Origin of the sequence: Marinomonas phycocola (assembly GCF_047525455.1) — a bacterium.
Lineage (GTDB): Bacteria > Pseudomonadota > Gammaproteobacteria > Pseudomonadales > Marinomonadaceae > Marinomonas.
In genome coordinates this window covers 1-40,378 of the sequence record NZ_JBLIXL010000028.1, presented here as the reverse complement: position 1 = coordinate 40,378, position 40,378 = coordinate 1, and the positions used below count along the sequence as shown (strand labels likewise).

At 41.0% G+C, this 40,378-nt stretch carries 27 protein-coding genes; 8 read left to right on the top strand and 19 right to left on the bottom strand.

Annotated features, from left to right (window positions below; translation table 11 throughout):
* A partial coding sequence (locus ACMUMJ_RS15275) for a hypothetical protein (RefSeq protein WP_414679714.1) occupies positions 1 to 2,019 on the top strand: 2,019 nt, incomplete at its 5' end.
* Between the two features lie 180 nt (positions 2,020 to 2,199).
* Here ACMUMJ_RS15275 and ACMUMJ_RS15270 read toward each other — a convergent pair.
* Both ACMUMJ_RS15270 and ACMUMJ_RS15265 read right to left on the bottom strand, forming a co-directional pair.
* Entirely contained in the window at positions 2,200 to 4,137 is a 1,938-nt protein-coding gene (locus ACMUMJ_RS15270; RefSeq protein ID WP_414679713.1) for a bifunctional 2',3'-cyclic-nucleotide 2'-phosphodiesterase/3'-nucleotidase, read from the bottom strand.
* Between the two features lie 153 nt (positions 4,138 to 4,290).
* Positions 4,291 to 4,962, bottom strand: a complete 672-nt coding sequence (locus tag ACMUMJ_RS15265) for a zinc metallopeptidase (RefSeq protein ID WP_414679712.1) — start codon at positions 4,960 to 4,962, stop codon at positions 4,291 to 4,293.
* A 186-nt stretch (positions 4,963 to 5,148) separates the two neighbouring features.
* Here ACMUMJ_RS15265 and ACMUMJ_RS15260 point away from each other — a divergent pair, with 186 nt between their 5' ends.
* From ACMUMJ_RS15260 to mltA, 3 genes are all read left to right on the top strand, one after another.
* Positions 5,149 to 5,766: a DNA-J related domain-containing protein gene (locus ACMUMJ_RS15260; protein ID WP_414679711.1), complete on the top strand. Its 618-nt coding sequence runs from the start codon at positions 5,149 to 5,151 to the stop codon at positions 5,764 to 5,766.
* A gap of 143 nt (positions 5,767 to 5,909) precedes the next feature.
* Positions 5,910 to 8,387: an EAL domain-containing protein gene (locus ACMUMJ_RS15255; protein WP_414679710.1), complete on the top strand. Its 2,478-nt coding sequence runs from the start codon at positions 5,910 to 5,912 to the stop codon at positions 8,385 to 8,387.
* Positions 8,388 to 8,461: 74 nt separating this feature from the next.
* Positions 8,462 to 9,649 carry a murein transglycosylase A gene (gene mltA / locus ACMUMJ_RS15250; protein WP_414679709.1) on the top strand — a complete coding sequence of 396 codons (1,188 nt, stop codon included), beginning with the start codon at positions 8,462 to 8,464 and terminating at the stop codon, positions 9,647 to 9,649.
* Positions 9,650 to 9,682: 33 nt separating this feature from the next.
* Here the strand turns inward: mltA and ACMUMJ_RS15245 are convergent, their stop codons facing one another.
* The 8 genes from ACMUMJ_RS15245 to ACMUMJ_RS15210 all read right to left on the bottom strand — a co-directional run bounded on the left by ACMUMJ_RS15245 (position 9,683) and on the right by ACMUMJ_RS15210 (position 19,833).
* The gene (locus tag ACMUMJ_RS15245) at positions 9,683 to 10,453 is read right to left on the bottom strand and encodes a heme ABC transporter ATP-binding protein (protein ID WP_414679708.1); all 771 of its coding nucleotides are present in this window, start codon (positions 10,451 to 10,453) and stop codon (positions 9,683 to 9,685) included.
* A gap of 82 nt (positions 10,454 to 10,535) precedes the next feature.
* Positions 10,536 to 11,600, bottom strand: a complete 1,065-nt coding sequence (locus tag ACMUMJ_RS15240; protein ID WP_414679707.1) for a FecCD family ABC transporter permease — start codon at positions 11,598 to 11,600, stop codon at positions 10,536 to 10,538.
* Positions 11,590 to 12,489, bottom strand: a complete 900-nt coding sequence (locus ACMUMJ_RS15235) for a heme/hemin ABC transporter substrate-binding protein (protein ID WP_414679706.1) — start codon at positions 12,487 to 12,489, stop codon at positions 11,590 to 11,592. The genes ACMUMJ_RS15240 and ACMUMJ_RS15235 overlap by 11 nt, the downstream gene beginning before the upstream one ends.
* Positions 12,486 to 13,583 (bottom strand): hemin-degrading factor, encoded by a 1,098-nt coding sequence (locus ACMUMJ_RS15230; RefSeq protein WP_414679705.1) that lies wholly within the window; start codon positions 13,581 to 13,583, stop codon positions 12,486 to 12,488. The genes ACMUMJ_RS15235 and ACMUMJ_RS15230 overlap by 4 nt, the downstream gene beginning before the upstream one ends.
* Before the next feature lie 136 nt (positions 13,584 to 13,719).
* The gene (locus ACMUMJ_RS15225; RefSeq protein WP_414679704.1) at positions 13,720 to 14,925 is read right to left on the bottom strand and encodes an HmuY family protein; all 1,206 of its coding nucleotides are present in this window, start codon (positions 14,923 to 14,925) and stop codon (positions 13,720 to 13,722) included.
* Positions 14,926 to 15,001: 76 nt separating this feature from the next.
* A complete protein-coding gene (locus tag ACMUMJ_RS15220) occupies positions 15,002 to 17,017 on the bottom strand; it encodes a TonB-dependent receptor plug domain-containing protein (RefSeq protein WP_414679703.1) in 2,016 nt (671 codons plus the stop codon).
* Between the two features lie 175 nt (positions 17,018 to 17,192).
* Entirely contained in the window at positions 17,193 to 18,467 is a 1,275-nt protein-coding gene (locus ACMUMJ_RS15215) for an MATE family efflux transporter (protein ID WP_414679702.1), read from the bottom strand.
* A 157-nt stretch (positions 18,468 to 18,624) separates the two neighbouring features.
* A complete protein-coding gene (locus ACMUMJ_RS15210; protein WP_414679701.1) occupies positions 18,625 to 19,833 on the bottom strand; it encodes a multidrug effflux MFS transporter in 1,209 nt (402 codons plus the stop codon).
* Positions 19,834 to 20,014: 181 nt separating this feature from the next.
* Here ACMUMJ_RS15210 and ACMUMJ_RS15205 point away from each other — a divergent pair, with 181 nt between their 5' ends.
* Both ACMUMJ_RS15205 and ACMUMJ_RS15200 read left to right on the top strand, forming a co-directional pair.
* A complete protein-coding gene (locus ACMUMJ_RS15205) occupies positions 20,015 to 21,901 on the top strand; it encodes a methyl-accepting chemotaxis protein (RefSeq protein WP_414679700.1) in 1,887 nt (628 codons plus the stop codon).
* A gap of 238 nt (positions 21,902 to 22,139) precedes the next feature.
* On the top strand, positions 22,140 to 23,744 hold the full coding sequence (locus tag ACMUMJ_RS15200) for a cation:proton antiporter domain-containing protein (protein WP_414679699.1): 1,605 nt from the start codon (positions 22,140 to 22,142) through the stop codon (positions 23,742 to 23,744).
* 93 nt (positions 23,745 to 23,837) lie between these two features.
* Here the strand turns inward: ACMUMJ_RS15200 and ACMUMJ_RS15195 are convergent, their stop codons facing one another.
* The 9 genes from ACMUMJ_RS15195 to ACMUMJ_RS15155 all read right to left on the bottom strand — a co-directional run bounded on the left by ACMUMJ_RS15195 (position 23,838) and on the right by ACMUMJ_RS15155 (position 36,893).
* A complete protein-coding gene (locus tag ACMUMJ_RS15195) occupies positions 23,838 to 23,969 on the bottom strand; it encodes a hypothetical protein (RefSeq protein ID WP_414679698.1) in 132 nt (43 codons plus the stop codon).
* A gap of 241 nt (positions 23,970 to 24,210) precedes the next feature.
* A complete protein-coding gene (locus ACMUMJ_RS15190) occupies positions 24,211 to 25,632 on the bottom strand; it encodes a glutamate synthase small subunit GltD family protein (protein WP_414679697.1) in 1,422 nt (473 codons plus the stop codon).
* Between the two features lie 107 nt (positions 25,633 to 25,739).
* Positions 25,740 to 30,191, bottom strand: a complete 4,452-nt coding sequence (gltB, locus tag ACMUMJ_RS15185; protein WP_414679696.1) for a glutamate synthase large subunit — start codon at positions 30,189 to 30,191, stop codon at positions 25,740 to 25,742.
* 346 nt (positions 30,192 to 30,537) lie between these two features.
* Entirely contained in the window at positions 30,538 to 32,106 is a 1,569-nt protein-coding gene (locus ACMUMJ_RS15180; protein WP_414679695.1) for an SPOR domain-containing protein, read from the bottom strand.
* 82 nt (positions 32,107 to 32,188) lie between these two features.
* Positions 32,189 to 33,280: a 3-dehydroquinate synthase gene (gene aroB / locus ACMUMJ_RS15175; protein ID WP_414679694.1), complete on the bottom strand. Its 1,092-nt coding sequence runs from the start codon at positions 33,278 to 33,280 to the stop codon at positions 32,189 to 32,191.
* A 4-nt stretch (positions 33,281 to 33,284) separates the two neighbouring features.
* Positions 33,285 to 33,827 (bottom strand): shikimate kinase AroK, encoded by a 543-nt coding sequence (gene aroK, locus ACMUMJ_RS15170; RefSeq protein ID WP_414679693.1) that lies wholly within the window; start codon positions 33,825 to 33,827, stop codon positions 33,285 to 33,287.
* Between the two features lie 42 nt (positions 33,828 to 33,869).
* A complete protein-coding gene (locus ACMUMJ_RS15165) occupies positions 33,870 to 35,087 on the bottom strand; it encodes a secretin GspD/PilQ domain-containing protein (RefSeq protein WP_414679692.1) in 1,218 nt (405 codons plus the stop codon).
* A complete protein-coding gene (locus ACMUMJ_RS15160) occupies positions 35,084 to 35,881 on the bottom strand; it encodes a hypothetical protein (RefSeq protein WP_414679691.1) in 798 nt (265 codons plus the stop codon). Before ACMUMJ_RS15160 ends, ACMUMJ_RS15165 begins: the two co-directional genes overlap by 4 nt.
* Positions 35,853 to 36,893, bottom strand: coding sequence for a hypothetical protein (locus tag ACMUMJ_RS15155; RefSeq protein ID WP_414679690.1), 1,041 nt, complete (start codon positions 36,891 to 36,893; stop codon positions 35,853 to 35,855). The genes ACMUMJ_RS15160 and ACMUMJ_RS15155 overlap by 29 nt, the downstream gene beginning before the upstream one ends.
* Positions 36,894 to 37,088: 195 nt before the next feature.
* On the opposite strand from ACMUMJ_RS15155, the gene ACMUMJ_RS15150 reads away from it, so the two are divergent.
* Positions 37,089 to 39,563, top strand: coding sequence for a penicillin-binding protein 1A (locus ACMUMJ_RS15150; protein WP_414679689.1), 2,475 nt, complete (start codon positions 37,089 to 37,091; stop codon positions 39,561 to 39,563).
* A gap of 444 nt (positions 39,564 to 40,007) precedes the next feature.
* Positions 40,008 to 40,208 (top strand): hypothetical protein, encoded by a 201-nt coding sequence (locus ACMUMJ_RS15145; protein ID WP_414679688.1) that lies wholly within the window; start codon positions 40,008 to 40,010, stop codon positions 40,206 to 40,208.
* The last annotated feature ends 170 nt before the right edge of the window (positions 40,209 to 40,378 follow it).

The window sequence follows — 40,378 nt, the reverse complement described above, 5'->3', positions numbered from 1 at the left end:
CTTAATGGTAAGGTTATTGGCACTGGTGTTGTTTCAGAGTCACAAAATGATGATGGGAAATATACATATTCAGTGGCCGTTAAAGGGTCTGATTTAGCCAATACGACATCAAACCCTTCTCTTGTTGTCACTGTTTCAGGCGAAGATCAGGCTGGAAATGCATTTGAGGCTTCTAACACAGCAGCGTATGAGAATGGAACAGGAAGAGCCGTTATCGTTGAGCCTCCTGTTATTACTAATGTTACAGACGACTCTGCGGCTTCTGATTATTCTCTTGTAACGCTTCATGGTACAGGAGAGCCAGGTGCGTCAATCACTCTTTATGTGATTCCAGGCTCTACTGGAAGAGGAAAGAATCCCAAAACGGATGAATACACGAAAGTTGATGATGATTCAATCACTGTAGATGGCAGCGGTAACTGGACGGTAGATATTTCTAATCTGGACGATGTTCCAGTGGGTGACCATGAATTTTTCAAAGCGGTTCAAACTGATACGAATGGTCATGTTAGTGCTGAGTCGAATGCGCTCCATTACTGGCATGGCAATGGTGGTGGTGGTGGTGGCCATCACTTTCATGGCAAGCCTGGTGTGATGAGTACGGAGTCAGGTGATGATTTCATTCTGCTTGGTGAAGGTAGCGATCAAGTTCATATAAACGCTAATGATAACAATGATGCAGTGACTATCGATGGCGGTGCAGGTGATGATCTAGCTAGGTTTAGTAAAGATATATCGGAAATGCAGTCAATTACATTAGCCGATAATGGAAATGTAATTATTGTTGATGATCAGGGTGATACCAACGTTTTTGTTGATTTTGAAGGTTTCAGGTTCAAAGATGACCAATATAATAAAGAGTCGTTACTCGGCAATGGCACAAACAATGTGCAGGCGTTTATTCACATTTACACTTACCAAGGTAGACGCGAGACCGAGACGGCAGACAATTTCGATACTTTTGATGCAAAGAGTAATCTAGTGATCGGCGGTTCTTTACACTCAGGAGGTACTGTCACGTCTATTACTATCACGGATAGTAAAGGTGGTTCAATTGTTATCGAGTCTGATAACATTTTTCCACAGAAAGCAGAATCTAATTCCCAATACCCAGGGGGGTTATCTTTTGAGAACAAGGTTGATATTACAAGCTTGGCTGATGGAGACTTTAGTGTTGTTGTTGATGTTGTCGATAAAGATGGGAATAAAGGACGTGACGTTAACTTACTCAAAAAAGATACGGTAGATGATGAGATTGCGACACCGTCTATTGCATTCGAAAGCCCAGGATCTGATGGTGTTTATAATAGCAATGAGCTGGGAGACGATGGTAAGGTTACAGCGACAATTACTGTGACTGGATCTAAAATTGGAGATACGTTGACCTATACTGTAAATGATGAAAGTTCCGTTACGATCAAATTAACAAGAGCGTTGATTGAAAGTGGGATTACCATTGAAGTATCTCCAGAAGACACCGTAACAGCGACCTTGTCGGATGCGGCTGGTAATACATCAGATGAGGTATCAAATGCAGCAGCAAAAGCGAATATTTCTACTACTGCTACTAATAGCTCTGTAACGTCTAGTGCAGCGGCGGGCGTTGAAAGCCAAGACCAAAAGGGTGCTTCCAATAAAGAAGAGCAGTCTGAGAAAGAAGAGCAGTCTGAGAAAGAAGGCGACTATGGTCTGTTGACGAAAAAAGAACCAGGGTTGTTTCCAGAGTCAGATGATAATAAAGAGAACGAGCCGAGTCTCCCAGTTGGTGATAAAAACAACAATGCGGGTAATGAAGGTACGCAACCTAACCTTGGTGAAAAATTGAATCCTAAAGACGTGCTTACCACGGAAAACAATTCATCGGATTATTCAGACCCTGAATCGCAGGGTCAAGCGAAGAATGGTGAAGCTCAGGGTAATGATAAGCCTGTTGATTCACCCGAGCAAGCTGGAGCGGCTGATTATGCTGGCGATAGCACCTTTCACGATCAACTAAGTGGTATTAATCCAGATGGTTAATATTATGATTGAGTGTTCTAAAGGCCCGCATTAGCGGGTCCTTTTTTCGATAAGTGAATAAAATATGTGTGCTGATGTGGTCGAACCTGAATAATGGCGTTTCACTCTTGGTACGCCATTATTCAGGCTCGACCAGTTATTGGTGGAATGAACTATATTTATATTCTAGGGTATAATCGTTTAGTTTAATATGAATTCAGCAAAACCATCTTCACCGACTTCAACAAATGACATGGATTCAGGTGCGACATTTCTCGCTTTTGGTGATGTTTTAAAGCTGACTGTTGCGCTGCCAAATGTATCTGAGAAGGACCAATTCTGATCGGCTTCAGGATCAATTTTATTTTGCGTTAACAAGTAGTTAGCAACAACATCACGGTTTTTATCAGGAGCATGTATAACAACCGTAGACCCATCTAAACCAGGGAATTTACCACCACCACCAGAACGGTAGTTGTTGGTAACAACCAAGAAGTCTTGTGTCAAATTAATTGGTTTTCCCATGTAAGTCACATTATTAATACGGTTATTCCCTTCGATTAATACCCCTTTGTCGTCATAGCGATTAGGTTGAGTAACATCAATCTTATATTCAACGCCATCTAACACATCAAAATTATAAGTTGGGAATTTTGGATTGATTAGGGCTTGTTTGGTCGAAGATTTTGGATCAATTTGATTAAACTGTCCAGCTGCACGCTCTAACCATTCAACCACTTGTGCACCCGTTAATTGAACCACTTTCAGATCATTTGGATAAATATATAAATCACTTACGTTCTTCAACGCGATGTCACCTTTAGGCACATCGGTAAAGTAATCTGCCCCCCCACGGCCACCCGCTTTAAATGGCGCGGCTGCGGATAGAATAGGCATGTTGTCATAAGACGTGCCGCGAACGATATTTTTTGTATACCAGATCTGAGCATTATTAACGATTTGGATAGAAGGATCATCTTGTACTAATGCAAAGAAGCTGTTGATATCCGATGTGGTTTCACCCACTTTACGGCGCATATACTCTAATGCGCCCTCATGCTCACTCCGAACTGCATCATTAATGCTTTCATCCGCGTCTACAAGAGGCAATTTCTTACGTCCATCTCGACGGTAAATCGCACGCACAGAGGCCGTACCGTCTTTCACTTTCCAACCCTCTCCATTTGGTTCAAGTATTAGATCAACCACACCTAAATGACTGCCCCAAAAACCTGGCATTGTTGCAGGTACGCCAAATACCGTACCTTTTTCGCCATCAACACCTTCGTAGGATTCAATTGTCTTATCACCAGGAAAAATACGATGTGAATGACCAAATAAGATTGCATCAATCCCCTCTACTTTGGCTAAATGGTAGCTGGCATGCTCTTCTCCTTTTTTATGTGGGTTGTTATACATGCCACTATGAGGAATCGCGACTACAACATCAGCCCCTTTTGCTTTCATTTCAGGAATGTATTTTTTAGCACTTTCTACGATGTCTTTCGCAATCACTTTACCCGTTAGATTGTCTTTATCCCAGTTCATGATCTGCGGTGGTGTAAAGCCAATGTAGCCAATTTTTATTGTTTGTTCGTTGCCTTCACTATCAATTACTGTTTTTTCTTTGATAATGTATGGTTGGAAATAGGGCTGATCATTATCAGGATTGCCATCACCATCATCGACATAAACATTGGAAGATGTATAAGGAAAATTCGCACCGTGTAGCGATTTCGCAAGGAAGTCTAATCCAAAGTTAAACTCATGATTACCTATATTACCTACATCGTAATCTAATAAGTTCATCGCTTTAAATGCTGGGTGAACTTCACCAAAACGAAGAATACGGCCCTTTGCCATAAAATCCCCTAAAGGCGTTCCTTGCAATAAATCACCGTTATCAACAAGTACTGAATTGTCTACTTCTGCTCGTGCTTGTTTAATCAATGTAGCCACACGAGACAAACCCACTGAGTTACTCTGCTTATCACCGTAATAATCATAATCTACCAAGTTCATATGAATATCCGTTGTTTCCATTACTCGTAAGTCAATGGTTTGAGCATGTGCTAATCCAGCTACAGTCAATGCTGTAAAAGATGCAATTGCCGTTTTCAAAAAAACCGTTGGTTTCATGCTTTCTCTCCAAGATTCGTTTTTTATAATAAGCTTTAAATGTGTTACTTTTGACCAAAAAGACAGGTTACCAATAGAGTAAAATAATGTGAACGAAAAAGATGACATTATGATTACACAAGCGAAACATTCATACAGTACAACGCCTGTATATTAGCGTTTTAACCAGCGCCACACGAAAATAATATTCACTAAAGCACTCGCAATATAAGTGTACGCACACGCCTTCAATATTCGCTTGACTGCGGGTATATCTTCTTTATGAATGTAATCCCCTTCGACTAAAATAGGTAATGCCTTGCGAAAACTGGCATCCATTTCTTCGGGTAAAATAACAATGTGTATGAGCACTCCTGCAATACCAGTTAAACCAACAGCCAATACATGAAGTGGCACAGCATAAGGAAGCTGTAATAAGGCGGTAATAACAGGCCAGCCAAACAACACTATTGAACCCGCTTTTCTAAAAAAGTGCGCTAAGGGTAAGTATCGTAAACGTAAATTCGTTATTTTTTCTTTCTTACCATATTGAATTGCATGGCCAACTTCATGAGCTGCAACCGTAATCGCAGTAAGAGATTGTCCATAAAAGTAACTCGGGCTTAAGCGTACGCTGTTGGCTCTCATATCATAATGATCTTTGCCTTCTGTCGTCTGCTCTACTTTGATATTTAGCTCAAAACGATTTGCTAAATGCTGAGCAAACTCCCCTCCCGTTCCAGGGAAATCTTTACGATGGAATGCATAACGTTTTAAGGTGTACCTCACCCACAAGCTCGGTGCAAAAATAAGAAAAGCAAAAATAATAAAAGCGATAATCCACACAATAAAACCTTTTACCTAATATAAAACAACATTGAATTAAAGAATCAGAAAATTTACATCTGCCTTATTTTATACTAATACAAATGGTAGCATTGATTTCATTATACTCATCTTTTATGCGCTTTCTTCAAATACATTTAGATGATTTAACCAAATTATTTTCCGATTGTTACACAGTATTCACACATGAAAAACCCATTTATTATTCCTATATTAAGCATACTAAAAGAGCATAAAGAAGGGTTACCAGAGTTCGATATAATACGTACTCTAAAATCCCAATTTCCCGATTTTTCTACATTAGCTACAGACGCTAATCTCTGCTTATTTAGACAACATTTTCTCGTCATGAACGCCTTATATCAATTACAAACGCAACTTTGGCAGGACGAGAAACTGAAACTGTCCATCTCTCCTATGCATATCCAAATTGATTTTTCCTATTTAAACAAGCTGCCTCCCTCTAAGCATGATGAAAAAATACAAGGAACAAACGTTAACCACTCTGCTGAAGTAAAGCTGGCCAATTACTACTTAGATTGGAGTGAATACACAGATACGGATGAAGCCGAAGTAAAATTACTTTTAGATAATTTTTTTAAAGGAATGCAGCATCCAATCAAATTTGATCAAGCCTATAAAACGCTAAACCTACCTAAAGATGCGACCTATTCTGAAATAAAAAAACAATATCGATCACTAGCAAGCCAAGCTCATCCAGATAAAGGAGGATCTTCTACAAAATTTATTGAACTACGAGAAGCATTTGAACTGCTTTCTCATCATAAATCAGCGCAAACATAAATGAATACGAAATATCATATTACAAACCGTAAATATTGATATAACTTAAAAACACAAATTCTCACTGTAATATATATAAGATTCGTTCTACAATTAATCACTTCACTTATTCCATAATGTTATTTAATCAAAGGCCGTCTAGCATGATGAGGTTTGTATTAAGTATTGCTTTTATTTTTCTATCATTGAATGTCAATGCTTTTGATATACCTGAACCAGATGGCACTTATATCACTCAAGATCTACCAACTTGGATTGAATCAACGCCACTGCCTCCTGAAGAAGTATTATTACAACCTTTTAACCCAGATAGCTTCCCAACTTATACTAGTTTTTCAAATAAGACATTTTGGCACAAGCTCTCTTTTCCTCCTTTTCACGACGAAATAAACCAAACTTTTTACTTAAAAGTCAGCAACTTCATGATAGATGAACTAAATTTTTATCTTTTTCATGATAAAACGTTTATTCAAGAGTGGATCCGAGGAGACACTCAAGCTTGGAATTTATCAGGGCCTTATGAAGGCATTTGGATTCCGATTAGCCTCCATAAAACAGAAGAAACCCACCTATTAATTCGTAGGCACAGCACAGGCCCCGTTCTTTTACCTATCGCTCTATACAATGAATGGAACATCGAGCAAGCCAAGGATCAGCAAAAGACCTTCTGGGTCATTGCATTAACGTCATTAACCATTCTGCTATTTTATAATATTGTTATTTACTCTTTAACACGGGTATCTGCTTTTATTTATTATGTATCGTTTAATGCAGGCTTAATTGTCTCTCTCGCTTGCATTTTAGGTTTTGACCGATACTTCTTCTATTGTGAGCCTCTACAGCAATGGCTTACGTCGCATTTCCTCACTTTGCAAACCTTTCTACTTTGGGGAATTTGCCGATTCAGTTTGCATTTTCTTAATTTAAAACTGCATTATCCTGAATTTTGGAAACATAGATTCAAAATAGACACTGTGTTATTAAGCTTTCTTGGATTGAGTTACGTTCTTACAGAAAGCGCCATGGCGCCCATCTTCCTTTTGCTTCAACTTATAGTTCCCTCTTTATGCGTTTATTGGGCTATCTACACGAAATCATCCCATAAATTGTTTACTCGCTTATACATGTTCTCGTTGGGCTTGTTAATTATAGGATCTTTGGTTGGATCTGCTATTTATTGGAACCTTCTTCCATACAATGGATTCACTGAATACCTTTTTTTAATCACAACCGTTGTCCAATTATTAGGGTTTTCATTTGCTTTTAGTTCTCATGTAAGGCAAGCCAATCATGCTCAACATTTGCTCGCTCTTACAGATACCATGACAGGATTGCCTAATCGTCAATTTTTATTGTCTCAATTAGATTCAAACTTCAAAAAAGCCCGAAAAGAAAACTTTATCTTAAACCTTGTTCTAATTCGACTTATAGGTCATCACACTCTTAGCCAAGCAGTTGGCCCTGCCAATGCAGATCAAGCCGCTAGCCAAGCCTTTCTAAGTATTAATGATGCATTAACCAATCTGACGCATGTTGAAGCCATTAAATGGGGTCATTCGTCCCAAGTAAAATTAATTCGAGTCAGTTCAAGTAATTGTGTTTTCTTAACATCATCAAATGACATCGACAATATACTCACCGAGTTGATTCCAACGTTCGAAAAAAGCGTTTGGATTGATGGTTTAGAATTCCAACATAATATTAGTATTGGAGTAGCCCAGTACCCTAAAGATGCAAATACTATCGAGAAGCTCTTTCATTGTGCCCAACTAGCCACTGAGGAAAACCGACAAATTCACAACAGCTGGACAAGATACGATGAAAAATTTAAATCAAATCACAAACACCAATTAAACATTCTTTCTTTACTAAACAGAGATTTAAAAAACAAACAGCTAGAATTTCACGTGCAACCCAAAGTAAGCTTAAAAGACCAAACTATTGTAGGCGCAGAAGTGTTATTACGCTGGACAAATAAAGAATTAGGGGTCATGTCTCCAGCTGTCTTTATTCCGTTAGCAGAGCAAGCGGGGCTTATTTTAAAAGTAACTCAATACATTATCCAAGAAGTGTTTTCATGGGTTAGCCTACACCCACACCTAACACAAGATAGGCATCTCTCTATTAATATTTCTGCTAAAGACTTATTACATACGGACTTTTCTAAAACAATCGTGGCCCTGAAGAAACAGTACGATATCCCTGCTCATAATATTATTTTAGAGGTGACAGAAACCTCTATGTTTGAAGATAATGAAGTGTTCAGAGTGAATGTGTCTTTACTACGAGACCATGGCTTTGCTTTTTCTGTGGATGATTTTGGTACTGGCTATAGCTCAATGCACAATGTGATCACCTTAGACCCAGTCGAAATCAAGTTAGACAGAGTCTTTGTGAAAGACATAAATCAGTCTAGAATTAACCACATCCTCAGCGGGTGCATCATTGATTTGTGTACAAAAACTCGGTCTAAAAGCACGGCAGAAGGTATTGAAAAAATTGAGGAGATGCAGACATTACTGGCACTAAACTGCCAAATAGGTCAAGGGTATTTCTTCCATAGGCCTATGACGCCTGATAACTATTTAGCTTTGATTAATAAAGAGGATTTACTGAAATAACACTCTTACTCGCTTTATTTCAACTTTCTGACTTGCTACATTAGCATCTCTAACAAAACGTTTTTGGCTTTTTTATGAAACCGTTTATCTGTAATACATTAACTGGAACGTTAAGTGAGTATGTTACAAAGTCCATTAAGCCTTTGGGGATAACTCTCTTAGCTCTCAGCCTCTTAAGCGCCTGTTCTCGCAATGAAATTGACGACAGCAATCATTTTGATAACAATGGCCGAGACTTAACATCCCAAAAAAGAGAAACATTGTATTTAGAAGAGTCCCTTCCTCCCGGTTTACCCTACCCTGATGATACCTTCCAACAGGGGTTACAACAGCAAAAGCGTTATTTAAATAAAATTAAAGATCGGGATTATCAATTTGATTCTCTGAATTTTCCCAAATCGGCTCTTATCCAAGTCACTGATGAATTAAACCAATGGATAGAAGACCCAAGGTATTATCCCAAGATTGTCGCCCATCAAATCTCTGGCCAAGATCAACGTGGTAACGTCCAAGTCACAGGCTATTACGTTCCTATTTTGCCCGTTCGCCACACTCCAGATGAGACATACCGCTTTCCGCTTTATAAAAAACCCAAACCACCCATCTGGCCTAAAGACACGCCTCTCCCGAGCCGAGAAGAGATTGATTTTGACGGTGCATTAGATGGGCTTGGTTTGGAATTAGCATACACCGCTAGCCTTGTTGATAATTTCTTTTTACATGTCCAAGGGTCTGGCGTGGTTGAATACGAAGATGGCCAAAGACGATTACTCTCTTGGGGAGGCGTAAATGGCCATGCTTATCGCAGTTTAGGAAAAGAACTCATAGAAAGAAACGAGATTGAAAAAAGCAAAATGTCAGCACAGGCCATTCGTCAGTGGTTAGCTGATCATCCTAAGCGTCAAAGAGAAATCATGTCGACCAATCCCAGTTACTTATTTTTCTCTGAAGGCCCAACCTCTCCTATTGGTGCGGCTAATTTGCCGTTAACGCCTAAATACTCCATTGCTGTCGATCCAAATGTGATTCCTCTTGGTTCTGTCCTGCTCGGGAAACTGCCTAAACTAGATGACCAAGGAGACCTTGTAGGACATGAATTTCATCTACTTTTAGCTCAGGATAAGGGTGGGGCAATTAAAGGATCAGGCCATATTGATTGGTATCAAGGTATAGGCTCTGAAGCCAAGGTATTGGCAGGACAACTCAAACACTTTGGCCATATTTGGCTATTACTTCCGACTAAAGAAGCGTCCATTCAATAACATTACAAAAATACGGTTTTGCTTAAGAGTCACTCATTCAAGCAACACCATGGGGCGTCCACTGGTGGGGTGTGGAATCACATGGTTTTGCACCTGATACAAGCCCTCTATCCTAGTCTGAGTGATTTGTGTCGCGGCATTTCCTTCTCCCATAATTCGACCACTTTTCAACAAGATCAATCTATCTGCGTATTGTGCAGCCAATTGTAAATCGTGTAATACACAGACGATCCCCATACCAGAGCCAGCCAGTACTGTTAACTGTATCATCAGTTGAGTTTGGTGATGTAAATCCAATGCAGACGTTGGTTCATCTAGAAATAAGTACTGAATTTCGCCCGTATAACTCGACCTCAGCTGAACCAATGCCCGAGCAATTTGCACTCTTTGCCGCTCACCACCAGACAATTCCAAATAAGATTGATGAGCAAGCTGTGCAACGCCCATTTGCTCTAGTGCCTGAAAGCACATTCCATTCACATCGGGCAACACCGCCTCCGCATGCACCCCCATGTGTACCACTTCTAGCGCGGTAAACGGAAAACTCAACATCACACTTTGAGACACCACGGCTCTGCGTTTACTTAAGTTTTGCACCGACCAGTCGCCCATATGCTTCCCTTCTAACGCAATCACACCATCATGAGACAGTTCGGCCCCTATCATGCAATTAAGTAATGTGGATTTCCCTGCGCCGTTTGGCCCCAGAATCACCGTTAGTTCACCAGGAACAACAGAGCAACTCACTTCCTTCAATAGTGTGTTTCCTCTTTTATAAACAGATACATCGTTTAATGTCAGCATAGGAGTTCTCTTTTTACTTGAATTCAAGTTATAAAATACTATCTGTAAAAACAGAGTAGACGCCACAGTGTAAAGCACATAGTTACGACAACGATTGGCTAGGTCGAAAAAGTAGCCAAAGAAAAAAGGGCCCGCCGAGTAAACTCGTTACAATACCCACTGGCAGTTCGGCAGGGCTAACAACAATACGAGAGAAGGTATCAGCAAGAATCATCAAGATGGCACCTAATATCGCCGAGGCAGGTATGAGAATACGATGGTCTGCTTTCCACATTAGTCGAATTAAATGCGGCACCACCAAGCCAACAAAACCGATGATGCCAGCAACCGATACAGCACACCCAACAGACAAGGCGGTAAGAAAAATAATTCTGTATTTAAGTTTCTTGGTATCTGTTCCTAAAAAACGGGCTTCAGGTTCTCCCAGTAGTAATCTATTGAGATGCCCTGATTGTTGAATCAGAAAAGCAACGCTCACTGCTGTAACCATCAATGTTACCCATACCGCCGACCACATAGCGCCACCGAAGCTGCCCATACTCCAAAAGGTCAATGATCTTAATTGCTCATCGGTACTTAGGTAAGTCAAAAAACCAACAGCAGCGCCAGCTAATGCATTAATAGCAACTCCAGCCAGTATAAGTTGCATAACATTACTCCCTCCTCTTACGTTCCCTATTTTGAAAATAAGAAGGCAAGTCAATGCACCACCGAAAAAAGCGGCTAGGCTTAACCCGTATAAACCACTCCATGCGATCCAAGCAGGAAAAAGCACAATCACTAATGCAACCGCCAACACGGCTCCACTGGAAATACCAATTAAGCCGGGGTCCGCCAATGGGTTACGAAACAATCCTTGTAAAGCCGCACCACTCACCGCTAATGTGGCACCAACACAAGCAGACAACAACACTCTTGGCATACGAATAGTAAACAGAATCTGCCCGTCTCGGCTGCTCCAGCCTTCACTAATGATGGCACTCCAATTTAAAGCATACGCTCCCACCGACAAAGATAAGAACATCGCGCCTAGTAGAAGAGTCATGATCATAATCCAAATGGACAATGAAGAGACAGAGCGTCTAAAAGGCATTCTATCTATCACAAAAGACGGCAATAAAGAGGCCTTTTTCACCTTATTCATCATACCAAAAAGACCTTAATTGCTGAGCAGCACCAATAGTTCTAGGGCCAAATCCCAGTAACAACAATCCATCCATAATAATTAAGCGACTTTCATCTTTCGCATCGGTTAAATGTAAAGAAGGCAAAGATTTCAGACCGTTTTTACTGTCATCATGGCTATTTACATCACGTCCGCCAAAAGAAGTAGAAACAATCCATTCAGGGTTCAAGTTCACCATCGCCTCTGCGGTTAAAGGCTTATACCCTTGTATCTCATGCGCTATATTTTCTCCTCCAGCTAAACGAATAATACGATCCGCAGAAGTATTGCTCCCTGCGACCATCGGGCTGCCTGTATGCTGCATAACGAACAGCACTCTGGGCTTTCTTTTATCTTTGCTAACGGACTGAGCCAATTGAATTTCATCTTGTTTCAATGAAGCAATGAGATGCTGAGCTCGTTTCTCAACCGACATAATTCGCCCAATTTTCTCTATATTTTCATATAACACATCAAGCGAACGCACCTCAGGTAACGTTACCCAAGGTAAAGACACACTCTTTAACTGGGTCAGTACTTTTATAGGGCCTGCACCTTCAGCGGAAAAAACCACATCAGGAGACAAGGACAGCACACCTTCCGTTGATAATGCTCTCATATAGCCTACTTTTTTGGTATGTTGGGCCGCTTCTGGATAATAGCTGCTGGTATCAGATCCAATAACATGATCCCCAACACCTAGTGCAAAGAGTATTTCAGTGGTTGCCCCACCAATACTGACCACTTTATCCACAGACTTAATCGGTAAGGTGGCAGACATCGCATGTGATGCTTGGAAAGCAAACGCAAGCACAGAGGCAAAACACAACGCGCTAATAAAGGTTATACATAAAGGGGTTTGCCATTTCATATCGCCTCCAGTCCCGCCACCAAGGCTTGCCATTCGCTCAGTTCTTTTTGACCCGGCTTACGAGCACCAAACAAACTGATAATCAACTCTCTTTTTGCATTAAAGCAGTCGATGGATGTAATAACACCGTCCACAGAAGGGCGCTTTACTCGCCAACAAGAAGTGATTTGAGTCGTGTCCAGATGCAAATTAAACTTAGCGTCCAGTACATTAAACCACTGTTTCATCCGCACTAACTTGTTAACAGGCCCCGTATAAATTTGCACTATTCCTTTATTTCCCACAAACACCATAATGTCTAACTGAATACCTTTTGCTTTTTCAAGCGCAATCTCAACACTGTCTAGGGCTATCGGTTGTGCATACTCAAGCCCCACTTTTTCCAAAGACTCCAAGCGGTCTATTTGCAGTGTTTTAAGAAGATCATTAAATTCGTGTACGTCTTTTAATTGAGACCAACGTGATCTCACGTCACTTGAGTTGTCTGTACCATTATTAGGAAATCTGGCCTCTTTTATTACGGACAACGCCACGGTTGCCGCTTGATCTTCAGATGTCATATCACTGACTAATGCATTCCATTGCGCCAAATCGGTAGTGTCTGTTGCATAAATTTTATGAATCGCACCACCAGCGGCATCAAAAAATTGCAAGCTGCGTCGAACGTCTTTCGCCGTGGGTTCAAAAACGGCAACCACGTGCACCCAATGCGCCAAAAACAATCTCAAATCCATATCACCTAGGTACAAGCCCATCGCATCGCCCAACACTTTTAATCCTTTGTATTCGGCTGTACGTTCATGCACCGCTTGGTCATTACGACTTAACGCCATCACTTCACCCAATGTTTCCACGCGGCGTAGTATCGTTTCGACTTCTGTTCGTAAGCGCACTCGGTGTTCTATTGGACTAAGCAGCAATAACTCCAATTCGCTGACACCAAGAGCCTCGGCGGCATTACGTATTCTTAATTCCGGAGACGCGGCCCTTAATTCATCCCATTGTTTTTTTAAGTTCAATTGCTTTTTCAAGTTCTGTTGATTTTCAACATTCAATTTGCCGCTTTCTACTGAACTTATTTCTTGTAATGACATAACGTTCACCTTTTTATTCCAAGAGGTTTCATTTCGATCCAATTTAATTCAAATTACTCTCTGTCCAGCAACGCATTACGTCTCAATGAGCACTTAGCGAATTAATATGAACAACTAACATGGCTAACTAACATCACTAATTAGCTTCTTGAAAGCGTATATTGGGATGTCCGCTTTCCCCGGTGTCAGAGTAATAGTTGGTAATTTGTAATTTGTACTGAGTCGATTCAGTATCCGCGTCATTAGTATTAATGACGTAAGTTCGGTAGTTAGGCCATAATTTGTGATTGCCCTCTAGATTGTAGGCATACCAAGATTGATCGAGAAAAATTCCCGCGTTGCTATCCGATTCATAATGGCGGCTAATGTCTGCTCCCGTCGACGTCATGGCTCCCGATACATAGGTGTCTTTTTCACTGATTAAGAAAGGGCCAAATGCACCACCACTACCGCCCCCAGATGGCCCACTATTGGTTTTAAGAAGAAAGTCACGCCCTTCCAACTGCAATTGAAGGTCCCAGTCTTCATTCACACGGCAATCTACGTTGGTGTTGGTATCAAAATCGAAGCAGGCTTGCCCGCCTGTTTTAGGAATAGACGCACTAAAAGAAGCATTGTTATCCACAAATTGGTTGCTACCCTGAGCCTGTACATCAAAGCGAAAAGTGACATCTAATGTCTCTGTATAATTCAACGTTTGAGTAGAAAATCGAGCGTAGCTGTCCCCTGATGCGGATTTCAATAACCACATATTGTCCGTGTTGGCACTAATGCTGTGCGTTGCCACATCATAGTTATACCAACCAAGGTCCATCAAGGTTCCTGTTGTCGTACCAGTACCCACTACTGCATAAGAAAATGTATCCGCTTGATATGTCAACGCAGACACATCAACATCACTGGTTAAATGGTTTAACTCAGCCTCTGGCGTAGCATTTAAAAAGACGCTGTTATTTGCATCACCCTCTATATAAAAATCGTCTTGAGGTGTAACCAAAGCAGCAGAGACCTGCCCAGCCCCAGATGTGCCTCCATTTAATATGATCGAAGAGCGTCGAAAACCAACATGCCAATTTGTGTCTGTTTTTGCTTCTTCTTCGGTTAACTCTACGACTTGGTTGGTATCCAAATTAAAATAGGCATAATTAACATAATCGCTCGCATCAATGATATTCGAAGATAGGCTTTGATCGCTTTCTGAAAGAACAGTGCTTGGATCACCTTCATTATTACTCGAACTCTCGCCACCATCAGCAGATCCCCCACCGCCGCAGGCTACCAATAGAATAGCGCCAGCCGTTAAACTGCATGGATACAAAATACATTTCGATAAGGCAGACATAAAACCCTCTTTTATGTGTTGTTGATTTCAATAGCGTTAGCTTTAAACAAATGGAATACCATGATTAACCTGTGCTCTAGTCTGATAAACTAAAGCCCACATATATATAACGACCGACTTCAGGACGAAAATCGCCCCCTTTATAAAAATCTTTTTGTGTGTCCGTTACGTTATTTACCCCAGCAAAAAGAGTGAACTCTTTACTGACACTTTTATTGATTTTGACATCGAATTCACTCCAGGACGGAGAGCGTCTTGTGGCCTGTTCATCAACGTATTCAGACGATTGATAGCGCCCTAATAAAGACACTTGACTGTCCCATTGAGGTAACTCTGCATCTAATGAAAGGTTAATTTGATGGTCTGGTCGTCGCGTTAACGGCTTACCGGTTTTAAGATCTTCACTCTGCATCCAGGTATAGCCCACTTGCAGCTGTACGTTCGACGAAAGTTGCTGTTGTAGGTTGAATTCTGCACCGTACGTTCTGGCTTTTTCTGCATTTTGATAACGGAAGACTTGAACATTATCCAATCGTTCAGCGGTGCTTTTTTCATCGAGTCCGGTTACTATCAAGTTATCAATGCGATTCAGAAACAGATTCACTCCGTATGATTGAGCCTGGCCATTTTCAATGCCTAGGCCAATTTGATAACTAAGCGATTCTTCTGGTACTAATGCATCGTTCCCATTTACAACATACCCAAGGTGACTATGATCAAAGAGAAAATACCTCTCTTTCAAATTAGGCACTCTATAGCCAGCGCCTACACCTGCCCTTAAGTAAGTACGTCTTTGAGAACGTGAATCAAAATCGTAACGAACATTCATTTTCGGTGCCGTATAAAATCCAAAATCGCTGTCATCTTGTACACGCACACCAGGCAAAAACTCCCAATTTTTATAGAAAAAATCGTCTTGTATATAAAGCTCTACGCTATTTCGCTCGGTATTTGGGGAGACTTCGTAAAGATTTTCTTTTTTCTGACTCAGTGATTCACTGAAAAATTGAGCCCCTAGATTAATCGTATGCTCTTCATAAGCGTTGGTTATCCAATCCAAATTGACTTGATTAAAGTCCAGATTCGCTTCTCTTCTTTGTTCTTTTTCAGGTGTAGATACAACATCTTGATAGGTTGTATTCTCTAATGTTTCTCGAATAATAGAAGCGCTTAATGATCCTTCGTCTAATTCCCATTGAGCGGCTGAATCAAACCGAATTCGGCTGGTGTCTTCCGTTTTCAACTTGTTAATGACTTTTCCACCCGCATTTTCTTGAAGGTTGCTCGCTAAGTCTTCGGCATAGTGCTCTAGGCCAAAAGAGTACTGCCCAAAAGACGCTTTATCCCAAGACACATCAAGACCAAATGTTGAACGAGTCCCCCTCGCACCTTGAGAATCCCAATCATTAGGCGTGACATCAAAACCATCCGTATCACTTACATCCGCTGAAAGGGAGACTTCCCAAGCACCAATACGACCAGAGCCAACAGCACTCACCCGACGAAAAACACTGTCTACCTTTTTCCCACTTGGGTTATCGTCACCATAGCTGCCTGTCTCGAGTGATACGGCATACTTAGTATCAAGATCAGAAGCATCGTTGAAATCATCACTCGAAGAGCGGCGAGTTATCACATTAATAACCCCTCCCATTGCTGAGCTGCCATACAAAGAAGAGGTTGCACCTTTTACAATTTCAATTCTCTCAACGCCCACTGTAGACAGTTGAGTGACATCCACACTCGAACCAGTCGTTGCAGATATAGGCAATCCGTCCACTAAAATTTTCACTCGATCACTTGAAAACCCCTGCATCCACACTTCAATGCCATTTTTCCCATGAATTGGCTTTAGCGTTAGACTTGAAATTCCTTTTAATGCTTCTGCAACTGTTTTTATATGACGTTTTTGCAACTGCTCTTTAGTAATAACTTCTGTTCGAACAGGAGTATCCGACACTATTTTTTGTGAACGCGTTCCCGTCACAACCAATGCGTCTAATTGAATCGTCGGTGCATTTTCTACAGCACTCTCTAAAGCATAGAGAGGCAAACCAGTAAAAACGAAAACAATAGGAAAGACGCGTTTCATATAAACACAACCAAAAGTGAGAATGATAATAGTTATTATCAACGCACTAAAACAGTTTGTCAATAATGATTCTCATTTAGATTTTAATTCATACGAATTGCACAAAAAAAGCACTAAGTAATGGCTTACTTAGTGCCTTGCTATCAGAAAATAGAAAGTGGCTAAATTAGAGAGGTCATCTTAATTGACGCATTATTTTTTTATACATCATCCAAGCGGCAACCCCGGCAAATGTATTTCCAAAAAGCACACCAGCAAATATTCCCTCAATGCCACTTATTTGAGCACCTAGCCAAATACAAGGTAAAAAGAAAGCAAACAACCTTAATGCGGAAATGCTTAACGCAAAATAAGAATGTCCTAATGCATTCGCAACAGAAACCATCAACATGCATATTCCAAGCGAACCTAGGCTGATAGGCACCACTAATAAATACAATCGCAAAATGCTTTCAACATCTTGATCACTTGTCATCCATTGAGATAATAGGCTCGATCCAACAAATACAAGAATGGCTAAAACTATTTGGAGTAACATAACAAATTTACCAGCGATCATGACCACATCATGAATTTGATCGTAATCCTTAGCACCTAGCAATCGGCTCACCATTGGCGGTACAGACAAAGTAAGAGCAAGAACCACCACCATTAAAAATAACTCAAAACGAAAACCCAAAGCCCATGCCGCAACGGCAGCCGTACCAAATGAAGCAATGAGTTTGGTCGCCAATATGGAAGAAACAGGAGGAAGTAACTGGCTTATCATAGCGGGACCCATAATATTCGAGATGGATTTCAAACTGGCTGCAATGTCTAAATCATCCCACTTAAAGAGCACCCAATGATTTTGCCAAATTTTGACTATCAATATGAAGCTACCAATAACGAACGCGCAAGATGTGGCCATGGCTGCACCATTGATGCCCAACCCAAAAGTAAAAATGAAAAGAGGGTCTAAAATGAGGTTTACAACACTGGTTAATACCATCATAAGTCCGGGCAGCATGGTATTTCCATTAGCACGACAAATACTATTTAAGAAATACACAAAAGCGCCGAACCAAGCGCTGATTAACCAATGAGGCCAATAGCTATCAATAATAGAGAAAATAGCGGCGGGGGCACCTAGAAACGATAAGATCATGTGTTGAAATAGCCATATCAAGACACAAAAAACAGCGACGCCAACACCGCCCATTAATAAAACCAAACCGCCAAGTTGACGTGCATACTGATTATTATTAGCACCCAGTGCACGAGAGATAATCGATGTTGTCGCAATACCAAGACCGACCTGTAAGCCAATAACAATCATCTGCATTGGCAAAGTGAAACCTTGTGCCGCCAGAGGTAAAACCCCCAGTTGGCCAATAAAAGCACTGTCTACTAATTGAAAGCTGAGTAATGAGAAAATGCCGAACACCATAGGCAAGGTCATTTTCAACATGTTTCGTGCTAACAGGGAATTAAAAGAAAGTTTCGCCGAAAACATAATAGGGAATACATCAAAATTTAAAGTAGAACTATGTTACGTGAGTTAGGTTACTTTTAGTATTACACAACAAGAGCTTGCACCTTACTTGTCCATTTTTTTCTTTACTCGTTTAGACTTCACCAGAAGCACGAATGCGAGCTGCAATCTCAATCAAAATGAGTGCACTTATTGCACTAAGTAAAAACCCTGTTGCTAATGGAATTAAACTGTCATTGTAAAATCGACCAACAGTATAAGACATTAAAATAGCGATAAGACTGGATACACTTGCAATAATTGACGCACCTATTCCTGCAATTTTCCCTAAATGTTCCATTGCCATCGCATTAATGTTTCCAAATAAAAATCCTTTACAGAAGAACATTATCATCCCAAGTGCTAAGAAATAATAAAAAGGCGGCACACCGCCATAAAACAACGACATAATCAATAGACTCAAGCTAGCTCCAGTCATAACAAAAAGTGATACTCTTGTTAAACTATACATACCAAAGCGTATAACTAGTTTGCCATTTATTAACCCTGCGCTACCAATCCCTAAAGCAAAAAGAGCAAAGTAATAAGGAAAAGTATCTCCCGTTTGATACAAATCTTGAAATATTGATTGAGCAGTACTTAAATAAAGCATCATACCACCAAAGGTAATACCGGCTGTTACGGTATAACACATGACTATTTTATGCTTTAAAATCCACAAAGAAGTGATGCCAACGGTTTTAAATGAAAAGGGTATTCTTTTCGACGGATCTAATGTTTCTTCCTGACGAAATATTAACCACCCCCCAGCAAAAACAGCTTGCACAATAAAGGCCCAGAAAATTCCGCGCCAATCAGAAATAGACAATAAAAACTGCCCGAAAATAGGTGCCAACATAGGTACAAGAATAAATACCATCATAACAAATGACATAATTCTTGCCATTGCTGCGCCTTTATAAAGATCGCGAATCAAAGCTCTTGACGCTATTTTAGGGCCTGCAAGGCCAACACCTTGAATAACTCTTCCCATGAGTAAGCTGTCTAAATCCGTTGCCATTAAACATAAAGCACTGCCAATCAGGTAGATAATAATACCTAACATAATGGCTTTTATACGACCTATTGCGTCAGATAAAGGACCAAAAAATAACTCTCCTCCAGCCATTCCTAAAATTAGCGCAGAAATAATAAGTTGAGTATTTTGGTAATTAGAAAATTGTAATGTTTTCGAAATCGCTGGAAAAGCAGGCAATACAGCATCGATACTTAATGCAGTTAAAGAAGTCAATAAAGCAAACAGCGCAATAAACTCTTTTTCATTAATTATTTTTTGATACAAAAAATAACCCCCTTAAAAAACAGCGCTTTTATACAAAAAAAAACGATAAAGTAGAAACACGTGCATAAAAAAACGATATAATAAAAGACGGTATTGAACGTCCCTTTTTACTCAATTAAAATACGCTAAGAATAAACAGTACTTTTATTTAAATTATATTTACAGAAATGGTGTTTTTATTATGAGAGTATCTCACAGAGTCGCTTTGTGCGCCTCGCTTGTCGTTGTCGTTATGTTTTCTCTGTATTCGTGGATGCAATACAATAGTGTAAAAACTGCATTTTTTGAAAAAACATCAACAAGTACTCAAGAAACAAGTACGTCTCTTGCTTTACAAATTAACAACTGGCTCAACAGTAAATTAACCTCGTTTGATGCTATTGCTCAGACTATCGACGCAGACTTTAGCAGAGAAAACATCTTAAATACATTCAACACCCCCATTTATAATAAAGAATTTTTAGTGCTTTTCGGCGGTCTTGATACTGATGGAAAAGCGATAACCAACAGCACAACATGGACACCATCAGAGGGATGGGACGCTCGTAAGCGCCCTTGGTATCCAATAGCGCAAAAACATAATAGAGCCGTTTTCACTGACCCCTATGCCGACTATAACACAGGGGAAATCATTATTTCCGTTGTTGCTAATATTACAGATAAAGGGACGTTCAAAGGTGTCATCGCAGGCGACCTCAGCCTTAAAGAAATTTCAGAAGCGGTTAATACTTTAAACTTCAACGGCGCAGGTTATGCCTTTTTATTAGACAAAAATGGCACCATCGTTACTCACCCTAATGGTGATTTAAACAGCAAACCTATTACAGACCTTATTCAAGGCGGGAAACCGGCTTTTTCATCTAACTTAATAGAAAATAAGTTATTAGATGGTACAGAGGTTTTTACGTCTTATAACCCTTTGCCAAATCTATATGGTACCGACTGGTATATTGGTGTGGTTTTAGACAAATCCAAAGTATTAAAAGATGTGAGCGATTTTGGTTGGACCGCACTATTTAGCACACTTATCTCAGCTCTAGTTTGTTCAATCATTTTATATTTTTTGGCTGTTCGACTGTTACAACCACTGCAAGCTTTGCGTGAATCACTACAAAAAATTAACAGTGGCGATGGTGATTTAACCAAGCGTTTAGAGATTGTGAGTAATGATGAATTTGGCGAAGTGTCAGCCGACTTCAACACCTTTATTGATTACTTACAAAAATTGATCGTAGAAATTAAATCTCTTTCATCAGAAGTTCGTATTAATACGGATAAAACCGAATCTTCTTCTGCTCACTCTGCATCAGAGTTGCAAATACAACTGAGCGAATTGGATCAGTTAGCGACTGCCATGCATCAGATGTCAGCAACCGCTCATGATGTGGCTGATAGTGCACAAACAGCCGCAGATAGAGCAAATAAAGCCGATATCGCAGCGCAAGAAGGGGTTAACATTGTTAATCGTACTACCACATCTATTATTGAATTAACGGATCAAATGGGCGGTGTCGTTAGCACAATTAATGAGTTGGTTAATTACAGTAACAATATAGAATCCATCTTAACGGTTATTACTGATATTGCAGATCAAACTAACTTGCTAGCACTAAACGCAGCAATCGAGGCCGCACGAGCAGGTGAACAAGGCCGTGGTTTTGCAGTAGTAGCGGATGAAGTTCGAACATTAGCATCCAAAACTCAAGAATCGACTGAACAAATTCAAAAAATGATCAATCAGTTACAAGTCGGTGTACGTAATGCGGAAGAGGTTATTTTACAAAGCCGTGAAAACGCCAATGCCACTCAGTCCGTTGCGGATGAAGCCAGTGTTTCGCTGAACGCCATTAGAGAAAGCATTGTTGAAATCAATAACATGAATGTTCAGATAGCAACGGCCGCTGAAGAACAAAGCGCAACCTCAAATGAGATTAACCGCAACACCACAAACATTCGTGACATTAGCCAATCCGTTTCTGAAAGCGCGAAGAATCAAGAAGCCCTATGTAACACAATGGTTGACCTTACCAACCAGCAGTCGAATGCCTTGGACAAATTTAAAGTATAAAAATACGTTCTGATACACACAATTATTACGCACAAAAAGCCAAGTATTTATTACTTGGCTTTTTTGATTTTGAATTTCACGATTTCTAACACTTTTCTCTTTTTCTTTGATTTAGATGCCCCTTATTCGTTATAAAGATAGTTTATTATTAAGGAAGGTGAGAATAAGTCTACTGAGACAAGAGGACTTATTCGCACCTTCCTTAACGTACCACTCACTTTTTTGATAGAGAGCATTAATGGAGTTTATTTGGGTATTGTGTGCTTTTATTTGCGGCTTAAGCATGAGAATAATCAATATGCCGCCTTTGATTGGCTTCTTAATCGCAGGCTTTTTCCTTAATTATCTAGGAGTCGAGCCATCAGCGTCTTTGGGCACTCTCGCCAATGTTGGCATCACATTGATGCTATTTTGCATTGGATTGAAGCTGCATGTAAGAGATTTACTCAAACCTGAAGTTTGGGTGAGCGCGTTATCCCATAAAGTTCTCTGGAGCCTTGTAGTTGCATCATGCACGTTATTCTTAGTGGCATTAAACCTGCCTTACTTCAGCGATCTTGATTTTACGACGGCCCTTGTTATTGCTTTTGCCCTGAGCTTTAGTAGCACAGTCTGTGTGATGAAATTATTCGAGGACGCAGGGGAAATGAAAACCCGCCATGGTCAAATTGCACTTGGTGTACTGGTCATGCAAGATATTGTTGCCGTGGTGTTTTTGGTTTTCGCTACAGGTAAAATACCGACACTTTGGGCTATTTTACTATTTGGATTACTCTTTTTAAAACCTTTCTTAGCTAATTTACTCACACGGGTAGGTCACGGTGAAATGCTCCCGTTAGCGGGTTTATTCTTTGCATTTGGGGGTTATGAACTGTTTTACCTGGTCGGTGTCAAAGGGGATCTAGGAGCACTCATCATGGGAATTTTATTAGCCTCCCATTCAAAAGCATCCGAGCTAAATAAAGCGTTAATGAACTTTAAAGACATTTTTTTAATTGGATTTTTCTTATCAATAGGATTTACCGCATTACCAACACTAAACATGTTAGGTATATCCGTTATTTTAAGCGTATTTTTGATTTTCAAATTTTGTCTCTTCTTTCTTATTTTTACTCGCTTACGATTACGAGGAAGAACCGCATTTCTAACGGCATTATCCATGTCAAATTACAGTGAATTTGGCCTTATTGTCACGGCTCTTAGTGTAGACAACGGTTGGTTAAGTAAAGAATGGCTAGTCATTTTGGCCCTCTCAGTGTCCATTTCTTTTGTTGTTACCAGCTTACTCTATAAGAACGCCCATAAACTTTACTTACAGCACAAAACTAAAATCAAACACTACGAGTCAACAGACTGTTTAGACGAAGACAATTTGGCTCAACCAAAAGGCATAAGAATTCTAGTAATTGGCCTTGGTCGTGTTGGCCGAGGTGCATTTGAGGTACTACATCAAACATTAAACCAACAAGTCGCAGGCATGGACGCAGACAAAATACGCATTCAGAAAATGACCAATAATGGTGATAATGTCTTTTTTGGTGACGGTGAAGATGCTGACTTTTGGGAAAAAATGGATACAAGTAACATTGAGTTAGTGCTATTAGCGCTACCAACAATTGAAGACAGCAGCAGTGTTACATTACAGCTACGGAAATCAGGCTATACAGGAAAAATAGCAGCCATTGCTCGATATCAAGATGAGCGCAACGAGCTCCTTTCATCAGGTATCGACAATGTCTTTAACTTTTATACGGAAGCAGGAACGGGTTTTGCGGAAGAGAGCTTACAACTTATTGGCTTGTCTAACGCAGTCGATAAAAAGCCGTCATCAGTATACAGGTAAATAAAAGAGGCGTAGCAGCACGATAAAAAATAAAGCCGCGTTTCGCTAAAAAAGAAACGCGGCTTTTCAATAATAAACCTTTTTAGATAAGCATTAAGAAGACTCTAAATTCACTTGCACACCGTTCTGAATCTGTAACATGTTGTTTTGAATTTTAATAGACACACTGAATTGCTCTTCTGCCGCACTCGCTTCCTGAACAGTTCTATCCGAGACTTTATTCATTAGAGAATATAACAGTAAGTTATAGGAGGTAATATCACGTCTCTACTCTAGCAAGGTTTCAGATGACAATAAATTACACTACATTTTGTCGTTTTAAATTAATTAGCATCTCTATAGCGTAAATCTATAATATCTAAAAACAAAAAAACAGCGCCCTAAGCCGCTGTCTTAATTTGTTTTTCTACTTTTACATTTTTTCTAGGAAATAAGCGTAACCATAGTTACAAAGTAGCATTAAATTCTACACATCAAGGTAATCCATGATACCTTCCGCTGCCTTGCGACCTTCATCAATTGCAGTTACAACTAAGTCAGAGCCTCTGACCATATCACCACCAGCAAAGATTTTTTCATTGGTTGTTTGATACATAAACTTGCCATTTTTGGGAGCCACAACACGCCCATAAGCATCGACATTAATATTAAATTTTTCAAACCAAGGAGACGGACTTGCTTGGAAACCAAATGCAACCAAAATAGCGTCAGCAGGAATCATTTGCTCGCTTCCTTCAACGATTTCCGCTCTACGACGACCATTAGCATCAGGCTCGCCCATAACCGTTTCAACAACTTTAATGCCTTCAACTTTATCTTTGCCTACGATTTCTACTGGTTGCCGATTAAAAAGAAATTGCACGCCTTCTTCACGAGCATTTTTTACTTCACGACGAGAGCCGGGCATGTTTTCTTCATCTCGTCGATAAACACAAGAGACCGATTTCACACCTTGACGAATGGCAGTACGATTACAATCCATTGCAGTATCCCCACCACCCAGAACAATAACTTGTTTGCCTTTTAAGTTGATGTAATCGTCTTCGTCTTCTGCATAACCTTGGCAGTGATTGACGTTAGAAACAAGGTAATCCAGCGCTTCGTATACGCCAGGAAGCTCTTCACCCGGAAAACCACCTCTCATGGCTTTGTACGTTCCCATACCTAGGAAAACAGCATCGTATTCTTCCAAAAGGTGATCAAATGGCACATCATCACCAACCGATGTTCCAAGAACGAACTCCACACCCATTTCTTCAAACACTTCACGACGACGTGTCATCACGGATTTTTCAAGTTTAAACTCTGGAATGCCAAACGTTAATAAGCCGCCGATTTCAGGATTACGATCAAATACAACAGGCTTAACACCATTACGAACAAGAACGTCGGCACATGCAAGGCCTGCAGGCCCCGCACCCACAATCGCAACCGTTTTATCAACAGGCACAACTTTTGACATATCTGGCCGCCACCCTAAAGCAAACGCCGTATCAGTGATGTATTTCTCAACAGAACCAATGGTGACAGCGCCGAAGCCACCTTCACCCAGTGTACAAGCACCTTCACATAGGCGATCTTGTGGACATACGCGACCACAGACTTCAGGCAGGGAGTTCGTTTGATGGCTCAATTCCGCTGCTTCTAGAAGGTTGCCTTCACTCACCAGCTTTAACCAATTAGGAATGTAATTGTGAACGGGGCATTTCCATTCACAGTAAGGATTACCGCATTCTAGACAACGATGAGATTGGTCTTTTGCAACTTCTTCAGCAAAGGGTTTATAAATCTCAACAAACTGCCCTTTACGGGTAATAAGAGGTTTTTTCTTAGGGTCTTTACGATCGACCTCTACAAATTGAAATGCGTTATTCAAGCGCTCAGACATAAGCGGCTAACTCCTCTGAAGACATAAACTATAATGTCATCTTGCTAAACATAAAAATCGTGTATTACAGAGGCGATTATCAGCCCCTGTAAATAAATCAAAGTCTCTTATTCTGGACGCTGACGAGTATTGGCTAATAAGTTACTTAAGCTTGCTGCTTTCGGTTTCACAAGCCAAAACTTACCAATGTAATCGTAGAAGTTCTCTAGAAGCTCGCGCCCCCATTCACTGTTCGTTTCTTTAACATGTTCTTCAATAACACTGCGTAAATGAGAACGATAGTCTTCTGTCGTTTCTGTTCCTATGCGGTGTATTTCAACCAGTTCATGGTTATATCTGTCTACAAACGTTCGATCCATATCTAACACATACGCAAAGCCACCCGTCATACCCGCACCGAAATTATATCCCGTTGCACCGAGTATGGTGATTGAGCCACCTGTCATGTATTCACAACAATGGTCTCCAGCACCTTCAACAACCGCATGCGTTCCAGAGTTACGAACGGCGAAACGCTCTCCTGCTGTGCCCGCTACAAATAGCTTACCGCCTGTCGCACCGTATAAGCATGTATTACCAACAATGGCACTGTCTTGAGACTTAAATACGGACCCTTCTGGAGGGTAAATTACCAATTTCCCAGCCGTCATGCCTTTACCAACGTAATCATTGGCATCGCCTTCAAGGTACATATTCAAACCACCAGCATTCCACACACCAAAACTCTGACCTGCCGTACCTTTTACACGCAACGTAATGGGCGCATCATTCATTCCTTGATTGCCATATCGTTTAGCAATCTCACCCGACAGGCGGGCACCAATAGAACGATCACAATTTGTCACAGTAAATTCAAATTCACCGCCTTCTTTTTCTTCTACAGCATTTTTCACTGCATCCCACATTTTTAGAGCCATCAGCCCCTTATCATGTGGCGGATTAAAAGGCACTTCACAAAACTGAGGTTTATCCGCAGGAATCGCATCGTTATTTAGAATAGGGGAAAGGTCTAAGCCAGCTTGCTTATCCGTTTCCCCAGGTAATAGTGTTAATAAGTCCACACGCCCAATTAGCTCACCGAGGCTAGATACACCCAGTTTCGCCAACCATTCACGAGTGTCTTGAGCCATAAACATGAAGAAATTCTTAATCATAGCTACGGTGCCAAGGAAAAAGTCATCACGCAAATGTTGATCTTGTGTCGCAACACCCGTCGCACAGTTATTTAAATGACAAATACGTAGGAACTTACAGCCCATAGCAATCATTGGTGTTGTACCAAAACCAAAGCTTTCTGCACCTAAGATAGCGGCTTTCACAACATCAAGACCAGTTTTCAATCCACCGTCTGTTTGTAAGCGAATTTTTCCACGTAGGTCATTGGCACGCAATGCCTGTTGTGCCTCAGCAAGACCCAATTCCCATGGGGAACCAGCATGACGAATAGAGGTAATTGGAGACGCTGCGGTACCACCGTCATAACCAGAAATGGTAATTAAATCAGCGTATGCTTTAGCAACACCCGCGGCAATGGTGCCAACACCTGGCTCTGATACTAATTTAACCGACACTAACGCGTCAGGGTTGACTTGTTTTAAATCAAAAATCAACTGGGCTAAATCTTCGATAGAATAAATATCATGATGCGGTGGAGGCGAAATCAATGTCACACCCGGCACAGAATAACGTAACCTTGCGATTAAACTGTTTACCTTACCACCCGGTAGTTGCCCACCTTCCCCCGGTTTGGCACCTTGAGCGACTTTAATTTGCAATACTTCTGCATTCACTAAGTACTCAGGGGTTACACCAAATCGACCCGACGCAATTTGTTTGATTTTAGAGCGCTTCTCTGTTCCGTGACGAGCAGGATCTTCACCACCTTCCCCAGAGTTAGAACGACAGCCTAATTCATTCATTGCTTGCGCTAAGGCTTCATGTGCTTCTGGAGACAAGGCCCCCAAAGACATGCCCGCCGAGTCAAAACGAGACAAAATAGAAGAGACTGGCTCTACCTCATCCAACGCAATTGGCGTTGCCTTGTCAGAGATACCAAATAGATCTCGGAGCATTGACGCAGGACGTGTATTAACAAGATCTGTGTACACAGCAAAGTCTTCAAATTTACCACTAGAAACTGACTTTTGAAGATTACGCACCACATCAGGGTTAAACGCATGGTATTCCGCATCATGCACATATTTTAAATACCCACCTTGTTGGATAGGCTTACGCAGTTTCCATGCGTAATTTGCCACCTTCTCTTGCTCTTTTTGGAAGTCTTCAAAGCATGCACCTTTAATACGACTCGCCACACCTTTAAAGCAAAGATCAATAACAGATTCAGACAATCCAATGGCTTCAAAAAGCTGTGCACCGCGATAAGAAGCAACGGTTGAAATTCCCATTTTAGAGAGAATTTTCATAAGCCCTTTGTTAATGCCTTTACGGTATTTACTGTGGCATACAATCGGATCACCCAGTACTTCCCCTTTTTCGATCATGTCATTGATTAATCGATAGCTTAAATAAGGGTAAACAGCGGTTGCACCAAAGCCAAGTAAGACGGCAAACTGATGAGGATCACGAGCGAAACCCGTATCAACGACGATATTAGAATCGCAACGCAAACCAATTGTCGATAAATGGTAATGCACAGCACCGGTTGCCATCGGTGCTGGAATCGGCAAAAACCCTTTTTCAATATCGCGATCCGTTAACACGACAATAACCGCACCATTACGAACAACTTCTTCGGCACTTATTTGCAGGTTTTTAATCGCTTGCTCTAAATCCACTTCCTCTGGATTATAGTTGGTATTTAAACGAACCAAACGGAAACGATAGTCATCAAGGGCAAGTAGGCGGCTATATTTACGAGGAGATAAAATCGGCGACGATAAGATAATTCGGTTCGCATGTTTTGGAGTCTCCTCAAATAAGTTTCTTTCCACTCCAATACAGGTTTCAAGAGACATCACAACAGATTCGCGTAACGGATCAATTGGAGGGTTGGTCACCTGAGCAAATTTTTGACGGAAATAATCGGAAACCGGGCGAGTTTGGCTAGACATAACAGCCATCGGTGTATCGTCCCCCATAGAACCAACCGCTTCATGGCCACTTTCAACAAGAGGGCGGAAAATCTGTTCTCTCTCTTCAAAGCTAACTTGGAACATTTTTTGATACGTTAGCATTTCCTCTGACGTGAATTGTTCAAACTCTTGTTTGGATTCAACTAATAGAGATTCAATTCGAATCCCTTCTTGCTTCAACCATTTCTTATATGGATGCGCAACTTTTAAGCGATTGTCGATATCTTGAGTATGCATAATCTTGCCGCTCTGAGTATCTACAACCAGCATTTGTCCAGGGCCAACACGCCCTTTTGCAACCACATCTGAAGGTTTATAGCCATAAGTGCCTATTTCGGAGGCAACCGTCAGATAACCATTCTTTGTCATAACCCAACGAGCAGGACGCAAGCCATTACGATCTAACATACAAACGGCATGACGACCGTCCGATAACACAAGACCAGCAGGCCCATCCCATGGTTCCATATGCATAGAGTTGTATTCATAGAACGCACGTAACTCAGGGTCCATATTTTCAACATTCTGCCACGCTGGCGGAATCATCAAACGTGCTGCACGGAATATATCCATGCCTCCCATAACCATCACTTCCAACATATTGTCCATTGACGAAGAGTCTGAACCCGTTAAGTTCACTAATGGTTGTAAATTTTGCACTTCAGGAATCAAAGGAGAAAGTAGCTTATTTGCCCTTGCTAATGTCCAATTACGGTTACCTTCGATAGTGTTAATTTCACCATTATGAGCCAACATCCTAAAAGGCTGAGCTAATGGCCACTTAGGCAAGGTATTGGTAGAGAAACGTTGATGGAACACACAAATAGCGGTTTGCAGCTTTTCATTACCCAAATCTTTATAGAAAGAAGGCAGATCCACTGGCATCATCAAACCTTTGTAAGACAAGACTTTGTCAGACAAAGAACACACATAAAAGTTTTCGTATTGAGCAAGTGCTATTTCAGACTGGCGACGAGCAACAAATAAACGCGTTGCAAATGTTCTCGCATCCATTCGGTTACTGTCGATAAAAACTTGTTCGATACGTGGTAAACATTCTTCAGCAATTCGACCTAAACACGCAGAATCGGTTGGAACTTCACGCCAACCGACAACATTAACTCCCTGCTCTGCCAGCTTTTTAGTGACAACATCTCTTTGCTCTGATGCAAGCGCTTCATCTTGATCAAAGAACACCATACCTACACCATAAAGATCCGAGAAAGTATGGCCAAACAAATTGATCGCTTCGTTTCGTAAAAAGCCATCTGGTTTCTGGATTAAGAGACCACAACCATCACCTGTTTTACCATCTGCCGCGATACCGCCGCGATGGGTCATGCTAGTAAGTGATTCGATTGCCGTTTTTAATAGGTGATGACTGGCTGTGCCTTCCATATGGGCAATTAAACCAAACCCACAGTTGTCTTTAAACTCACCAGGACGATAAAGGCCTGTACTCATACAGCAACTCCTACAATATAACTAAGAAGAACAAAAAAACGAAAATTTAATCAGTCGCTTTATTACTAATAAAAAACAAATACATACATTGACCGATTTTTCGATACTAAATTGCCTGCAATCTTACCTTGATAATTTTTAAGGCTCAAATTAGGGAGATCATACGTTTGGTTATTTCAGACTGATTGAGCGAATTTTTAACCACTCAAAAAACCTAATAGGAGGATTATCTATGGTAGGATTTTTTCTCAGCAGGAAATTCCACTGAGGAATCTGCTTTTTATAATAAATACGGTTTTTTTCACTTTTTATAAAAATAAGGCAAACAATCATGAAATACTGTCGTTTACTGCGCTTTTCTGATGTCTTGCTGTATACCTCGAACGCTTCGCGCCCATGGATTCAGAGATTGTAGCTCTTGTGGAAGCGTTTCTACGGCGGCAATGGCTTCACTTCGATTGCGGTAGTTACCGTACACAACAACGAACCAATCTCTATTTTTATGCACGGCTTGAAAGTAGCTAAAACCATCCAAACTGCCTTGATCACGTATAAACTCTTTCACAGTCTCTAAGTTATATGTACCTAAAAGCTGCAAAGTATAACGATTAGGACTTTGCGTCAGCCACCACGATGTTTTCTCAAAGCGATCACTTGGTGCAGCCTTCACCTCAGACACAGTGCTAGTAGATAAAGTCGGAGAAGCCGTTTGTTGTATAATCGGTGTACTTGTTACGATTGTAGGGGACAAAGGAATAGGCGCAATTGGTGCAGCTGAAGACAGTTTAATCGGTGCCGCAGCAATACCATCTTTAGATGAATTAGTTTGACTGTTTGCTGCTGGAGATTCTATCGTCAAGGCATCATTGGGAATGGGCGGTAAAGAAAATTGATTACCTTCAGTGCCTAAACGTTTTTGCATTTCTTCTATACGAGCAATCGTTGGTGACGGTGCTTGAGACGAACCTCCATTCCCAAGAGGGATCGCAGTACTAATGGAAGGAGTATCTGTACTGCTGTCTGAATCACTGAAAATCACTGCAACTAATATACCCAACATAACAATAGATAAGAGCGCCATGTGAACGGCAGGAAAACCCTGAGCAAAATTCAATTTAAATTTAGAGCTACTAGAGGCACTTTCAACCCCAACACCCATTTGCCCTTGAGCACTAGCATTAATGCGTCCGGGGAAACCTTTTGATTCTTTAAAAATGGTGCGGATCTGCTTTTCACTAAAAGGTAGGTTGATTTCACCACTGATACTGCGTATTCGATGTAATAAATACGCCTTCGTTTCTTCCAGTGTAAAAGGCTGTAAGACCTGTTGATGACTTAACTGTTCAAACCGATTTTTTTGGAATGCATCTAAGTTTCTTTGAAGAGGGTATTCACTAAACACCAACACATGTGGAATAGTTTGATGTTCGCTCGACACAGACATCATATCCAAAAGCATAATAACCGCATCGGTATTAAGCTCTTGAGCGTTGTCGATAATCACTAAAGCCACTTGACCGGACTGCTCTTGCTCTGCTGAAAAGTCAAGCAAGGGGCCAAAAGTCGAATCTGGGCTGAGATGCGCTATTTCATCCCCAAAGCCAGAGTAAATCGCATTCAGCAGCTGCCCTGCCGTCATCAACATAGAGCCATGCACATGGCTAATAACCGCGCCATCAGATTGATGTGTAGAGAACTCCTTCATAAAGGAGGTTTTACCGCTACCTTGCTCCCCTTCGACAACCAACAGCATTGAACTGTAACGGCTTAAATGCTCAAGCATTGCTAACTGTTGATTGCGTACTTCCGTCGTAAAGTATGGTGCATTACTGGAGCCGAACGGATCCCTCAGCATGCCAGTTGGTTGCTGATCCAGTGCACTTTCCAAGTCAAATTGAAAGCTTGGTTCGGCCATGACCTGTTTTCCGTCTCCCTCTAAGTAATACGGCGTACCGCATACTTATACTATTATCGTCTGCTGAATTATCTATTACTGCCTACTTAGCCGCTTCTAATGCATCTAGCACGGTTTCATTAAAAATATCTAATGGAAAATCAGATGTCACCATTGCGTCACCTAATTCATTCAACAACACCAAGCGTAAACTGCCATCAAGCACTTTTTTATCCACCGACATACGAGCAACAAAAGAGTCTAATGTCATTTCTATCGGTGGTAAGGTAGGCAAGTTAGCGGCTTTAAAAAGAGCAGCACTTCGCTCTAAATCACTGCTCTCTAAATTGCCCATTCTCCAAGATAAGTCTAGTGCTAACATAGAGCCAGCAGCAACTGCCTCGCCATGCAGCCACACGCCGTATCCCATTTCTGTTTCAATCGCATGACCGAAGGTATGACCTAAATTAAGAATAGCTCGAATCCCTCCTTCGCGCTCATCTTGAGAGACAACTTGGCTTTTAGCCGCACAAGATAGGTATATCGCCTCAGTAATTAAAGACGAGTCCAAGTTCATAAGTGCCGTCATGTTCACTTCTAACCACTCAAACATAGAACGATCACAAATCAAACCATATTTAATCACTTCCGCCATACCAGCGGATAATTCACGCGCAGGTAAAGTTGATAATGTTTCCGTATCAATGATAACCGCTTGAGGCTGATAAAACGCTCCGATCATGTTTTTACCAAGCGGATGATTTACGCCTGTTTTCCCACCGACAGAAGAGTCCACTTGAGATAGCAATGTCGTCGGTACCTGTATAAACGGCACACCTCGTTGATAGGTTGCAGCCGCAAACCCTGCCATATCACCCACCACGCCACCACCTAAAGCAATGATCGTTGTGGTTCGATTATGTTGTGCTTCCAACAAGCGCGTCATAATCATTTGATAAGTATCCAGTGTCTTAAAGGATTCACCATCAGGTAAGATACAAGTTTCTACATGATAATCATTCTTTAACATATCAACGAAGGCTTCAAGATAAAGATGGGCAACGGTGTCATTAGTAACAACCATCACCTGCTTACCTTGTATCGCATCATTAAACAAAGATTGTTTGTTGCGAATACCAGCCCCTATGTAAATAGGGTAACTACGATCACCAAGATCAACGTTTAATGTACGCATTGTATTAGGCTTCCTCCGATTTTAAATGCTGATCGATAGCATCCCACACTTTTTTAGCTACTGATTTTGGGTGACGAGTATCTGTTTCGACAATAATATGAGCAACTTCTTTATACAAGGGGTTGCGCACTGCAAACAGTTTGCTCAACGTCACTTTTGGATTACCAGTTTGCAATAAAGGTCGATGATTGCTTTTTGATGTTCTCACCCACTGTTGGTTTACGGTTGCATACAAATACACGACCAAACCACCATTGTGTAAAATGGTACGGTTTTCTTCACGCATGACAGCACCACCACCTGTCGCTAACACGATGGGATTATCCATCTCGTGCGTTAGCTCATAAAGCGCCTGCGTCTCACGGCGACGAAATCCGTCCTCACCTTCTTTTTCAAAAATCCATGGGATGTCAGCCCCAGCGTTTTCTTCAATCACTCGGTCTGAGTCGTAAAACTCATTACCTAAAGATTGCGACAGTAATCGACCTATAGTCGTCTTTCCAGCACCCATTGGGCCCACTAGAATAATATTGGGGGCAATAATCATGGTCTTTTTTTATATTGGTATTTAGCGGATTTAAGCTTACGCCTAGTTATTTGTCATTTGTAGCAGTTTTGGTGTTATAAATACAAGCAATTCAACTTTTTCTTGTCGCTCAATGCGTCTTTTAAAGAGAGCACCTATAAAAGGAAGGTCACCTAAAAAAGGGACTTTACTCTCACTCACCAAGTTTTCATCTCTAAATATGCCACCTAGAACCAAGGTTTCTTGGTCTATTACAACGACCTGAGTTCTAATGCGATTGGTCTCCAAGCTGGGAATACCATTAATTAAATCACCAACGGCATCTTGATGAATCGTTAAATCTAGCTGTATCTTATCACCATCTTTAACAAAGGGGGTGACTTCTAGCATTAAACCCGCTTGTTTAAACTCAATTTTTACCTCTTCGTCTTCACGAGTCTGATAAGGCACCTCGGTTCCTGACTCTATTCTTGCCGCCTGCCCCTCCGCCGTAACGATTTTTGGTTCTGAAATAATATTCGCTCGCCCTTCACTCTCTAAAAGATCCAATGTAAGCGCTAATATTTTTTCCCCCTTAGCCAGTGCAAAAGTAAACGCACCCGATGAATCCAACGCCCCCAAATCAATTGCCCCTCCAAAGCCAGACTCAATCATGGTATTCGCTGTTTGAGCCTCCCAATTCACACCAAACTGAGATTGCGCATTGCCTCGAACTTGCGCAATACGGGCACTGATTTCAATTTGTCTTAGCGGGCTATCCAACCAGCTAACAACATTCGCAAAAACATCGTTTTTTTGACAATTTAATACAATAAGGGAGTTTGTCCGGCTGTCTATACTGATACTGGATTGAGGGAACAAGGTTTTCAAATGGCCGCCAACATCTTCTGCTTTTGCGTGCTCTAGTGACCAAAATTGAGTATGACAACGCTGCCTATCTTCCCCATTGCCTTCATCGCCAACCTTCTGAGTTACCTTATGGGTTGATGAACTTGTGGACAAGAGCGCCGTTTCACCCGACCACGTCAGTGTGAGGTTATGCAGCTCTGATACCGTTTGTAAAAACTCCCGCCAATTGGTGTCATGTAAATTCAAACTGAGACGACCAGTAATATCAGGACTCATCACAAGACTCTCCCCCGTTTCATAGGCCAACCAAGGAAGAAATTCACTCAGTTCTTTATCTTTAATTTGCACGTCAAAAGCAATCAAAGGACGGCTCAATAATACAAACCAAAACACGACAAAGCACTTTATTGCGCTTACTCTCATTATATTCATTGCTTCATCCCTTCCTTTGGTGAGTGTAATGAGTTTAGAAAGACAACATCTTCACTGCCATCTAGATAACGTAACCCAATTTTTGTCGCATCAATAAAAGCAACACTTGCCAATATATCAGGTAACCAATCCCCCTTAGTCACGGAGAAAGTTTGCTTATCAATCATTAACAAGCTGCTAAACCCTTGATTAAACGCTACCGTCCCGACAAGTTGGATTTTGCTTTTAAGCGTCATTGAGGAAAACGATGAAAAAGGGAATAGATTGTAAGCAAGGCGATTAGAGTCCGTGGAAATAGGCAAAAGGTTTAATTGTCCATCCCAATCTCCAGAATGCAATTTCACCCACTGCATACTAACGGTCCGAAATGGTGCAAATTCATCTAATTGCAAAAGAGTTGTTTGCCATTGTTCATGACTAGCTTTCCCCTCTATTACTAAACAAAGCTCGAGCGTTTTAATGGTCTGGCTTATCCCCTTTAGAGACTTTGTCTCACAAGGTGTTTGTTGCCATACCCACGACAGCCAAGATAAAGAGTCCAAATATTCAGGAAAATACTTGCCTTCCTGTAAACGCTCCTGACGTTGCAGTGATTTTTTCGCGTTTTTTTGGCCATCAATAAGCTTAGCTTCTTCTTGCCAAACACCGTAAAGCATCATTCCCCATAAACTAAGTTGCAATGAACAAAATAAAAACACATTGGCATAACTCAATGGCGCTCTATTTAATATTGAATTAAACAACACACGCTCTATTTTTTTCAGACTAACGAAGTTTGACCAAAACTTTTGCATGCATCACCTCCTGTACTATTTCGTTTTTATTTTGATTTCGAGATCCGTCCAAAGCCTTCCTATTAACACCAGGTAACGTCAGAAGTGACCATTCAAACAATGTCCATTGCTGCCGTTGCTCTTGTAAAAACGCCTCTAACTCATGTTTTGAAGCATGCAAATCCAGCATTAATGTATTTTTCTCAAAGAAAAGAGAATTTATTCTAATTTGAGGAGGAACGTTCGGCAGAGAAAGTAGCAAAGGTTGAAACTGCAAGGTGATTTTTGAAGGCGGACTAAGAGGCCGATACAGTGATTTCAGGTATTGTATTGATCCCATCAATTGCACTTGGCGCTCGTTCAACCAGTACAGAGTCGATAATCCTATACAACCAATCAACAGGCTAAAAAGAGCAAGTTGCCTCACCAGCATTTTTTGCTTTTTCAACCACCATTTCAAAGGTTGATAGGGTTCTAAAACTGGCAAGATTCGTATGTCTTGGAGATCGTATTTTGAATGCATTGAATAAGGCGATATACCAACGATTTCAACATTCATTATGTCACTCAATCGATTCAACCAATCGAGTGGGCACCCATAAATATGAAACAAATCTAACTGTGTGTCAGCACATTGATAACCATAACAGAGACGTTCAGGAGACAAACGTATCGTTTCAGAAATAATCGATAAACTGGACAAAGACAATAAGTAATCACTGCCGATGTGGGGTAAAGGTTTTTCGACAAAAGAGAACCAATGATCAGGTAGAAGTATTTGCCACTTTTTAACGTTGCCACCCTTGTCTAGATAACGCGCTGGCCATTCGTTTTTCAAAGAAGCAATGCTGTGAGTAAAGGCATCTTCTTCAACTTCCAATGGATCAAATGTCTCTTGATCAATACACTCAACATCAGTTTGAGTGTCTAGAGGCGTGGCTATAAATACATTACGGCCTAGCATGTTAGGTGTATACAAACAAAAATTCGACTCGGATATTACCAAGAGTCCATGAGGAAACGAAAGTTTCATAGTTCATCCTTGAGCTACTAAAAAATTCTAACTGTGTTTTAATTTCTAATGTCTATGAATCAATAAAAAGCCAACGGCTCCTTCAATCCCACTTTTACAAAAAGATAACATGATTTGATGAAAAGTTAAGCACATTAATAACTAAGAATTCGCTATAATGCTTTTTTCCTTTTTCACCAAGATAGTCGAATTGATATGTTAAAGACCTTTAAAGTGCTTTTTATTCTTGGCCTGCTCGGCGTGTTATCTGCCGTAGGCATTACATACGGCATTTACCAAAGCGTTAAAGACAACATTCCAACCGTTGAACAACTGCGCGAAACAGAATTACAAGTCCCGCTAAGAATTTATACATCAGACAAATTGCTTATCGGTGAATTTGGAGAAAAACGCCGCACTCCTATTTCATACGATGAAATTCCTCATTTATTAGAAGAGGCCGTACTGTCTGCGGAAGACACCAACTTTTACAAGCACCCAGGCGTGGATATTTTTGGTTTAGGTCGAGCCGTATTCCAATTAATTACCACAGGTGAAAAGCAAGGCGGTGGCAGTACCATCACCATGCAAGTAGCTCGTAATTATTTTCTCTCATTCGAACAAACGTTTACCCGGAAATTCACTGAAATATTCATTGCCTTAAAAATGGAGCAAGAGCTCAGTAAACAAGAAATACTAGAACTGTATATGAACAAAATTTACTTAGGTAAACGGGCTTATGGTTTCCAAGCTGCCGCACAAGTTTACTATGGAAAACAGTTAGACGAGCTAAACCTTGCACAGCTTGCAATGATAGCAGGCTTACCAAAAGCACCTTCTCGCTATAACCCTATTGCAAACCCTTCTAGAGCGCTTATCCGTAGGAACTGGATTTTGCAACGTATGTTAGCCCTTGGGAAAATTGATAAAGACAGCTATCAAGAAGCCGTTGAGTCCTCAATCACCGCATTAAACCATGGAGTCACCCCCGTCGTTGAAGCAAATTATGTTGCTGAAATGGTGAGATCTGAGCTCTATGAAACGTTTGGCAATGATCTATACGAAGCAGGTTTATCTGTCTACACAACGATCTCATCAGAAAAACAGGTAGCCGCCAATAAGGCCATTGAAAACGGGCTCGCAGCCTACGATGAACGCCATGGTTACCGTGGTTCAGTTGACACAAAAACAGAATTAATTGACGCCACACAGGAAGAACAAATTTCCGCCCTATCGGATTACCCTTCTGTCGGGCAATGGATCCCAGCCTTAACGTTAAAACTAGAAGACCAATCTGCATTGATACGCTTACCTTCAGGTGAACGACACACACTTACATGGGAAGCATTAAGTTGGGCTAGGCCTTATATCGATCACAGCAAAAGGGGAAATAAACCTAAAAAGGCCAATGAAATCATAGTAGAAGGTGACATTATCTACGTAAAACCCGATCCCAAGTTAACATGGAAACTCTCTCAAATACCAAAAGTACAAAGTGCTCTAGTATCTTTAGACAGTAAGAACGGCGCTATTCATGCATTAGTTGGTGGATTAAACTTCTTTCAGAATAAGTTCAATCGAGTTACTCAATCGAAACGCCAACCGGGTTCAAGCTTTAAACCTTTTATCTATACCAGCGCACTTTCTCAAGGATACAGTGCCGCCAGCATTATCAACGATGCACCTGTTGTTTTTAATGACCCAAACTTAGCAACCGCATGGAGACCAACTAACGATGGTGGAAAATTCTATGGCCCAACTCGATTACGTCAAGCACTCTATCGCTCTCAAAATATTGTCTCTGTAAGGATATTAAACGAAATGGGGGTGCGCCCCACATTAGAATTTCTCAAACGTTTTGGTTTCTCTCCTGAAGAGCTTCCCAACAATCTTTCTTTATCTCTTGGAAGTGCCAACATTTCACCTTTACAAATTGCTAAAGGCTATGCGGTACTTTCCAATGGCGGCCATCAAGTCGAGCCCTACTTAATTGATCGAGTTGAAGGCAAGGAAGGCGAAGAATTATATCAAGCCGCGCCCATCACGGTTTGCAACACCTGCTCTTTAATAGAACAAAACATAGACGACATTTTAACCAGCACACAAACAACCGAAAACAGTAGACAAATAGGATTATTCGACACCCCTAATGGCCCTCAAGAGCGACAAATCGCACCATTAGTATTAAGCCCTGACGTAAATTACATTATTTACGACATGATGCGCGATGTCATACGATACGGTACTGGCCGCCGAGCCAAAGTATTAAAGAGAGACGACATTGCTGGCAAAACAGGTACCACCAACGATGGCCGCGATGCGTGGTTTTCAGGTTTTAATGGCGACATAGTCACCACCGTGTGGAGTGGGTTTGACAACTCAAGTGAGTTAGGTCACGGTGAATGGGGTGGCTCTGTTTCGTTGCCTACTTGGATCGACTACATGCGAGTCGCTCTCGCCGATACTGCGCCCTCCTATATTGAAAAACCTTCCAGTTTAATTACCGTTCGTATTGATCCAGACACAGGCGAACGCGCTTTACCGGGTCAAAAGAATGCCATTTTTGAAGTGTTTCGCAGAGCAAACTTACCTCCAGTACGTCTTGCCACATCACCTGTTAACACAAACACGGAAGAGTCCAGTCACAACGCTAATAACAGTCAGGATACGGCTCTAGAAGAATTATTCTAAGATATCACTCGCATGGAGATTGGGATTGCCTAAGCGTCTACCAGAAGCTTTAAAAAGCGCTTCTTTTTCGTTAAATTCAGTTTGTTTCGATGATAATGTCACCGCGTAAAAACACCCTTGTAGTAGACACATTTATTGGGGGGTGTGATTTTCATAAAGTGGCGATGTTTAAACAAATTCACAGAAGGCACCTTGTAAAATCAGAAACTTTATATTGAGCGGTCCTTATTTGCAACGGAGCGAAGCGTCATGGTCAGTTAACTAAAAATGAAGTGTTCACTATATTTACCTTTGATATAGCAGCTTTAGAAATAGATGGTACTAAACAACCTTAACGATTGGAAAAACTGATGTCTACAATAGGAGAAGAACAAAAGTTTCCATTGTGGCTTGTAGCATGATTCAATATTCGGTAGAAGAAGCTGCCATGTAAACAGAAATATATTGCAAAAAAATCCTAGGTGGGTTCGTATTTATGATGTAGATAGTGATGAATTAGATGTTAAATTCCATGAGCTACCACAACGAGCACAATCTCTTTGGGATAAGCACAATCCACTAGACACGGAAGGAAGTTGGTTAGAGTTTGGAAATACAGCAAACTGCTATGGACCCACTTTATGGGACGGTACTGAACTGTCTTGAAATTCAATTGACGTTCAATCTCCGAACCAAAAAAAAACCTGACAGGGTAACCTATCAGGGCTTTCTAATTGAAACTTGACGACGACCTCGTTCCTTTCATAAAGAGCCACATGGCGAATGCCACACTACCATCGGCGATGACCATTTTGTCAGTGGCTGAATCAATATTT

Excerpts from the sequence above, each read along its gene's own strand:
- ACMUMJ_RS15255 (WP_414679710.1), top strand. The coding sequence starts at position 5,910 with ATGATGAGGTTTGTATTAAGTATTGCTTTTATTTTTCTATCATTGAAT.
- ACMUMJ_RS15200 (WP_414679699.1), top strand. The coding sequence starts at position 22,140 with ATGGAGTTTATTTGGGTATTGTGTGCTTTTATTTGCGGCTTAAGCATG.
- ACMUMJ_RS15230 (WP_414679705.1), bottom strand. The coding sequence starts at position 13,583 with ATGTCATTACAAGAAATAAGTTCAGTAGAAAGCGGCAAATTGAATGTT.
- ACMUMJ_RS15150 (WP_414679689.1), top strand. The coding sequence starts at position 37,089 with ATGTTAAAGACCTTTAAAGTGCTTTTTATTCTTGGCCTGCTCGGCGTG.
- ACMUMJ_RS15215 (WP_414679702.1), bottom strand. The coding sequence starts at position 18,467 with ATGTTGAAAATGACCTTGCCTATGGTGTTCGGCATTTTCTCATTACTC.
- ACMUMJ_RS15155 (WP_414679690.1), bottom strand. The coding sequence starts at position 36,893 with ATGAAACTTTCGTTTCCTCATGGACTCTTGGTAATATCCGAGTCGAAT.
- ACMUMJ_RS15260 (WP_414679711.1), top strand. The coding sequence starts at position 5,149 with ATGAAAAACCCATTTATTATTCCTATATTAAGCATACTAAAAGAGCAT.
- ACMUMJ_RS15270 (WP_414679713.1), bottom strand. The coding sequence starts at position 4,137 with ATGAAACCAACGGTTTTTTTGAAAACGGCAATTGCATCTTTTACAGCA.
- ACMUMJ_RS15240 (WP_414679707.1), bottom strand. The coding sequence starts at position 11,600 with ATGATGAATAAGGTGAAAAAGGCCTCTTTATTGCCGTCTTTTGTGATA.
- ACMUMJ_RS15220 (WP_414679703.1), bottom strand. The coding sequence starts at position 17,017 with ATGAAACGCGTCTTTCCTATTGTTTTCGTTTTTACTGGTTTGCCTCTC.
- ACMUMJ_RS15160 (WP_414679691.1), bottom strand. The coding sequence starts at position 35,881 with ATGCAAAAGTTTTGGTCAAACTTCGTTAGTCTGAAAAAAATAGAGCGT.
- ACMUMJ_RS15195 (WP_414679698.1), bottom strand. The coding sequence starts at position 23,969 with ATGAATAAAGTCTCGGATAGAACTGTTCAGGAAGCGAGTGCGGCAGAA.
- aroK (WP_414679693.1), bottom strand. The coding sequence starts at position 33,827 with ATGATTATTGCCCCCAATATTATTCTAGTGGGCCCAATGGGTGCTGGA.
- mltA (WP_414679709.1), top strand. The coding sequence starts at position 8,462 with ATGAAACCGTTTATCTGTAATACATTAACTGGAACGTTAAGTGAGTAT.
- aroB (WP_414679694.1), bottom strand. The coding sequence starts at position 33,280 with ATGCGTACATTAAACGTTGATCTTGGTGATCGTAGTTACCCTATTTAC.
- ACMUMJ_RS15190 (WP_414679697.1), bottom strand. The coding sequence starts at position 25,632 with ATGTCTGAGCGCTTGAATAACGCATTTCAATTTGTAGAGGTCGATCGT.
- ACMUMJ_RS15165 (WP_414679692.1), bottom strand. The coding sequence starts at position 35,087 with ATGAATATAATGAGAGTAAGCGCAATAAAGTGCTTTGTCGTGTTTTGG.
- ACMUMJ_RS15245 (WP_414679708.1), bottom strand. The coding sequence starts at position 10,453 with ATGCTGACATTAAACGATGTATCTGTTTATAAAAGAGGAAACACACTA.
- ACMUMJ_RS15225 (WP_414679704.1), bottom strand. The coding sequence starts at position 14,925 with ATGTCTGCCTTATCGAAATGTATTTTGTATCCATGCAGTTTAACGGCT.
- gltB (WP_414679696.1), bottom strand. The coding sequence starts at position 30,191 with ATGAGTACAGGCCTTTATCGTCCTGGTGAGTTTAAAGACAACTGTGGG.
- ACMUMJ_RS15180 (WP_414679695.1), bottom strand. The coding sequence starts at position 32,106 with ATGGCCGAACCAAGCTTTCAATTTGACTTGGAAAGTGCACTGGATCAG.
- ACMUMJ_RS15205 (WP_414679700.1), top strand. The coding sequence starts at position 20,015 with ATGAGAGTATCTCACAGAGTCGCTTTGTGCGCCTCGCTTGTCGTTGTC.
- ACMUMJ_RS15235 (WP_414679706.1), bottom strand. The coding sequence starts at position 12,489 with ATGAAATGGCAAACCCCTTTATGTATAACCTTTATTAGCGCGTTGTGT.